Here is a 57,671-nt window from a genome sequence, read left to right on the forward strand (position 1 = left end):
GGAGCAACCGGCGTCACAGGAGCCACCGGGGTAACAGGTGATACGGGTGCTACTGGAGTAACCGGAGCAACTGGGGTAACAGGTGATACAGGTGCGACTGGAGTCACAGGTGATACAGGTCTCACCGGAGCAACTGGAGTCACCGGAGCGACAGGAGTAACAGGAGCCACGGGAGTGACCGGAGCAACTGGATTAACTGGAGTCACCGGAGCGACAGGAGTAACAGGAGCCACGGGAGTGACCGGAGCAACTGGATTAACTGGAGTCACCGGAGCGACAGGAGTAACAGGAGCCACGGGAGTGACCGGCACAACTGGATTAACTGGAGTCACCGGAGCGACAGGAGTAACAGGAGCCACGGGAGTGACCGGCACAACTGGATTAACTGGAGTCACCGGAGCGACCGGTGTCACAGGAGCCACAGGCTTAACCGGAGCAACTGGATTAACTGGAGTCACCGGAGCGACAGGAGTAACAGGAGCCACGGGAGTGACCGGCACAACTGGATTAACTGGAGTCACCGGAGCGACCGGTGTCACAGGAGCCACAGGCTTAACCGGAGCAACTGGAGTAACAGGAGCCACGGGAGCCACAGGTCTAACCGGCGCAACCGGAGCAACTGGATTAACTGGAGTCACCGGAGTTACAGGTCTAACCGGCGCAACCGGCACAACTGGTTTAACAGGAGCCACGGGAGCCACAGGTCTAACCGGTGCAACAGGCGCCACGGGAGTCACAGGTACAGGAGCCACAGGCGCCACCGGTCCAACAGGAGTGACAGGATCGAGTGCCATTATTCCGTTTGCTTCAGGTACACCTGCTGTCCTGACAACAATTGCAGGCGGTCTCATTGGTACATCGAGCTTGATCGGATTTGGTAACTCAGCGACAGGTGTCAGTATTTTAGGCGGAGTGATTGATTTAACAGGCGCTGCAGGCACTTTACTCAACATGGCGTTCTCAGTTCCGAGAGCCGGAACGATCACATCATTTGCCGGCTATTTCAGTACGACAGCTGCTCTTTCTTTGCTCGGCACAAGTATTACGGTCACAGCTAGTTTGTTTGCTTCACCAACACCGAATAACAGCTTTTCCCAAGTAGCAAGCGTTACATTAGCACCAGCCTTATCCGGGGTTTTAACGCTAGGTGCTATAGCAAATGGTATTGCGACTGGGCTCAATGTACCAGTCACACCGCAAACAAGATTGCTTGTTGTATTCTCCGCATCAGCTACAGGTCTATCCTTAGTGAATACCGTAGCAGGCTATGCGAGTGCTGGTTTATCGATCACGTAATAGGCACATAGGGACGACTCGATGCCTGAGTCGTCCTTTTTTGTTTGAAAGAATTTTCTCTTAACTTAGTAAGAAAAAATGATATCATTTTCTTAGAGTCTATTCGGGTGAATCTACTGAATTAGGGGTTGTGGCGGTGAGTATGGGCAAAAGGAAACTGACTTTACAAACGAAAATTTTGGGATTAATTATCGGGCTTTTGCTTGTTGTCATTGCATTATTAACCATTTGTTTTGGTTTTCTGCAGACATCAGAAAGGCAGGGTCAAGCTGAACAGCTGGCGGTGCAGACCGCTAGAACGATATCCTATATGCCGCCCATTAAAGCATCGGTGGCTCTATCAGCGTCCCAAAATGAAGAACAGGCAGTGCTTGAGCAAATGAAGGAGCAAGTAAGAGCACATGCCATCTTCATTACCAATCGAAAAGGAAAGGTCCTTGTTCATACGAATCATGAGGACGTAGGAAAAACCATCAGTGTATTGGAAGGAAGAAGTACTCTCTTATTTGGAGGAACCTCCATATCAACTGATGATTCTAATGGTGAAACCGTTGTCAGAGGCAGTGCACCCATTATGAAAGAAACAGGAGGGCATGAAGAAATTATCGGCACAGTCACCGTCGAATTTTTAAAAAAGGAAATTGATCAAGCGACAGCTCATCAGCTATTGAAACTTAGCTATATTGCCCTTCTTGTGCTTTTGCCTGGCATATTCGGTGCGATTTTTTTAACGAAGAGTATTCGCAAAGATACATTAGGGCTTGAGCCGCATGAAATTGCTTCGTTGTATCGAGAGAGAGAGGCGATGCTGCTCGCTATAAAAGAAGGGATCATTGCGTTTGACCAGAAAGGCGCGATTACGATGATGAATACATCAGCTGAGCACATGCTGCGCGTCTCATCAAAGCTGCCCCTTCATATTGATCAAGTCTTGCCAAATGTCAAACTTCTTCTCTATTTAAAGGCGGAGACGATTGAACCTAACATCGAAACCGTTGTCAATGATAAAACCTATGTCTTAAATGTGAAAAAAGTAATGCAGGATCATCGAGTATTCGGAGGGATTGTGAGCTTCAGGGAGAAAACGGAGCTGACGAAGCTGCTGGATACATTAACAGAGGTCAGCCAATATTCAGAAGACCTAAGGGCCCAAACGCACGAATTCTCAAATAAGCTGTACGCCATCTTGGGCCTGCTTGAGCTGAAGCAAGTTGATGAAGCCATCGACCTAATTAAAGAAGAATATCATCTGCAAAACCGTCAGCACGATTTACTCAAGAAGCAGATTCGTTCTCCTAAAATACAAGCCATCTTACTTGGCAAGTTAGGGAAAGCTTCTGAGAAGAAAGTCCATTTCCACATTGATGAAAATAGCTCACTTGAACCGCTCCCAGCTCATTTAAGTTTATCTCACTTTATTACCATCATTGGCAATCTCGTCGATAATGCTTTTGAAGCTGTATTAAATAAGGAGAAGCGCGAGGTAGAACTCTTCATCACAGATATTGGGTTTGATATTATCATAGAAGTGTCAGATTCAGGTGATGGAGTGAATGAAGAGGAACTGTCACAGATTTTCACAAGAGGCCATTCGTCAAAGGGAGAAGGACGAGGCTACGGGCTTGCGAATGTGAAAGAAGTATTGGACGAGCTTGGGGGCTGGATTGAAGTTGCGAACCAAAAAGAAGGCGGTGCCATCTTCACTGTATACATACCGAAAGGCACAAAGGGGGAATAGATGGTGATTAACGTACTCATTGCGGAGGATGATTTTCGAATCGCTGCCATTCATGAATCTTATATACAAAAGATAGAAGGATTTAAGGTCGCTGGAAAGGCAAAGAGTGCAAAGGATATGTGGGAGGCGCTCCAGAGGGAACAAGTGGATCTTATCTTGCTTGATGTCTATATGCCTGATGAGCTCGGCACCAACCTGCTGCCGCTTTTAAGAGAACGCTGTCCTGAAGTAGATGTGATCATTATCACAGCTGCAACGGAAACGACGCTTTTAAGAGATACGCTTCATTACGGAGTGGTTCATTATTTAATCAAACCGGTGACCGCACAAAAGTTTGCACAAGTCTTAACCGAATATAAAGAAAAGAAAGACATCATCAATTCAAAGGATGAAGTCAATCAAACGATGATCGATCTGTTTTTTGGGCAGATGCAGGAAGAGCCAAAACAGAGGGATGACAGAGATCTCCCCACAGGCATCAATTCACTGACCTTGGATAAAGTGAAAACATTGATGGCATCAGAGAATAGCGGAATTACAGCAGAAGAACTCGGGGAAAAGATGGGCGCATCACGTACAACTGCGAGACGGTATGTAGAGTATCTCGTGACAACAGGGGAATGCCGGGCAGAGCTTGCATACGGAATTATTGGCAGACCTGAACGTAAATATTACCCTGCCAAACAAGCGGAGTCTTAAAAGATGAAAAAAGGAATGCTTTTTGTGATCGTGCTCTGCCTTTGTATGACGCTCACCTTTAATGAAAAAAAGGCCGGAGACTCTTTCCTGCAGCAAAGCTCCTTATATATTGTGGTGTCGGGTGTACCAGAGGGGGGATTTGACCAAACGGCTCAGGTGATGAAATCAGTGCTTGAACAAGAGAAGCTGGTGAACCGGCCTGTGAACATTCTTTATCAAAGAGGCGGAACGGTGGATAAAGGGTGGACATACATGATGGAGCGGGAAGCCAACTATATCAGTTTAAATTCAAGCTTATTGTTAAGCCGTAATTTACTTGGCAGCAGTAACGTGACGATGAATGATGTGACGCCGCTGGCAATTCTTGCAGAAGAGTGGCAGGTCGTCGCAGTCCCAGTGGATTCTCCTTTTGCAAATGGGAAGGAGCTGTTACACGCACTCAAGAAAAAACCAGATTCCTTAAAAATTGGGTTTGCCCCTGACTTTGGAAATGATGATCAAATCTCATTCGCCCGAGCAGCAGAAATGGCAGGGATTGATCCATATCGCATTCAATTTTTGAAATTTGACAGTGCAGACGATTTATTTCAGGCACTCATTGACCATGAAGTGGATGCAGCAACGACTACCATTACAGAGGTTCGTCATGATTATGAAAAAAAGAGGCTGAAGCTCATAGCGACGACAACCAGCCAGCGTTTAGATGGATTTGAAGATGTGCCGACATGGAAAGAGCAGGGGATTCCGCTCATCTTCTCCCATTGGCGCGGTGTGATGGGCCCAAAACAAATGAGTCAGCATGACATTCGTGAATGGGATCAGCTTCTTCAAAAAATGACGAAAACGAAGTCCTGGAAAAAGCGATTAAAGCAAAAAGGCTGGACAAGTCGTTATATGAACAGCAAAGAGGCAAAGATCTTTATGGAAAATCAATTAAGGCAATATGAGCAATTGATACAAGGAGAACAAGCGGTCGAGTGAGACCGCTTCCAGCGTGTAGACAAACCCTTGCATTCGCCCGCATTCCTGCGTGCCGGTGCTCGCGAATCTCATATTCGCTCCGCTCCATTACTCGTCTTTCCTAGGGCTGCAAAGGTTTTCTATCACGCTGAAAAGAAGACAAAGGGATGAAATAAACCCTTTGTTTTTTTCATGGAATGAAATAGCCCAATGTTTGAACAAAATGAACAAAAAGCATTTATCGACCGAAAAAGAATTAAAATTCATAATATTTACTTCAATTCTCACCTCAGATATGATGACAAAAAGGGTTGGAAATGGGATACCAACACATTAATGAAAGCGTATACAACATAAGGGGTGAACAATATGTTAGCAATCTTAGGATTTCTTATGATGATTGTATTTATGGTTTTGATTATGACGAAACGTATGTCTGTTTTAACGGCATTGGTGTTAACACCGATTGCATTTGCTCTTATTGCAGGTTTTCATTTTACTGAAATTTCAGATATGATTGTCAAAGGCGTGCAGCAAGTCGCACCAACAGCGGTCATGATCATGTTTGCGATTTTGTACTTTGGCATTATGATTGATGCGGGTTTATTTGACCCAATGGTGGCGAAAATTTTAAAAATCGTTAAAGGCGATCCATTAAAAATTGTGGTCGGAACAGCTGTCCTGACGATGCTTGTTGCACTTGATGGTGACGGAACAACAACGTATATGATTACAACAACAGCGATGCTTCCACTATTTACGCTGCTTGGCATCCGTCCAATTATTTTAGCGGGTATTGCCGGGGTTGGCATGGGAATTATGAATACAATTCCATGGGGAGGAGCTACACCTAGAGCGGCGAGTGCACTTGGCGTTGATCCTTCACTTTTATTTGGACCGATGATTCCAGTCATTGGTGCAGGGGTTCTCAGTATGATTATTGTTGCTTATTTTCTTGGAAAAGCCGAAAGAAAACGCCTTGGTGTCATTGAACTTGACCAGCCGATTCATGCAAATGAAATGGCAGCGGCACTGCAAGATGACATCAAACGGCCGAAGCTTTGGTGGTTTAACCTGGCGCTGACTTTGTTATTAGTGCTGCTGCTTGTATCAGGTAAAGTCAGCTTAACTGTTCTATTTGTTCTTGCTTTCTGTGTGGCGATTATCGTGAACTATCCGAACTTAGATCAGCAGCGTGAGCGAATTGCCGCTCACTCAACAAACGTTTTAGCCATTGCTTCGATGATTTTTGCGGCAGGTGTTTTTACAGGTATTCTAACTGGAACGAAAATGGTCGATGAAATGGCGATTTCGATTGTATCTGCAATTCCAGAGCAGCTTGGCGGATTTATTCCAGTTATTGTCGCATTAACAAGCGGGATCTTTACTTTCTTTATGCCGAATGATGCATACTTTTATGGCGTACTGCCGATCCTATCAGAAACAGCGGCAGCATACGGTGTCGATAAAATTGAGATTGCCAGAGCCTCTATTATTGGCCAGCCGATTCATATGTTAAGTCCACTTGTTCCATCGACTCATTTACTTGTTGGACTTGTTGGCGTATCACTGGATCAGCATCAGAAATTTGGGATGAAATGGGCTGTGCTGGCAGTCGTCGCTATGACCGTCATGGCGGTTCTCATTGGGGCCATTTCCATCTGGTAAATAAAAAAGTGTCTGCTGCGGGCAGGCACTTTTTTTAGGTCATATTGCCGGGCAGGCTCCATTCATTTGCCCTAGACAAAGATATGCCTGTTCCTCCAAAAGGTTTATTTTTGAAAAATACTGACACTTTTTCTGTTTTTTTCTTTATAATGCAAATCAATGAAGGGAGAGGATAGCATGTCCAAACGAAAAGGCACGATTCTTTTTGCTGCTGCATGCCTCTTGGCAGGCAGTTTGTCGATGGTGAGCCCAACTTCAGCTCATGCAGAAACCCCTTATTATGGAAAGAGTTATGAACAGCCGGCTTCAGTGAAAAAGCTATACCCTAAGCCTGGCGAGACGTTTGAAACCCCTGCCTTTCAGAAAAAAGGAGAAGCATTTACGACACAAGAAGAGCTTCAAGCTTTCTTAAAAGACATTGTCCGCAAAAGCCCATATGCCACTCAGAAACAGATTGGAACATCCATTGAAGGCAGGTCCATTCCGGCCCTGTACTTTACAAAGGATCGCTCCATTACTCCACTTTCAAAAAAGCCAACCATCTGGCTCCAAGCACAAATACACGGAAATGAACCAGCCTCCGGTGAATCTGCTCTCGTCATTGCAAAACGATTAGCAGGTGAAGAAGGAGAGCGTATACTCAATCATGTCAATATCATCATTGTTCCAAGAATCAATCCTGATGGTTCTTATGCGTTTGACCGCAGACTGGCAAACGGATTAGACGGAAACCGTGATCATATGACATTAGAATCTCCAGAACTGGCAGCCCTGCATCAAGAATTTAATCGGTATGCGCCAGAGGTAGTTATTGATGCCCATGAATACGATGTGGGTCAAAAGCAGTTTGAAAATATTGGTTCATCAGGCGCTCTCAAATATCATGATTTGCTTATTCTTTCAGGGAAGAATTTAAACATTCCTGAAAGCATCCGGCTGACATCAAATGAGTTATACGTTAACGGAGTTCGTGAAACGCTGACGAATAAAGGATTTTCTAACGATTTGTATTATACAAACACAAGAGGAAAGGATGGAAAGATCGACATCTATGAAGGTGGAACGGATGCGCGAATTGGCCGTAATGCCCTTGCACTTTCGCCAGCCCTGTCATTTCTTGTAGAAAGCAGAGGGATTGGGATTGGAAGAGAGGATTTTGCCCGCCGCGTCGCTGCGCAAGTAGCCACCCATGAAAAAATCATTGAAACTACAGTGAAACATGCCAAACAGGTGAAGCAGCAAATGGTGAAGGAGCGGCTGAAGCTGGTCAAAAAAGGATTGCAGCCAAATGATGATGATCAGGTGGTCATTCAAGACGATTTCCAAGCACCTGTCAATGACTCGCTGGAAATGGTTGATATTGAGAAAGGACAAACGACTCAAGTTCCTGTACGCTTTCACAGTGCGAGCGATGCTGTTCCTGTCTTAACAAGAGAGCGGCCGACAGCTTATCTCATTCTTCCGGGTCATGAAGGAGTAGAGAAGAAACTCAGAACATTAGGATTAAAAAGTGTCACATTGCCGGCTGGCATGAAAGTACCGGTACAAGCCTATCAAGTGACAAAGCGAGAAGAAAAGAGCAAAACAGATATTCAGCTTGAAACAAAACTCGTTGACAAGAAACGTCAGCTGCCAAAAGGAACAAAGGTCTATGTCACGGCACAGCCGCAAACCAATTTGCTCTCACTTGCCCTTGAACCAGAATCAAAGGACAGCTATATGTCATCAGGGTTTATTGCTTCAAAAACAGGTGATGAACTGCCAGTCTATCGTTTCGTACTTCCTCAAAAGACGTTAGGTATTCAATAAAAAAAGGCTAAAATAAAGATCATTTTAGCCCTTTGTCTTCTTTTCAGCGTGATAGAAAACCTTTGCAGTCTAGAAGGGCGAGTACCGGAGCGGAGCGAATTGAAACATTCGTGAGCACCGGAGCGCAGACCTGACAACGAATGCGAGGGTTTGTCTACACGCTGAGCGGCACTAGGCGTGCCGCTTTTTTTATTTTCGTCCAGCTCTTATTTCATCTGTCATGCCTTCATATGGTGCTTCTGCGATAATGGTTTCGTCATTCACACCTGCATGATGGATATACGTAATGTCCGCAAATTCTGGGACAACATATTTCGGATAGGTTTCGTATTTTTCACGAGATTCTTTCATGAGATCGATGTAGTCATTTTGATAGCAGACGGTGATGTCTGGACGTTCATGCACCCATTTAGGGAAGAAGATGACGCCATGCATGCGTTTTTCTTCAGGCATAAAGTTCAGAGAGACGTCTGTCCCAGTTGGTTCTGTCCAAGAGACTTTGTATACGCCTTTTGTCAGCTTCACAATATTTACTTCTTGATCACGGACCCAGCGTCCTCCAACCATGCCGCTATGAATGCGGTAATCAATGGTGTGATCATTTTTAATGTAAATCTCATATTCCCAGCCATTTTCATACGTATAAATCATATGAAGTCCAACGAATTGATCCATGTTTATTCCTTCTTTCATTAGAATGATGTTTTTTCAAACATGTTGTGATTTACATGTTTATTTTAAAGTCTATGGTATACTATTGTCAAAGAATAAGCGTTGGAGGCCCATCATGAGAGTACTAAAATATGCCATTCTTGGCTTGTTGGATCAGCATGAGCTGACGGGATATGATATCACGAAACATTTTAAGGATTCCCTTGGACAGTTTTGGAGTGCGAAGCACAGTCAGATTTACCCTGAACTGAAGCGTCTTACAGAGGAAGGGTTTATTGAATTTGATATTCACATACAAGGAAAAAAGCTGGAGAAGAAAGTCTATCAAATCACAGCGGCAGGAAAAGAAGAATTGCGTCAGTGGTTAAGAACAAAAGATCCGATTCCGGAAACAACAAAGGATGAATTCATGCTCAAAACCTTTTTCATCTCCTCCATGGACAAAAAAGAAGCGGCTGACCTGTTTGCCTATCAACTTTTAGAGCGCACCAAGAAAGTAGAGGTACTGGAACAAAAGCTGCATGTTTTGACAGAGGAAGACCCTTCTGCTGAATCACTGCATTCAGCGCAATTTGGGCATTACTTAGTGCTGACAAGGGCAATTGAAAGAGAAAAAGGCTATGTCCGCTGGCTCCAAAAGACCCTTAAACGTATTGATTCATCTATGGTCTAAGGCAATGGTCGGATGATATGATAAAAAATGGTTTGAAACGAGTGAATTTATCAATAGAAACCGCTACAATGGATATATTCGTATTAAAGTGAGGCGAGTATGTTTGAGTAATCAAGAAGCGTTGTGGAATGAAGCAGAAGCTTTTATTTCTGTATGCTATGAAGAATTAAACAAGTCAAATGAAGAGAAGGCAGCACGTCTGCATGAAATAAAAAAAGAAATCGAGTCTGAAGGAATTTATACGCATACACTAGAGGAATTAGCTCACGGGGCAAAAATGGCATGGCGCAACAGTAACCGCTGCATTGGCCGTTTGTTTTGGTCGACCCTGCATGTGCATGACTGCCGGCATGTAAAGACAGAGGATGAGGTGAAGGAGGCGCTCTTTCATCATATTGAGTATGCGACAAATGGCGGGAAAATCAAACCGTCCATTACGATCTTTCCCCCAGAGAAAAACAGACAGAAGGAAGTCGTCATTTATAATCATCAGCTCGTTCGCTATGCAGGCTATGAGACGGAATATGGCATCATCGGCGACGAGGCATCTCTTGAATTAACAAAATTATGTGAAGCCCATGGCTGGAAAGGGGAGGGCACACATTTTGATATTCTGCCTCTTATGTTTCAGCTAAAAGATCAGCCGCCTGTTCTGTATGAGCTTCCGAAAGAAATCGTTCAAGAGGTAGAGATCACCCATCCTGAATATGATGGATTCCGTGATTTAGGATTAAAATGGTATGCGGTTCCGATTATTGCTGATATGAAATTAGAGATTGGCGGGATTCATTACAATGCTGCACCGTTTAATGGCTGGTATATGGGCACAGAAATTGGCGCACGTAACCTAGCGGATGAAAACCGCTACAATATGCTGAAAAAAGTCGCTTCTCTTTTAGGACTGGACACAACCAAGAATTCGTCCCTTTGGAAGGATAAAGCCATTGTCGAATTGAACGTGGCGGTTCTCCATTCTTATCGCGAAGCAGGGGTGACCATTGTCGATCACCATACAGCAGCACATCAATTCAAGCAGTTTGAAAAGCAGGAAGAAAAGGCGGAGCGCAAGCTGACTGGGGACTGGACATGGCTGATTCCGCCAGTATCACCAGCTGCTACCCACATATTCCACAAGCATTACGACAATACCATTGTGAAACCAAACTATTTTTATCAGGACAAGCCCTATCACGGGACAGAAAAAGCCTAGCGGGAGTTATATGTAATTCCATAAAAAGGTGTCTTTTATCATAATACATGTGTCCATTTAAACTGAACAAAAGGGATAGATATCTATCCCTTTTGTTTTATTTATGATGACCACAAAAGATCTCTTCCTTACCACAACAATGGGCGAAAGTTTGCGCTCTCGCATTCCACTTCTGGATGACTCTCTCACGTTTATCCTTTTGCATTCCCTCCCAAGTTTGATCCCATGAGGACCATTCCTTGATATTAACAGTTGTTATAACATTCAGCTCTTATTTTTTGTTTGAATTGCTTGTACTCGGTTCATCCAATTGCTCAGAATATCTGAGCCGCAGACTTATAAATAATAAGACCAATGCAATGACCGTTAGGAAAACCCCCAGCAATCGGAATCCTGTAAAGGTGAACGCACCTCCCATAATGATACCTGTCAACAGTGAAGATAAAATTGTTCCCAAGTATCTCGAAGTATTAAATAGGCCAGATGCTACACCAGCAATTTCTTTTGGAGAGCTTTTAAACAAAGCTGCCTGCATACCAACAGCGTTTAGCCCGTTGCTAAAACCGAATGCGGCTAACGCCAGGCACACACTGATGACTGGTGAACTTTGCGTCCATGTCACGATCCACACTGCCCCTACTACCATCAGTAATGAGGATACAATCAATGCAGGTCTGGGTCCTGATTTACCGACCCATTTCCCTGCTATTGGCGAAGCTGCAATCGAGCTCAAGCCCAAGGTTAACATAAGAATCCCTGTCTGGAATTCACTGACATGACGTACCATTTGCAGGTATGACGGAATCCCAAAAAAGAGTGAATAATAAAGGAAGTTAACTAGCAAGTATTGTATATTGACCCAAGTCATCCCTGGATATTTGGCGAAGGTGCGTAAAGGAATAAATGGCGACACTGTTTTTAGCTCATGTCGTACGAATATTCCCACCGCAACGAGCCCGATTAGCACAACAACGATATTCCACATAGAGAAATGCCCAGATGATTTCGCTGCCAGCAAGCCAACTAGAAGGGCAATCAGACCCACCGCAAAGAGCAGAATTCCTGGCACATCAATCACACCCAGTAATTTTCGAAACGACATGTCACGTGAAACCGTTGCTGCTGGTCCATCATTAGGAATCATTTTCCAAGTTAATATAAAGCTCGCTACTACAAACGGGGTATTGACGATGAAGATCGCTGGCCAGTCCCACCATTGAATAAGTACTCCTCCGGCAAAAGGTCCTATAGCTGCCGCACCGGATAGGAAAATTGATAAACCTGCTAAAGCATCTGATTGCTTTTCTGTAATATGAAGGCGTACTATAGCTGTTCCAACTGCAATCAGCATACTAGTTCCGATGGATTGTACGATTCTGAACACAATAAGCCATCCGAAATTTGGAGAAAATGGAGCCAGAATAGAAGAAACTAAGGATACAACAAGACCAGCCAGAAATATCTTCCTCCTGCCGAATAAATCACTAGCCTTCCCCATGACAGGTTGGGCGATAGCACTAGCGATATAAAATGAAAACACAATCCAGGAAACAGCAGTAAAATCAATGCTATACACATGTTGCAACCTAGCAATAGCAACAGAAATCATTGATGAATTTAAAGGGTTTAATAATATTCCTAGTCCAACGGATATCATTAACCATCTGCTACGAGAATTCATTTTTTCTCCCCCTTTAAATTTGTTATATTGATATCTTACTTGGAATTTTACATTCATTCCAACGCATTTAAAGTTATGATATCATTGACCAAAAGGAATGATTGGAGAGAAAATGAAATGGAACTCCTTCAACTACAATATTTTCTAGAGGTAGCTCGATTAGAGCATGTAACTGAAGCTGCACGAAGCCTCCACGTTACGCAATCGTCGCTAAGCAAAACGATTCAGCGTCTGGAAGAAGATTTAGGTTACCTTTATTTGATCGCACAGGCAGGAAACTGCGATTAAATGAATTTGGCAAGAAATTCATTCGTCGCGCGGAAAGGGCTTTGTTTGAGTTGGAACAAGGAAAACCGGAGATTATCGATTTGTCTAGAGGAGAATCTGGCACACTAAAGCTTGCGGTAACCACAGCAAGCACTTTGCCTCAGATGATGCGAGAGTTTCGTAAAAAACGTCCTAATATCCAATTTCATGTGCAAATGCTGACCACACTGGAAATGGTCACGCTTTTACATCGAGGCGAAGTCGATTTTTGCTTGTCGTCCTCTCCTTTTCAAGGGGAAGACATCGAATGTCAAGTTGTCTTTGTTGATCCCATTCTTGTAGCAGTTCCTCATGGGCATCGACTGGCAGACCGAACTAGCGTATGTTTAACAGAACTTAAGGATGAATGCTTTGTCGGTGTGAAAAGAGGATACGGCACTCGTGATTTAGTAGACTCTGTATGCAAATCGGCTGGAATTGACCTTAAATATGTGTATGAGGGTGATGAACCTACACGTTTGATCAGTCTTGTAGAAGCTGAAATTGGACTTGCCTTCATACCAAGCACAGCAAAAATATCCTGGGGAAAGATTAAATATTTGCAAGTTGAGAATCATGAACTTGTACGTGATATCGCTTTATTATGGCATACAAGTCGATACATGACGCAAGCTTCATTGGATTTCCGCAAGGTAGTTCTAGACTATTTTGAGGCAATATCGAACCAGCCCAATTAATCTTGCATGACTCATACCGATTCGATATTATACGAGGTCTAAGTCCCAACCAGCCTCAAACATATTTCTACATGTAGGTGGTAAACAGTTTACTTGACGGAATCAATGTCCCACGCCTCCGTATCTAGCCTGGCTACTGATAGATTAAATCTAAATAAAAAAAGTTCAACCAGAAAGTTCTGGCTGAACTAATACGAAAGCTCCGTTTAACTATCATGAATAGGAATAATGTTTACATATAGCTAGGTTTTTTATGACCGTATTCGAAAATCCTGATAATGAGCAAGCTCGGTGAGCGGCTCCATTTGCATGTCGGTGACTTTTGAAAAAGGACTTCCTTTCCGGACAGTCTCTAAGAAATCAATCACTTTCTGCTGCTCACCCTCTACCTTTAACTCGACATGACCTTCATCTGTGTTGCGTACCCAGCCTTTCATTCCACGATTGACGGCTTCTCCCTGAACAAAATAACGAAAGCCGACTCCTTGCACACGTCCTTTTACAATGGCGTGATATTGAATCATGGTCATCTCTCCTTTTTTCACATCGTACCATAGCCTGCATCTGATCTTCACGCCTCGACTATGATTTGATTGTCAAACGATGTAAAATAAAAGCCAGTAGACAACCAAAGGAGATGGGCATCGTGGGACAAAAGAGCTACGACATAGAAGGAATCCAAGTGGGACAACCTATCATTACATATGCGAATGGAAAAGAAATCAAAACAGCCATCAACAAAAGGCGCATTCATGAGCCTGTGTATTTAAGTCAGGTCAATTTTGAAGGAGATGGTCAGGGGGATTTGGTTCATCATGGGGGTTATGATAAAGCCGTCTGCGTCTATCCGTATGATCATTATGCTCACTTTGAACAATTTTTAGGGGTACCATTACAGGAAGCTGCCTTTGGCGAGAATGTAACAGTACGCCAGCTAGTCGAAACGAATGTGCATATTGGCGATGTGTTTCAGCTTGGAGATGCATTTGTTGAGGTGAGCCAGCCAAGACAGCCTTGTGTGAAATTGTCTCTTAAGCATGGCAGCATGAAGCTTGTAAAGGAAGTGCAAAAAACAGGGTATACAGGCTTTTATATACGTGTATTGAAAGAAGGCATGGTGCCGCCTGATGCATCGCTAGTACTAGTAGAAAAAGCGTCCCATCACATTACGGTCCATGAGGTTAATGAAGTCAAATATCGTCAAACAAGTCCAGAGAGACTGAAAGCCGTTCTTGAAGTAGATGCTTTAGCAGATGTGGTGAGGAAGTCTTTAGAAAAACGAATTCAGCACATTTAAAAAAAGCCGTACATTATCTTAAGATGTACGGCTTTTCAGCGTTTATGAGCTGCGTTTCTTTTGCTCAAGAAGATTTGCAAGGAAATATGTTTTTAAGCTTTGAAGCTTTCTTCCTTCATGCTTAGTCACACCAAGCTTCTTTAATTCTTCGACATACCAGCCTTTGCTACCATAATGCATGATAGAAAACTCCTTTCAATTGAAACTGCCTGCATTGTAACATCTCAAAAAAGAACGTGAAAAGCGTGCAGGTGTCAAGAAATGAAAACTGATTCTATCTGCCTATGATCCATGTATATGCTGGAAATATTGATTTATGAATTTGGCGGGTTGAGGGTAACGAGGATCATGCCGACCGTCATAATCATGATGACAACACCAAGATAGGTCATCATGGATTGTTTTTTCTTAATCCCTACAACCGTTAAGATAATACTTTCGATGAAAAAGATAACACCTATGATGATGAACCACATATCAAATAAGACCCCTTTCACATATCTTTGCCTATTTTACCACAGGCTTTTTTGTTTAGTCGTGACAGATTCGTGAAACGGGCATGAAAAAATCCCCTCCAGTGAAGGAGGGGACCCGCTGCTTACAGCTTTGTTAAAATAATTGGTTCGTCTTTAGTGATCACAATCGTATGTTCAATCTGTGCGACTAGACTTTTATCTGGTGTTTTAAATGTCCAGCCATCATCAGCTTGATAAATCGATTCAGCATTTGTTGAAATAAAAGGTTCAAAAGCAATGACTGTGCCATTTTTAAACAAAGCATTATCGAATGGATCATAGTAGTTCAAGATATGGTTAGGTGCTTCATGCAGATTCTTCCCAATGCCGTGTCCTGTTAGGTTTTTAATGACGGTAAATCCTTGTTCTTTCGCTGTATTGTAGACCGCACGGCCAATTTGGTTTTGTCTTTTACCGGCTTTTGCATGCTTTAATCCTTCAAGGAACGCATCTTCCGCACACTTACATAATGCTTCAAGACGAGCATCACCTGTACCTAAAACGAATGAAATGCCTGTATCGGAATAATAGCCATCTAGTTCTGCTGAGATATCAATATTTACGAGGTCGCCCTCTTGTAAAATGGTTTTTTCACTTGGGATACCGTGTGCAACTTCATCGTTCACGCTGATACAAGTGGTACCAGGGAAGTCATATTCCTTTTCAGGTGCTGAATTGGCCCCATGTTCTTCTAATATTTTTTTCCCAATCAAATCTAATTCTTTTGTAGACATGCCTGGTTTCGCTTGGCTTTTCATTTCTTCTCTTGCCAAAGCGACAATTCGGCCGACTTTTTTTAAGGCTTCTAACTCATGATCATGTTTGACAATCACTGTTCATTCCCGCTTTCTATATCTTCATTCTATTCAATAGCTTACCACATTTTACGCAAAAAGAGTAAAGAGCGGAATTCAAATGGATGTGGACAAATTGGTATAGATAACTAGACGTGCATATGATATATTTTTTATGAACATCATGAATGATTTGGTCATGATGATGACAAAGGGGGGAAATCAGATGGTGTTTCAGTTTTTTCAAAAGCTCGGAAAATCATTTATGCTTCCAATCGCTGTACTTCCAGCAGCAGGGATTATTTTGGCCATTGGGCGGGAGGATGTATTCAATATCCCGTTTATTCATGCGGCAGGGAATGCAATTTTTGCGAACTTGGCTTTAATTTTTGCAATGGGTGTAGCGATTGGTATTTCAAAAGATGGGAACGGGGCAGCGGCATTATCAGGAGCGATTTCTTATTTTATTTTGTCAGCCGGTACAACGTCGATTAACTCAACCAACAATATGGGGGTATTGGGCGGTATTTTATGCGGGCTTTTGGCAGGTTATGTTTACAATAAATTTAAGGATACGAAACTGCCGGAATACTTAGGTTTCTTTAGCGGAAGGCGGCTTGTGCCTATTATGACCGCACTTTTCACCATTCTATTAGCAGCCGTTTTCGGATATGTATGGCCGCCGATTCAAAGTGTAATCAATGATTTAGGAGAATGGATTTTAAGTCTTGGTGCAACAGGTGCAGGGCTGTTTGGTTTCTTTAACCGATTACTCATTCCATTAGGACTTCATCATGTCTTGAATAATTTATTTTGGTTTCAATTCGGGGAATTCAGCGGAGCAACAGGGGATTTAGCGCGATTCTTTAAAGGAGATCCAAGCGCAGGTGTCTTTATGACCGGATTCTTCCCAGTGATGATGTTTGGTCTGCCAGCGGCATGTCTAGCCATGGTTGTGACTGCAAAACCTGAGAAACGAAAAGCAACAGCTGGTCTGATGATTGGGATGGCACTTACATCATTTATAACAGGGATCACTGAACCAATTGAATTTTCTTTTATGTTTTTATCTCCACTTTTATATGGTGTCCATGCTATTTTGACGGGGCTTTCGCTTTTTATTGTGAACACTCTTGGGATTCATAGCGGCTTTGCCTTTTCAGCAGGTGCGATTGATTACGTCTTAAGTTTCGGTATTGCGCAAAAACCGATTTTGCTTCTTGTAGTAGGAATCATTTATGGCGTCGTGTACTTTGTCGTTTTCTATTTCCTCATTAAACTATTAAAGCTGAAAACACCAGGCAGGGAAGATGATGACTTGGAAGATATCGCAGCGGATGATGCGGTGACGGCAGGTGGAGCGAGTATGCTCGTAGAGGGGCTTGGCGGCAAAGACAATATCACCACCATTGATCATTGTGCTACACGTCTTCGCTTAACAGTAGAGGATACTAATTTATTAAATGAAGGTACATTGAAAAAAGCAGGTGCCAAAGGGGTGCTGACTTCTGGAAAAACATCCGTACAAATTATTATTGGAACGAATGTAGAATTTGTCGCAAATGATCTCCGTAAAGAAGTCGATCGAGATTAAAAAAAACGTTCAGCCAGGTCAAATGGGCTGAACGTTTTTTTGTTTACGCTGTTCGATCACTAGCACAATACTGATCACAACGAGTAAGAACCATGAACTAATTTTCCCTAGATGAACAATGGACCAAGCATGCTGCTGATTTGGATATTGCCATGCGCCTAAAAAGGTGGTAACATTTTCGGCAACCCAAATAAAAAAGCCAATCAGGAGAAATGAAACAACAAGCAGACATGTCAGCCACCATCTGACATCATAGAGCCAGTGATGCGTAAAGAAATTGAGGTAAATGCACAAACTGATGCCAATTGAAAGAAATGGATGTGGCCACTCAGCCACTTTGACATGAAGTCGTGAAAATGCTTGATAAATATAACTAGCCACACTCGCATACATAAAGCCGCTATATAGTGGAACCCCAAATATTTTTGTATAAGCTTCTTCTGGATAGGACCAAGAGCCCATATGTACTTTATACACTTCTAAACAGATTCCTATGAGATGAAATAGACAAATGACCTTTAGCTCCGCCCAAGTCTCCAGCCGCAGCGTCAGCATCAGGATCTGAGCCGCGAGGCAAAGCAGTAGAATGAAATCATACCGGTGAAGAAAAGGAATAGTCACCGTCTTTGATAGGGCAAGCGCCGCAAAGATCATGACGGGGAATAGACATGAGATGGCCTGTAAATAAGCAAAATGAAATAGTGTTTTCATACAAAATGAAACCCCTTTTTACTGTCTGAAATGACTTAGACGGTTTTAGCAAGGGAAAAGTTTACCTCAACTAGATATTCATGAACAATTTGTGAATATATATGTGAAAAAGATCACAAATAACATATTGAGTAGTATAATAAGATCATAAAGAAAATGTGAAATATTTCACATAATTTAAAAGGAGGCATCATCATGTTTACAAAATTCTTACAAACGAATGTATGGGCAGCCGTTATCCTTTTGGCAGCAAGACTTTATATCGGATGGACTTGGCTGACATCTGGTATTGGAAAACTAACAGGTGGATTTGATGCATCAGGCTTTTTGCAATTTGCAATATCTGAACCTGTTGTCAAAGATGGTCATCTTGTGTATCCGTTCTATGTATGGTTTTTAGAAAATGTCGCTTTGCCAAATGCCGGACTATTCAGTGCCATGGTCATGTGGGGAGAAATCTTAGTAGGCCTAGGATTAATTGTTGGATTGTTTACAACAACAGCAGCCTTTTTTGGAAGCGTGATGAATGTCTCTTTCTTACTAGCTGGGACTGTCTCTGTGAACCCGCTGCTTCTGCTTATTGCCATCGTCATCATGGCAGCGAAAGGGAATGCAGGCAAATTTGGACTTGATTATATCGCAGGTCCATTCCTAAAAAGAACAATGAAAAGAAAGCCGCAGTTAGAAGTGGCATCATCATAAAGAAAAGCATCTAGAGCACAAGCTCTGGATGCTTTCAGCGTGTAGACAAACCCTCGCATTCGGTGTCAGGTCTGCGCCGGTACTCACGAATGTCAAATTCGCTCCGCTCCGGTACTCGTCCTTCCTAGGGCTGCAAAGGTTTTCTATCACGCTGAAAGGAAGACAAAGGGCTAAAATAAAGATCATTTTAGCCCTTTATCAGCAATCTAAAAGCATCCTGAGCACAAACTCAGGATGCTTTTTTATTTAAGAATCGGCTTTCATGAGGTTGATATGCAGGACGGTGAGCTCATGCTGGCTCATATCTGGATCATGGCCTACGATAAATTCGAGTTCATAATCACCGGTTCGATACACATATTTTTTCTCTTTTGTCTGCGGAATGGTGCTCACTGAATCCGCTGGTCCAAGCTGTTTCTTTAGTAACGAAGAGGTCATACCGCCGATATTTGTTTCTTTTTCTACATTTGTACCGAAATAACGGATTTCATCAATTTTGCCTTTTGCATCATAGTGAAAAGCAAATCCGGGATTCCCCATTTCCGCATGATACAAATCAAAGCTGCTTTGGCCTGTTTCTGGATATGGATTTCCGAGCTGATGATGAACATCTTCTTTTGTTTGAACGCCTATTTTCAGTCCCTTCGCATAGTAGGGCATTTGTCCTTTATGTGCCAGCTTATAAATGCTGTTAAGCGCGGCTTTTGGACCTTGAGGAACGGTTTGCTCTGCTGCTGGTTTAGTCATGGCGTGTGCTGAGACAGCAGGGCTGAAACCGAATAGGGCGGATGAAGCAAGTGAAGCAGTCACGACAAAAGCTGCTGTTTTCTTCATGATAAATCCCTCCTTCTTCTCCTATACCCGGTGCAATCATGATCAAACGTGAAAAGAACCAGCTGATCAAGGATCGGCTGGTTCTTAGTATGAGAACGTTATTTTGAAGAAGAGCTGGATTCATCTTTGGCGGAAGAGGAATCCTTTTCATCCTGTACTTTCTTTGTATAGTCATAGTCGTTGCGGTCAATCGGTGTAAAGCCTTTAGGCTTGTAGAAACGGAGTAAATCTTCGGTGACAATCTTATCAGATGTCTCCAGCATCTTTTTCACCGTTTCATTTTCTTGGGATGCCTTGTCTGTTGGCTCGATTTTCTCGCCTGTTTTGTTGCTGTAATAGTTATTGCCTACTTTCGTGTAGTCCTTAGACACGAAGTCACCATTTCTAAATGGCACAAGCTCTTTAAAGTTCTTCGATAAGATATCAGAACCAGACATTAAATAGTTCTTCGTATCATCACCAAGCAGGTGCAGAAGAGTTGGGGCGACATCGACTTCACCAGAGTATTTATGAATCTGTCCGCCTTTTACGCCAGGTACATGGATAAAGAGCGGCACACGCATAAGCTGCGCATTTTCATAATCTCCAATTTTTTGTCCAGTCACTTTTTCCATCGCTTCATTATGGTTTTCAGAAATACCGTAATGATCTCCGTACATAATGACGACTGTGTTGTCATAGAGACCTGACTTTTTCAAATCGTTGAAGAACTGTTCAATCGCTTCATCTAAATAATGAGCCGATTGAAAGTAGTTATCGACGACAGAGTCACCGAAATCACCAGGCTCGAAATCAGTATCACCTTCATCCATTCCAAATGGGAAATGGTTCGATAAGGTAATGAATTTCGAATAAAACGGCTGCTTCATGTTTTTAAGGATTGGCATCGACTCTTTGAAGAACGGTTTGTCTTTCAGTCCATAGTTCTTCGTATCCTGCTCGTTCATATCGTAGTACTCAGAATCGTAAAATCTGTCATATCCAAAGGATTTAAACATTTCATTACGGTTCCAGAAGGTTTTCGTATTGCCATGGAATTCTGCTGACGTATATTGATCCTTCTTCAAAATACCAGGAAGTGCTTGATATGTGTTTTGCGCTTTGTTAATAAAAACAGAGCCCTGTGATAATGGGAATAACCCAGTATCCATCATAAATTCAGCATCAGACGTTTTTCCCTGTCCTGTTTGATGGAAGAAGTTGTCAAAGTAAAACGTTTTGTTGTCGTGTGCCAATGAATTAAGGAATGGCGTTACTTCTTTTCCATTCACCTTATAATCAATGACAAAGTTTTGCAGAGATTCAAGAGAAATTGTAATGACATTCATGCCTTTCGCTTTCCCGTAATAAGCCGGGTTAGGATCAGCGCTGTTCGCTTTTAAATAGTTCTCTACATCTGTCACGTCATTTGAATTTGCCAGAGCACGCTGGCTGTTTGATTTCACATTTTGAATGGCATCAAACACAGTAAAGTTATAAGCACCTAAATATTTAACCAAATAATTGCGGTCAAACGATCTTGATAAAAGCTCTGGACGATCGATCTCTGCAGCTACTAAGTTTAAAATAAAGATCACAACAGAGGACACAAGGACGAGTCTAAACGATTTTGATTTTTGAACAGGTACAGTGGCTGTACTTGTTTTCTGCTGTCTTTTCATGCGGATTGCAAGTACGATCAAAATGATTGTATCAATAAAGTAAAACACATCAGTCCAACGCATGAGTGAAAATGCACTATCACCTAATTGTCCGCCATTCGTTCCTGCCTGCATCACTGTAGGCAGCGTGATAAAGTCATTGAAGAATCGATAGTACACGATGTTTGCGTATAGTAAAAAAGACATGAAAAAGTGAATCACAATGATAGCGGCAGGCTGCCATTTCTTCTTGAACAATAAAGCAAAACCAAGAAAGAACAAGCTGGAGCTAATGGGATTCACGAAAAGCAAAATATGCTGAAGCACATTTGATATACCAAGTTTAAATTCGATTAAATACGCTGAATACGTTTTGAGCCATAGTAAGATGGCTGCAATTAGAAAGAAGCCGAGACCTCTTTTTTGAATAAATGTTTTCATATAAACACTCCTTTTCTCCGATACACGGAAGAGGCGGAACGAAAGAAAACGAACCATTAGAATATACCACGAAATGCACAAATAGAAAAGTCATAACCGGTGAAGAGCCTTTGCAAGCCTGTCCGAGCAATAAAAGGAGAGAAATGAAAATATTCGCCAATCGAAAAACTTTTTATGAAAATAGACCTATTATTTGCAGAAAATTCAGTGATTTTCCAGTTGCTATATCAATAAAACAGGTAAAAAGATACAAGTCTAAAGAATTAATTTAATTTCTACAATGGTCATTTAGAGAGTATTTCCATTGTTTATTAATGTTTATGCAGGTTAAACAAAAAAAATGAGCCATGTAATAGAATAAGACGATGGATAAAAATTCCTCCTATACAATATATCAATATATTTTTGTGTTTCGTGAACATAATGGTTTTCATGTATTTTTTAAGGGTTTCATTTATTTTAATAAGTGAACAAATTATCTAAATATACTTAAGTGAACATATCGAGACTATAAACTTCTGAATTGGGGTCGATATAGACAGTGACAGGAAATCTTCCATTGAAAGGATTGATAGTATATGACTGTACGAGCAGAGAACCTCGTTCAGAACTGGTTTCCGAGTGAGGACGGAAATGCAGGAGAGCGTAAAGAACTCATCAAATTGATGGAGCAGATCATTTCAGGGGTCGATGACCTGAAAGATCCCAACCGTGCACACCTTAAAGGTGAAAAGAATCGTGGGGAGGATTTTTACAAAAAGCTCACTGAAACAAGTCAAATTCCGATGAACGGCCAGCAAGCGGAACTTGTGAATGAAGAATTACTGAAGCTTTTACATAACCATCCATACCACACCAAGTATTTCTTCACGAACATTTTGCCAATGGCAAGTACACCAGGAATTTTAGGCATGCTGACAGCTATGCTGGTAAACGGAAACAACCTTTGGGATGTTTATGGACCAGCAGGTGCGGAAGCTGAGGTCAGAGTGGTTTCAATGATGTCTAAGCTCATCGGATATGATCCAAATATGAGCGGGGGATACACAACATGGGGAGGTCAAGGAGCGATTTTTTCAGGACTTCGTTTAGCGATCGCAAAAGCTGCGCCGGAGTCACTGCGAAAAGGAGTTCCACAAAATCTTTATGCGTTTTGTTCTGATGCTGCACATTACAGCTTATTTAAGTCAATGGAAGCAACAGGACTAGGCACAAACAACTTAATCAGAATTAAGACGAATAAAGATCATTCAATGGATATGGAAGATTTGCGTTGTCAAATGGAACGTGTTGCACAGGGTGGCGGGATTCCCGTTTATATTGTGGCAACAACCGGAACAACAGATGCCATTGCAATTGATGATGTCAAAGGGGTACGTGAAACAGCAGAAGCGATTGCTGAAAAGTATGATCTGAAGGTGCCGCATATTCATGCAGATTCGGCGCTGGGTGGATTCTTTGCTTTCTTTAATGAGTATGATGTATCAGAAAACCCGCTGCAATTCTCAGTCGGTGTTCTTCGGATGCTAAAAGAAATCAAAGCGAAATTCCAGCATCTTTCTCTTGCAGACTCGATGTGCTTTGATTTTCAAAAGCTCGGCCAAACACCTTACACATCCAGTTTATTCTTAGTGAAAAACGCTGCTGACTTAAAGCGTTTGGACCTGGAGGAACAAGAGACGCCATATGTTGGCCATAGAGGCTACGGTGAATACCATACGGGTTATACGCTTGAGTGCTCAAGAATGGGAAGCTCGATCAGTATGCTGAGTGTGCTCTTAACGTTTGGGGTTGAAGGCTATCAGCGCTTGCTCGGTCAATTCTTAGAAGTGAACCTTGCCTTCAGAGAAGCACTTAGTCGAGAAATTCCGCAAGCAGAAGTCGTGAATGATGACAACGTCGGAATGGCGACATTATTTAGAATTTACCTAGACGGCTCACCGCGTTTTCAAGAAGAGATTTCTGGCGAAGCGACTTCAATGGAAATTGAGCGAAACAATGAATTGAACAAAATGCTGTTTGAAAAACTTGGAGAGAAAAGAGATGAGATGTTCTTTGGCGATACAACGAAGTTTTTACTTGTCAACTCAAAAGAAGGTCAAGAATTCTATCTAAGTGTTAGTAAGTTTTTTGTCATCTCACCTTATACGTTACCAGAGCATATCCCTCATATCGTATCTTATTTAAAAGATGTGATTGCATCTGTTTGTGGACAATTTGAAAATGTACATGCTTAAATCAAATCTGAGAGTGGAGATGTAGGAAAAAATGGCGAAACAAAGGAAATTTGGAGGATACACGATATCCTCTAAAATCATGTCAGTCGTTACCGTAACATTACTCGCAACCGTTGCATTATTCGTTCTAACCTTTTATCTAGTGAGCCAGGATTTATCATCCCAGTTATTAAAGCAATTTGATTACCGATTAACAACAGATATTGATACCGCCAAAAAAGAAATCGATAACATCGATGGAAACGTACTCAGCATTAGCGGGAAGGATGATCCTATTTATGCTGAGATCAAAACGAAATTCGCAGAGCTTCAAAAAGATCATACGCTTGAGAACTTATACGTGTTATCTAATAAAGGCGGCAAAGAAAGAATTATTATACTAACCGGTGAAGAAAATGACTTTGATCAAGATTATGCTTTTTCAGAAGAGATGAAACAAGCGCTCTCTGAAGATAAAATGGTCAAAAGTGATATTTACAAAGATTCATTTGGTACACATAAATCAGTCTTTTTGCCAATTAAGGATTCAGGCGGTGAGCTGACAGGGATTTTAGGCATTGATTTAGATGCGTCTGTCGTGCCTCAAACAACGCAGAAGTTGATGATCTATATCACAGTGGCATCTGCCATTGTGCTTATCGGTGGATTACTCTTCTCATACTTCATGGGAAGAAGAATTGCAAAACCAGCACGTTCCTTGATGGAATCAGCGAATCGAATTGCTGACGGTGATTTAACTGGTATGGTAGAGGTTGAAAGTAAAGATGAGATCGGCCAGCTTGCCGCATCCTTCCAAAAGATGCAGGGACGGATTAAAGAGCTCATTTCGAAAATCTCAAACTCATCTAGTGAAGTGTCGAAAATGTCTTCACAGCTTCGTACGGTGACGACCGAATCAAGTCAAAGTGCGCAGCAAGTATCAGAAGCTATGACGAATATGAGTGAAGGAATCAATGATTCTGTCGCAAATATCACGGATTGTACGACATCCGTTGCAGAGATCGATACTCAAATCGAAGGCGTCACAAAAGAAGTCGACGAAATGAAATCTGTATCATCTGACGTACAAAAGCAATCAGAATCTGGTCAAAAATTAGTGAACCATGTGCTTGATCATCTGAATATGCTACATGACAAGATGACCAACTCAAAGCAGGCAGCAGAAGAATTACAATCTCATTCAACGGAGATTGAAAGTGTCATCTCAATTATTACGGACATTTCAGCCCAAACGAATCTGCTTGCACTGAATGCTTCAATTGAAGCGGCACGTGTTGGAGAAGAAGGAAAAGGTTTTGCTGTTGTGGCAGATGAGGTGCGCAAGTTAGCTGAGCAATCAGCGGATGCGGCTAAAACCGTTTCAGACCTTGTCATCGGCACACAGGAAAACAGTCAGCGCGTTCTTGAAAGTGTAGAGGAAAGTAGTAAAGCAGTGGAAGAAGGACGTGAGCAAATGGAAGGCACGTCACAAAATTTCGCTTTGATTTACGACGGTGTATCTCAGTTTTCAAGAAGAACGAACAATTTGCTTGCTTCTATTAAGCAAGTTGAGCAAGCATATCAAACGATTTCTACATCGATTGAGCAAATTTCTGTTGTATCAGAAGAACATGCAGCCAGCTCTCAAGAAGTGGCGGCAGCAACAGAACAGCAAAGTGCTGGTATGCAGCAAATTTCAAGTGCGATTGAACAGCTCTCTGACATGTCAGAGGACTTAGCACAAATGGTCTCAACCTTCAAAGTCGACAATAAATAACGAGAAAGGGCTAAAATATTTTAGCCCTTTTTCTCTTTTCAGCGAAGAAGGGACGAGCACCTGAGCGCAGGATAGACACCGAATGCGAGGGGGTGTCTAGATGCTGAAGCTGACTCTTGTGAGAGAGCCAGCTTTTTTGCTATGCTTAATCAAATACTTGCGGCGAAAGGAGAAACGCTATGGATTTTGCGCAGAGATTATCAGAAGAACGGATCAAAAAAGCGATGGATAACGGGGCTTTTGAAGGATTATCTGGCTTTGGGAAACCTCTGCCAAAAGATGATGCTGCTCATGTACCAGAAGAACTTAGAATGGGCTACCGCATCATGAAAAATGCCGGATTTGCTGGGGAAGAAACAGCGCTGAAAAAAGAACTCATGACTGTCAAAGAATTACTTCAATCAAGCATAGATGGAGAAGAAAGAAAGAAACTGTCTCTTATCTGTGAAGAAAAACAAAAACGTCTGGATGAACTTACATCTAAGCGCCAAACTTTTGCCCGCCCAGCCTCCTCCTTTTACAAAAATAAGGTCTACGAGAAATTAACGGAGCATAAAAAAAGAGGATGACACGCTGCCTCTCCCTGAGCACATTGAGGGAGCTTTTTTTATGTAAGCGCTACATTTTGTTGTTGACTACATGTATATACAAATATAAAATATAAAGTAACATGTATATACAAGTTTTTTGGTTCTTTTTTCTTATATAAAAAAACGATCTCGGAGGGGATAGTATGGCTGATTATCAGGCAGCAGCAGATCAGATTGTGAAAGCCATCGGCGGCAAAGAAAATATTGATCAAGCGACACATTGTGTAACAAGGCTGCGCTTTGTGCTGAAAGATGAAGACAAGGTGGATGAGAAAGCACTTGAACAAATTGATGAAGTGAAGGGATCTTTCTCAGCGAACGGTCAATACCAAGTGGTTATCGGCCAAGGGGTCGTCAATCGAGTATATGCCGAAATGGTCAAAAGGACGGGGATTGGGGAAGCCACAAAAGAAGACGTCAAGCGTGCCTCTGATCAAAAATTAAATCCATTGCAGCGTGCTGTGAAAACGCTTGCGGATATCTTTATACCAATTCTTCCTGCCATTGTCACAGCCGGTTTATTAATGGGGATTAATAATATTTTAACAGCTCCTGATATTTTCTTCGATCAAAAATCGATTGTGGATGTGTATCCGGCATGGGCTGATTTAGCGAATATGATCAACTTAATTGCAGGCACTGCCTTCACCTTCCTGCCAGCATTAATTGGCTGGTCAGCTGTTAAGCGGTTTGGGGGGAATCCGCTTTTAGGGATGGTCCTTGGTCTGATGCTCGTACACCCGGACTTGTTAAACGCATGGGGCTATGGAGCGGCTGAGAAGACCGGTGACATTCCTGTTTGGAACTTGTTTGGACTTGAAGTGCAGAAGGTAGGCTATCAAGGACAGGTTCTTCCGATACTCGTCGCCTCCTATTTACTTGCAAAGCTCGAATTATTTATCACAAAACGGACACCTGAAAGTATTCAGCTGTTAGTTGTTGCACCGATTACGTTATTAGTCATTGGATTTTTATCATTTATCGTCATTGGACCTGTTACCTTTGCAATCGGTAATGTTTTAACATCTGGACTTGTAGCCGTATTCCAGCAATTCGCAGCACTTGGCGGTCTATTATACGGCGGACTGTATGCAGCATTAGTCATTACAGGAATGCACCATACGTTCCTTGCTGTGGATATTCAATTGATTAACTCAAAGCTGCACGGCACGTTCCTATGGCCAATGCTTGCACTGTCCAATATCGCACAAGGATCAGCTGCACTGGCAATGATGTTTGTCTTAAAAGATGAAAAACAAAAAGGACTTTCGCTGACATCAAGTATTTCTGCTTATTTAGGAATTACCGAACCGGCGATGTTTGGGGTCAACCTGCGTTATCGATTCCCATTTATTTTTGCACTGATCAGCTCAGGATTAGCCGGTATGTTTATCGCCTCTCAAGGGGTGCTGGCAAGCTCAGTTGGTGTTGGAGGCATTCCAGGAATCTTCTCCATTATCCCGAAATATTGGGGGGCATTTGCAATTGGAATGGTGATTGTACTCATCCTCCCATTCATCGGTACTCTTTTATATGCAAAACTAAAAAAGAAGAAGGATTTTTCAGAAGAACTTAACTAGTGGTGGTGAAGGAAATTGAATCAGCAATCAAATGAACCATGGTGGAAAAAAGCGGTGGTCTATCAAATTTATCCGAAGAGCTTTTTAGATACAACGGGCTCTGGTACAGGGGATATCAATGGCGTGACGAAAAAGCTTGATTACATTAAAGAGCTTGGGGCGGATTGTATTTGGCTCACGCCAATGTATGAGTCCCCGCAGCATGACAATGGCTATGATATTAGTAATTATACAAAAATCCATGACATGTACGGTACAATGACAGATTTTGAACGCATGCTGAAGGAAGCGCATGAGAGAGGAATACGAGTCATCATGGATCTAGCCGTTAACCATACATCCATTTTCCATGAGTGGTTTCAAGCCTCGCGTGAGTCAAAGGATAATCCTTACCGAGATTATTATATTTGGAAGGAGCCAAAAGCGGACGGATCTCCGCCGAATGATTGGCAGTCAAAATTTGGCGGCCCAGCCTGGGAACTAGACGAAGTAACAGGAGATTATTATCTTCATTTATATGATGTCACTCAGGCGGATCTTAATTGGGAGAAGGATGAGGTGCGCAGGCAAGTATATGACATCATGCACTTTTGGTTTGAAAAAGGAATTGATGGGTTCAGGCTGGATGTCATCAACAACATCTCAAAGGATCAGCGCTTCTTAGATGACGCCGGACAATCTGTGCAAGGCGACGGCCGCATGTACTATACGGATGGGCCAAGAATTCATGAATTTCTGCATGAAATGAACCAGGAGGTTTTTTCGAAATACGATAGCATGACAGTTGGAGAAATGTCTTCAACGAATATCGCAGACTGCATTCGGTATACAAGACCTGATCGGCAGGAGCTGGATATGACGTTCAATTTCCATCATTTAAAGGTGGATTATCCAAACGGCGAAAAGTGGGCGATCGCACCATTTGATTTTCAAGAATTAAAGTCAATTCTGTCTGAATGGCAGACGAAAATGCATGAGGGCGGCGGCTGGAATGCGCTGTTCTGGTGCAATCATGATCAGCCGCGTATCGTCTCAAGGTATGGTGATGATGGCACGTATCATCAGCAGTCAGCGAAGATGCTGGCAACCACGATTCATCTGATGCAGGGGACTCCGTATATTTATCAAGGTGAGGAAATTGGCATGAAGAATCCTCGCTTTGAGGACATTTCGTCTTACCGTGATATCGAATCACTTAACATGTACGAAGTCATGCTTGAAAAGGGAAAATCAAAGGAAGAAGCACTCGCCATTTTACAGGTCAAGTCAAGAGATAATGCGAGATCACCAATGCAGTGGACCTCAGAGAAGAATGCAGGTTTCTCAACAGGAACGCCTTGGATTGAGCCAGCCCATAACGACATTTCGGTCGAAGCTGCGTTAAAAGACCGGACGTCCATTTTCTATCATTACCAAGCCCTCTGCAGACTGCGTAAAGAACTTGATGTGATCACATATGGCAGCTTCTCCTTACTTTTAGCAGAAGATCCAAAGATTTTTGCTTATGTGAGAGAAAGCAAGGATGAGAAGCTCCTCGTGATCAATCACTTTTATCCAGGGGAGGCGGACTTTACGCTTCCTGATGAGCTTGTGCAGGCTGTAGATGAGATGGAGGGGCAAGTCCTGTTATCCAATTATGAGGATGTGCCGGCACATATCAAGGGATTTACGTTGCGCCCATATGAGTCAATCGTTTATCATTTAACCAAACGCTAGAAAATGGGGCGGAGGGAAAATGAAAGAGAATAAGTTTCGAGTGATTTATGATCAGCTCGCAAGACGAATTGAGCAAGGTGAATGGCAGGATAAAGGCATCCTCCCATCAGAACATGAACTTTCTATCATGTACGACACGTCCCGGGAGACGGTGAGAAAGGCATTAAATATTCTTGTACAAAATGGCTATATTCAAAAAATCCGCGGAAAAGGCTCTGTATTGCTGAATCGGGAGAAAATGCAGTTCCCTGTATCAGGTCTTGTCAGCTTTAAAGAGCTTTCCCAAACGCTTGGCCGAAAGACAGTCACAACGGTTCATGAATTTGGCTTAATTAAACCGGATCAGTATATTCAATCTCAGCTGAAAATTGATGAACAGACAGACGTTTGGAAAGTCATTCGATCTCGTAATATTAGCGGGGAAGAAGTGATTTTAGACAAGGACTACTTCTTGCAAAAGCATGTCGAAGTCTTGACTAAAGACATATGCGAAGGATCCATCTACGAGTATATTGAGGGAGAACTCGGTGTATCGATCAGCTATGCTCAAAAGGAATTTGTGGTAGAGCCATGTACAGAAGAGGATGCGAAGTACCTTGATTTGAAGGGATTTGACCATGTTGTCGTGGTAAAGAATTATGTGTTCTTAGAGGATACGAGTCTATTTCAATACACAGAAAGCCGTCACCGATTAGACCGCTTCAGATTCGTCGATTTTGCTAGAAGAGAAAAAACGGACAGAGCATAGGCTCTGTCCGTTTCAATTTTTGGAGAAGCGGGGATATACAACGACAAGATCATGATTTATAGGAGGAAAAATGATTAGACTGAATCGACCACTAAAATTACGGGATTTAGAAATTTTTAGCGTGATGAAAGATCATCGAATATTATGTTACGTGATCATTGAAGATACTCGAAAACCGTTTACGGAAGAAGATCGAAAACTAGAGCCATTATGTTATATGGATGAAGAAGATATACAAGCGATTTTGAATGTGTTTCATATTTCAATTATTAATGATGAAAAGTTAAGTGAAGAGGATTTAACTCTTGTAGAGGATTATTTTGCTGATTTTGTGAATAATACGAACTTAACGAATTTTATTATAAGAGATTATGTTCAAGAGGATTTATATGCCATCGATGATGAAGATGATATCACGTTCTTCAATAGAATGCTGCGTCATATAGGATCAGATAATGTGAAAGAATTTGATAAGCGCAATTGGATTTATTTATCCCAAGATTGAGATGAAAAGAAGACAAAGGGCTAAAATCAAGATCATTTTAGCCCTTTGTCAACAATATGAGGACAGAGCATACGCTCTGTCCTTTTTTAGGATGATACATTTTTTCTTGTACGCTTGCGCTGGTAGTAATATAGGATACCGCCTAAGGCAAGCATAAGTACACCAATCAATACAGCTGTATACATCATCGTTGCTGTATTAGGCAGTGTGCCGCCTGGGAGTCCGGTTTCATCTTGGTTTGGATCTGTACCTGTACCTCCGCCTGGCACTGATGTACCGCCGTCTCCGCCAGTTTGATCTGGCGTTGTTCCAGCTGCCCCGCTTTGGTTGAGTACGGTATATTCGCTGAAGTGTTCAGTTTGACCTGATACGACCCCATTTTCGAACGATCCGTTACTTGTTTTGGCATAACGGTTTTTCTTGCGGTCTACATAATATACACCAGGTTTCTTCGCCTTTTGAGGCTCATCTAATGTAAAGGATAGTGTGACAGGATCTTTAAAGGTAGACACCTTTTTCTGATCTTGTTTGATTTGGAAATCATACGTATCCGTTAATGCATTTTTCACCTTATTCGTCTTTTTCATCCATATATCTGCGCTATTTTCGGACAAATTAGAGAGCGGTAATGCGAGTCCCACTTTGTCATGATAGATGGTGACGTTTGGATCTTGCTCTCTTTTCTTCAGCTCGGCTACCTGCGCTTTTGATAGAGACAATTGAACGTTTTTCGCTTCGCTTGCTTTGTCTAAATAGAGCAATGCTTTGTTTGTATGCTGCACATACGTTTGGAATTTCTCATCATCTTGAATGTCATAGGCGCCTTTTCCTTTCGCACGCGGAAGGAACACTTCTTTCACTCGATGATCGATGACAGGAGAAATATGCCCGCCGTCTGCCTGTTCAATTTGCTCTTTGAAGATTTCATAGTCAACATAGCCTAAGTCTTCGCCGTGAGAAGCTTCTGTAAAGACGCTGTAGCCATCTCCGCCTGTGCCGACAAATGCGTTTGTCGCCACGCGGTATGTTTTCTGATCATCAATGTCTGTTAGTTTGCCGTTTTGGTCTTTCAGTTTGACATCAATGAGTCTGCTGCCAGCTGGTTTACTCAGTGTAAACGTATATTCAATGCCGGCTACATGAGGGAACGCGCCGCCGCCTTCTTCAATCCCTGAAAGCCCTTGTTCGAGTGCTTTCTTAATTTGACTGCCTTTTAAATCTGCGACATAGAGTGTGTTTCCGAATGGCATGACCGTTAAAATATCACCTAAAGTGATATCTCCTTTTTCAATGCTGCCTCGAATACCGCCGCCGTTTGTGATGGCAAGGTCAGCACCAGCAGATTCTTGTGCTTTTTTCAGCATGCCGTCAGCAATAAAGTTCCCAAGGTTCGTTTCCTTCGCACGGACATGCTCGCGTTGTCCATCTAAGAGGACATCGGTAGACCCGACTTTTTCCGTTTTTAAATCTTGAATATCTGCCTTGTACTGATCGAGGATTGCTTTTGCATCAGCATCTTCTTTGACAGAGTCATCGATGGTGATGAGGTCAAAAGAAGATTCCTTTGGCTGTACGACTCCTTTTTGATTAAAGGCCACGTCTACTTTTCCTAAGAATTGTCCGTAGTCTTTTACCTGTGCGACAATTGTTGGTTCTTTCTTATTGACGACCTTTAATTTTTCAACAAGGGTGTGCGTGTGACCGCCAATGATTAAATCAATCCCGTCTACTTTTTGAGCAAGCTCAAGGTCACGGTTATAGCCGATGTGTGTTAAAGCAATGATTTTGTTGATTTTTTCTTCTGTTTGAATCGTGTTGACTGTTTCTTTTGCTTTCTTGTATGCATCCTTGAATTGAATGTTAGGACCGCTGCTGGATGTAATGGCCGTGTCTTCAGTCGTTAAGCCGAATACAGCCACCTTCTCACCGTTTACATCAAGCAGGATGTATGGGTAAATCCCAGCTTCTTTTTTCTCACCAGCTTTGAATGTGGCTGGCTTTTTCACTAAGCCGCTCAATTGTTTTTCCTTAGAGACATCAACGTTTGATGACACAATCGGGAATGCAGGCTTTTCAAATTGATGACGGTTTTTCGCATCTACATCTGATGCATCACCTGTCAGGAATTGACGAAGAACAGAAGGACCTTTGTCAAATTCATGATTACCAAACGTCATGGCATCATATTTCATTAAGTTCATCAGTTTTAGGTCGGCAAGTCCTTGCCATTTTGTGAAATATAGGTCACCAGAGAAGACATCTCCAGCATCTAATAAAATGTTGTTTTTGCTTTCGGCTCGAACTTCTTTAATCTTTGTTGCACGTCTTGCCGCATCATCAAGGTGTGCGTGTGTATCGTTTGTATGCATCACCGTTAAATTCCAGTTATCTGATGCAGGCGGTTCTGTTGTGCCATCCTCTTTAAAGGCTAGCTTGTACACGCCAAGACCATCTGTGCTGGCGTTACGAACAAAATCTACGCTGCTTGATTTTTCAGCAAATGGCTTAGCTAAAAGAGAAGATTCGAATGTGACTGTTGCGCCCTTGACTGGTGCAATGGACCAGTTTTGATCCGCACTTGGATTGATGGTTTTTTGTTCGATAATATAATCCATCAGCACTTGGCGGTTCTCATCAGCTGAGGCAAGCACCACTTTATCTTGTGTCAGATGCGGGAAGCCCCCGCCGCCAGAAGCTCGATAGTTGTTCGTTACGACTAAAAATTCTTGATTGTCAGAGACTGTTTTCCCATTGTAGGACAGGTTTTTGATGCGGTTTGCATTCGCATTAACAAGAGTGCCTGTTGTGCTGTACTTAGCAGGCTGCGTCACATCGACTTGATAGGTGACACCATCGATCACATCAAAGTTATACGAGCGGTATTCTTCGTTTAAAATAGGCTGTTCATTTGAATTGTTTGGTTTGATCTGATTAAACTGTCCAGCAGACATCTCAAGCCAGTCTTTCACTTCCTTGCCTTTCAGTTTGACAATCTGCACGGTGTTATCGTAAAGGTAGAGATCGCCGATGTTTTTAATGGCTAAATCACCTTTTGCGATATTTGTATAATAATTTACACCGTTTCGGCCGCCGGCTTTAAACGGGGCGCCTGCAGATAAAATCGGTAAGTTTTTGTATGACGTGTCCTTCATTTTTTCTTGTGCATACCATTTTTGTGCATCTGTCACAATTTGAATAGAAGGGTCATCCATCACTTGAGCAAAAAAGCTGTTAATGTCTGCTTCTGTTTTACCGACAGGTTTTCTCACATACTCAAGTGTGTTTTGATGCGTTGTTTGAATGGCATCTTTCACAGTGCTGTTTTGAGAGGTGACTCCTGTAACTGATTCAATCTTTCCTGTTCCGTCTGTGACCTTCCATTTGCTGCCGTCAGGCTCTAATGTTAAATCAATGACTCCGAGGTAGCTTCCCCAGTTTTTTGACATGACGACTGGAATGCCGTTGATCGTTCCTTTTGAGACATCGAATTTGTCGACGCCGCTATATTCAGCGCTTGGGAATGTGCCGTGCTGATGGCCGGACACGATCGCATCGATGCCTTTTGTTTTTGTGGCAAGGTCAAAGATCATATTTTCTGATCCTTTAGGTGAAGCGGTTTTTTCAATCCCTGTATGGGCAAGAGCGACGATGATATCTGCGCCTTTTTCCTTCATTTCAGGAATGGTTTCATTGGCAGATTCGACGATATCCTGCACTTGAACTTGTCCATCTAAATTTTTCTTATCCCACGTCATAATTTGCGGTGGAACGAATCCTATGTAACCGACTTTCACAGTTTGGGAAGCTCCGTTTGCATCTTTAAATGTTTTTTCTTGGATCACATAAGGCGTAAAACGGTGTTCTCCATTTAACTTTTTGACGTTCGCATTGACAATCGGGAAGTTAGCCCCGGCAATAGTACCGTCAAGAAATGATAATCCGTAGTTAAATTCATGATTGCCAAGTGTGCCTGCATCGTACTTTAGTTTGTTGAGTGTATGAATAATGGGGTGAACCTTTGTTTGATTGATGATACTGTCTTTTTCATTTTTGTAAACGTATTCTCCAAGAGGGGTTCCTTGAATCAGGTCTCCGTTATCAACAAGGAGTGTATTTGGATTTTGTGAACGGTGCTTTTCAATCAGCTCAGCTGTTTTTGCCAAACCAAATTCATTTGTTTCTTTGTCGCTGTAATAATCGTAATTCATCATGTTCGCATGAACATCCGTTGTGGCTAAGATGCTGACTTTTACGGCATCGCCGTTTTCTATTGCTGCATGAGTAGGTACTGCTGGGAGAATGAGACTAATCATCATAATGGAAGTGAGCAGAATAGACAGGTTTTTCCTTCGTTTAGACCTATGTGCTTGCTTCTTCACCTGATCTCCGCCTTTCTAATTTTTTTGACCACAATACCTATTGTAGAAATGTTTCGTTAACTTTTGTAGTTATTTTTTGCAGATTATTGTAAAGATAACATAAATCATACGAATTACCTTGTTGAGGAAATATAAATAAGTCTAAATGCTTATTTTCATCATGAGGGGTTATCTGATCGGGATAGGATGTTTGATTTCAATCTCCCCGGGTATAGTGTGTAGTGTAAACGATAATCAAGCAGGAGGGTTTCTACATGGGTAAGAAAATTGCAGTTGTATTAACAGATTACTTTGAGGATGTTGAATTCACCGAGCCTGCAAAAGCCTTTAAAGATGCAGGCCATGAGATCACAGTAATTGAAAACGAAAAAGGAAAAACAGTGAAAGGGAAGCAAGGAGAAGCAGAAGTGAGAGTGGATGCGTCCATTGATAACGTGAAGCCTGAAGACTTCGATGCACTGCTGATTCCTGGCGGGTTCTCACCAGACATTCTGCGTGCAGATGATCGCTATGTCCAGTTCACAAGAGCATTTATGGACGAGAAAAAACCAGTATTTGCGATCTGTCACGGGCCGCAATTGCTCATTACAGCAAAGACGCTGGAAGGCAGAGGCGCGACTGGATATACATCCATTCAAGTAGATATGGAAAACGCAGGCGCAAAATTCAAAGATGAAGAAGTTGTTGTTTGTCAGGATCAGCTTGTGACAAGCCGTACACCTGATGACATTCCAGCATTTAACCGTGAATCATTAAAACTGCTCGCAAAATAAGCAGTTTTGACAGGATAAACAAAGCCAGCACCTTGCGGGGTGCTGGCTTTTTCTGCGCATGAATGGAAGAAAGCGGCGTAAACCGCAATCTTAGTTTCCTTTGCACGATTATTTTCTTAAGTTTTTTAGCTCGCTTGCGATGGCTTGCATTTCACTTGGGCTGAATGAAGATTTTTTCATCACCATTTGGTGTAGAAATTCAATATCTTCGTACTTGTCTGGACTGAAGTCCTCGGCTTTGATGACTCCAATGTTCAGCATATTTAACTTTTGCGAAATGTCTTCAATCAGCTGATTGACTTCAGCCGCTTTTTGCTCTGACAAGGGCGGCACGTCCTTTCCTGCATATGTGTTGAATAATATGTCTATTTTAACAGAAAAGCAAAAGAATAAAAGGGCTATTAAGACGACACCGAGATGTTTTTCTCCTTTTTCTCCTGTTTAATTTTTTCAATGATTCGTTTTGATTCAAATACGACAACTCCTGACAAACCGATGAGGCCGATTAAGTTAGGAACAGCCATCAGTCCGTTTAGCATATCCGCTACGCCCCAGACGAAATCATTCTTAAACACGGCACCGAAAAAGACAGCAATAACAAACACAACTCGATAATACATCACATATGAATCTTTCGCCAAATATGTAAAGCATTTTTCACCATAATAGGACCAGCCAATAATGGTGGAATAGGCGAATAAAAGTAAGCCGATTGCAACAATAATTGAACCGATTGGTCCAAGGAAATGAGCAAAGGATAACGAGGTGAGTGCATCACTTTTTTCTGTGACATACATATCGGCCATGACAATTGTGATCCCTGTAATGGAACAAACAATCATCGTATCAATAAAGACTTGTGTCATTGACACAAGCGCTTGACGAGCAGGCATATCTGTTTTGGCAGCAGCAGCAGCAATTGGTGCAGAACCAAGACCCGCTTCATTGGAAAATACCCCTCTCGCCACGCCCCAGCGGATTACGGTACCGATCGCACCGCCTGCAACGGCTTGACCTGTAAATGCATCCGTAAAAATGAGCCCGACGGCACTTGGGACAAGATCCGCATTCATGACAAGAATGATCAGTCCGCAAATGACGTAGAATAAAGCCATGACCGGTACAAAAATAGCCGTTACCCGGCCAATACTTTTAATCCCGCCTAAAATCACGAGGGCAGTAAAGACCGTAATAATAATGCCTGTGATCCATGTTGGAATATGAAAGGTTGAATTCATGACACCAGAAATCGAATTTGACTGCACGAGATTCCCAATCCCAAATGCAGCCGTGGCGCCAAAAATAGCAAACAGCACCCCTAGCCATTTTTGCTTCAAGCCATGCTCCAAATAGTACATCGGCCCGCCGGACATTTCCCCTTTTTCATTTTTGACACGATATTTCACTGCAAGAACAGCTTCAGCATATTTAGTCGCCATTCCAAAGAACGCTGCAAACCACATCCAAAACACTGCGCCTGGTCCGCCGGCAATGACAGCAGAGGCGACCCCTACAATATTTCCCGTTCCAACCGTTGCAGCAAGGGCTGTCATTAATGCTTGGAAGTGAGAAATATCACCTTCTGATGTCTTATCTTGTTTTGAAAATGCCAGCTTGAGTGAATAGGGGAGCAGCCTAATTTGAATGAAGAGCACGCGAAAGGTAAGGTAAATCCCTGTCCCCACGATCAAAAACAAAAGCGGCGGTCCCCATAATACATCATTGATACTGCTGACAATCTGTTCTACCCATCCCATATGTATCCCCCTTTATTTGTTTATTTCTCCTAAAGTGTCACCTTTTTTTGTATAATGTGTCAATGCCAATGGGAGTTTTTCTTGCAAAGTTTTCAAAAGGAGAAGGGCTTGATATGATAAAGAAAAGGTTTTCGAAAGCAGTTCTTAGGGAAAAGATAGGAGGAGAATGAAGGATGATTCATGTATTATTCGTGTGTCTTGGCAATATTTGCAGGTCACCGATGGCAGAGGCTATGTTTAGAAAACGAGTAGAAGATGAGGGGCTAAGCGAGCACTTTGTCATTGATTCAGCAGGCATTGGCGGCTGGCATCAAGGCAGTCCTCCGCATGAAGGAACACGAAAGCTGCTTGATGAAAAAGGGATCAGCTATGAAGGGATGTCCGCAAGACAAATCATAGATGAGGACATCACAGCATACGACTATATCATTGCGATGGATGCTGAAAATGTAGGGGCACTTCGCAGTATAGCCGGCTATGGGAAACATCACTTTATTGGCCGTCTTCTTGACTTTGTTGAAGACGACGATCGAGATGATGTGCCAGACCCTTATTACACTGGAAACTTTGAGGAAGTACATGATTTAATTGAAAAAGGAATTGATCGTTTTTTGACGTATGTAAAAAAAGAGAAACACCTTTAACTGAAAGGAGATCAGACGAGATGGAAGAAAAAAATCAAATCATGCTTCGAGGAGCTGTGATAGGAGCAGCTTGCGGTGCACTACTGACATTATTTCATCGGCCAACGAGAATCGCGCTCAAAGACAAATGGGATGACTGTCAGGAAAAGCTGGCGGAATACCGTCAGGAGCCAGCCAGAATTTCTGCTTGTATGAAAGAAAAAATGGAAGAAACGAAGCAGCTGATGCGAACAGTCTCAGATGATTTGTCATTTTTAAATGAACAAGTCAATCAGTTAAAGGAAACAACCCCAAAAGTATTAGAGATTATTGAAGAAACAAAGGATCACTTTCGATCGAAATAGAAAGATTGATCATTGGAGATGAGGCGTATGGGTTTTATCAAAGCGTTAATTGAACGCTTTTTGCTGCATGAAGGACCGGCAAAATCTGCTGAGCTTGCTTACTTCTTTTTGCTTTCATTATTTCCGTTTCTCATCTTCGTGCTGACGCTCGTTGGATATTTGCCGCTGACGTCGAAGGATGTCCTAAGCGTCATCTCTGGTTATGCGCCAGAAGGAGCGCTTTCGATGATTGAATCCATTGCCGAAGAGACACTGAACAGCCGTAACGGCGGATTGCTGTCATTCGGGATTATTGCCGCCCTTTGGTCTGCATCTAACGGGATTAATGCCGTCGTCAGAGCATTTAACCATGCTTACGAAGTTGAGGAAAATCGTTCCTTCATTCTCGTACGTTTAACATCAATCATCTTAACCATCGCAATGGTTCTCACGATTATTTTTGCCTTAATGCTGCCTGTCTTTGGAAAAGAACTTGGCTTATTTCTCGCTGAACTAGTCGGGCAGTCAGATGCCTTTCTCACCATTTGGACGGCCATGAGGTGGATCATTAGCCCGCTGATTTTATTGATTGTGTTTACAGCCTTGTACTATTTCGCCCCAAACATTAGACTGAAATTGAAATTTGTTCTGCCAGGCGCGATTTTTGCATCGATTGGTTGGATTTTGGTCAGCATGCTGTTCTCATTTTACGTAGGCGAGTTTGCCAACTACAGTGCGATGTACGGAAGTATTGGGGGAATCATTATTTTAATGATCTGGTTCTATTTAACCGGCATCATGATTATCCTTGGCGGCGAGCTCAATGCGCTTTTACATAAGCGTAAAATCGTACCAGGCAAGGTGTGAAGAAATCCGGGCATCCTAAAGAAGAACGACCATGTTCAATCTTGATGGATGGGGGAATCACATATGTCCAAACAATCGAAAAAAGGCGGAAGCAACACGAAACAAAACAAAGGCCATCAGCCAAAGCACAAAACAAGCGGCAGTGCAAACGGGCAAAATGGTTATCATTAAATGAAAAAAACTCCTCTGCATAGGGGGACTGACCCCATAAGATGAGACAAATAAAAAACACCTTCAAGTTTGAAAACGGATCGTTGTGATCCGATATAAAACATGGAGGTGTTTTTCTATGGGGACAAGAGTGAGTTATCCGGTTGAAGTCAAACAGAAGGCTGTAGACATGAGATTGGCAGGCGTACCTATGAAAGAGATCATGCAAGAATTGAATATCAAAAATAAAACGCAGGTTCAAACATGGGTGAGGTGGCATAAGGCTGGGGATACACACCGGTTCGAACAGCCTGTTGGAAAACAATATACCTATGGAAAGGGTCCCGAGTACTCTTCCGAATTAGAGAGACTGCGGGCAGAAAATCGCTATCTGAGTCAACAGAATGAAGTTTTAAAAAAGTACAACGAATTGGAAAGGAAGTTGATAAGGAAACGTCAATCAAACTGGTAGAAGAATTGCGCAAAAAGATGACAGTACAGGACATCTGTGTCCATTTAGGCATCTCACGCGCTTCGTTCTATAGATGGAAAAAGAATCTGACTCAGAATCATTCTAAAAGACAACTAGAGAAACAAATCGGCACGTTGTGCCGAGAGCACAAGTATCGATATGGATACCGAAAAATTACAGCCATACTAAAAGTGGGAATGCGTATTAACCATAAAACTGTTCAACGTATCATGCAGAAAAACCAGTGGCAATGCCGGGTTAAAATGAAAAAGCGTAAGAAGAATGGGCAACCCTATGCCGTGGCTGGTAATATACTCGATCGGAACTTTCAGTCTGATCGCCCTCTTGAAAAACTAGTAACGGACATCACGTATTTGCCTTATGGACAGAAACAATTGTACCTTTCCAGTATATTGGATTTATATAATGGAGAAGTGATTGCTTTTACGATTGGTGATAAGCAGGACACAGACTTTATCTTAAACACACTTGATCAGCTCCCAGCACTGCCTGAGAACTGCGTGTTACATAGCGACCAAGGTTCTGTGTATACATCTTACGAGTATCAGAAAGCTGTTCATATAAAAGGCATTACCATGAGCATGTCCCGTAAAGGGACACCCGCTGATAATGCCTCCATCGAATCGTTTCATTCCTCACTAAAGTCTGAAACGTTCTATCTTAACAGCATTGATCGAACTACGACCAACATCGTAGAACGCACTGTCAAAGAATACATTTATTATTATAACAACATTCGTATTCAAACGAAACTAAACAACCAATCACCGATAAACTATCGGCAATTGGCTGTATAAAGGTGTTTTGATCCCTGTCTCAAAAACGGGGGTCAGTCCCTAGGTGCAGGGGAGTTTTTTTAATTAGAAATGGATTCATTGGGACTTTCCACCACTGCCTGCGTTCTCCCAAATCGAACGCAGCAAAACACAAATAAGATCACGATGCTGACAAGGTAAAGTAAATTCATTCCTTCAAACGTTTGCACAAAGAATCCTCCGAGTACTGGCCCGAGAATACTGCCTGCACTAAACGCCATTCCGCACATCAAGTTCCCGGCGGGAAGCAAATGCTTTGGCAATAAGTCGGTCATATAACTGATGCCAAGTGAGAAGGTAGAGCCTACAGCCATTCCGGCAATAAAGAAGCAGATGGCCACATCCAAAACGGATTGAATGAAAATACCTGCCAAAAGGAAAAAGAATGATCCAGCGAGTGTCACACATAAAATGATGCGGCGCCTGCCAAACCGGTCACTGAGCATCCCAAGAGGAAGCTGAAAGACAATGCTCCCAATGGCAAACGCAGGTAAAATAAATGCAACCGCATCTACTGTCACACCGCTTCTGAGTGCATATACAGGGAAGTTACTATTGAGCGTCGTTTCTAAAAAGCCATAGCAAAATGGCATCATAAAGGCGACCCAGCCAAATTGAAAGGCCTTTTTAAAGCGCTTTAAACTGTTTGTCTGCTCTGACGTTTGCAATTCGCCTGTATCTGGATATGTATTTTTTAAAACAAACACAAGCAGCCAAATACATAAACTAACGGCACCAGAAACAATAAAAGGCAAGGCTGGATTGATCTCAATGAGCGGCGTTAAAAAAGGGCCGGCGGCAAAACCGAGTCCAAATGATAATCCATACAATGAAATATTTCGTCCGCGATTTCTTGATGATGAAGCATAGGTCACCCACGTCTGTGTAGAGAAATGCAGCATATGGTCACCAATCCCGATCATGAGCCGGAGGAAGAACCAGACGACATAAGATTCAAAAAACACAAAGCTAAATAAGCTTAAAAAGACAGCGGCGCCTCCAATGACGATTAATGGCTTAAATCCAAACCGGCGAAGCGGTGCTTCCATAAAAGGAGACGCAAGCAGTACACCGAGATATAAGCCTGTGGCATGCAGTCCGTTTAACGTAGGAGAAGTACCGGCATGTTCAAAGATAATGGAAATGACAGGAAGTAATGCCCCCTGTGAAAAACCAGATACGGATACAAGTAAAATTAAAATCATAAAGTGAATTCTCGACATAAGATGCTCCTTACAAGTTCATGCTTTCATCGTACAATGGAACCATAGGGGTTTCAATAGAAAGGTGGAAAACGAATGACGCTGACATACAAAAAGGATCATTGGATCGCACATATTGAGGACAGGCAGCTGCCTATTTCAGGAACAGAAGAACTGGGGTTCCGCCCATCTCAATTGTTCACCTCAGCCATTGCAGGCTGCTTTGGAGAAATGCTTATTCATGTATGCCGTAAAAAGCGAATATCCTATGAAGGGCTGACGATCACACCTGAAACGACAAGGGTAGGAGCTGTAAATAAAATTTCCTGCATTCATTTACATATCTTATTTGAAGACATCAATACATCTGATGAACAAATCGATAAAGTGATCACCCTTGCATTGAAGCATTGCTCTATGGTGCAGTCTGTGAAAGGGAGTATTGATATCACTTTCTCACACGCGCGAATCTAAAATGTATACGATGCCGGCACTCACGAAAGAATAACAGTCAGACATATGTAAAGGAGAATGGCTGTATGAATCGTTTGTTTCTTGTAATTGTCGCAATCGGTGTTCCGCTATCGGTGATTGGCAGTTTTCTTCATTTCCCGCAGGTCATCATGTTTGCCGTTTATTGTATCGCCATTATTGGTCTTGCTAGTTTTATGGGAAGAGCCACAGAAAGTCTTGCCATCATTGCGGGACCTAGAATTGGCGGACTTTTAAACGCCACATTCGGAAATGCAGTGGAATTAATCATATCGTTTTTTGCCTTAAAGCAAGGACTGACGGCCATTGTACTTGCTTCATTAACTGGATCAGTCATCGGAAATTTACTGCTTGTGGCGGGGCTGTCTTTTTTTGTTGGCGGATTAAAATATAAGCGCCAAGTGTTCAATGTCCATGATGCAAGGCACAATTCAGGCTTGCTCATGTTTGCCATCATTGTAGCGTTTGTCGTTCCAGAAGTGTTTTCGGTGGAGATGGCAGAGAATAAACAGTTTGTTTTGAGCATTGGGATCAGCATTGTGATGATTTTGCTTTATGTTGCGGCGCTTTATTTCAAACTAGTCAGTCACCGCGGTGTCTATGTTGCTAAGCAGGAGAGCGTGCAAGGTGAAGCGGAGACGGAAGAAGAAACACCTGAATGGTCTGGCAAGTTTGCCACCGTGATTTTGCTGCTTTCGACGATCGCAGTTGCGTACATTTCAGAGCGCCTTGTTCATACATTTGATACGGTAGGAGAACAGTTTGGCTGGAGTGAGCTGTTTATCGGTGTCATTATTGTGGCCATCGTCGGCAACGCCGCAGAACATGCCTCAGCTGTCATCATGGCGTATAAAAACAAAATGGATGTAGCAGTGGAAATTGCCTTTGGCTCCACGCTTCAGGTTGCCATGATGGTCGCGCCAATCCTTGTCATCAGCTCGCTATTTTTTGATAAGCAGATGCCGCTCATTTTCTCCTTGCCAGAGCTCATTGCGATGGCATCCTCTGTGCTGCTCACGGTGATTTTATCAAATGATGGGGATACAAACTGGTTTGAAGGCGCCACATTACTCGCTGCCTATTTTATTATGGCGATTGGATTTTTCCTTTTATAATCTTTTGTGGATAAGGGACGTCTTTGCGGAAAATACTATGGAAAAATGAATGAGAAAGAGTGATGATATGAAAAAGATGCTCCGCATCATGTTTGTTGTTCTCTTATCCTTAAGTTTTCTATACAGCTTTCCAGCAGAAGCGGCAAAGCAATTTAAAGTGCCATCCTCTGTCGCCAGTATCTCCAAGGAGAATACGTATCCAAACGCGTCACAGGATCAGCCGCTGCTCCAGCCGAGCGAGCTGACGGCTGAATTGTTCAAAACAACAAGTGTACCGATTGAGAACACTCATTTGATTAAAATGCTGAATGAATCCAGCATTTCAGGGACGCCATTAGCTGTTGGATACCGTGCGACCGTTTTCCTCGGGAGATGGGCGCTGAGCTACGATTCAAACGAAACGGTCGCCAACTGGGAATACAAAAAAGTGAATACGAACCACATTGATAACAGAGGCGGCAACAAAACAGCCATTGGAAAATACGTTCAAAAGCAGCAAGTGAAAGTAAGCGGAGGCCTCACAGCAAAAGTGCCGAACCCAGAAGATGTGAAAACATTGATGATGCAAAAAGCGATTCAAAAAACAAAGCTGCCCCTCGCTTTTGACACCGTGATTGGTGCAGGAACAAAACGAGATCAGTCATACCACGTCTCTCCGAAAAAAGCAGCATCGCTTCATGCCTATGCACCAGCGATTAACGAAAAAGGTAAGGTCACATACGGAGAAGTGTACCTTGTACTAAAAGGAAATAAACGAAAACTCGTCGTGAAAAACGTGACCTCACAAGGAATCGGCGCTTGGATTCCTGTTCAGGATCACTTGACGTTTGGGTTTCAAGGGATGAATTAATCTCCTTTTATCAATAGAAGAGACATTAACGCTTTATCCATGATTTTTAAAGAAAATATAAAAAGCCATAGTAGAAGTTGAATGAACTCAACGACTACTATGGCTTAAGTTTTTTATTCCCCTAAATCCACATTATGATAAACCTGCTGCACGTCTTCAAGCTCTTCTAATACATCGATCAGCTTTTCAAATTGTGCTTTTGATTCATCATCTAATGTCACTTCGTTTTGCGGAAGCATTGTGATTTCAGCGACAGTGAATTCTTCTACGCCGGCTTGTTTGAATGCTTCTTGTACTTGATGGAATTGATCTGGTTCAGCGTACACAATCACCGTTTCATCTTCTTCCATGATGTCACGTACATCAACGTCTGCTTCCATTAAAAGCTCAAGCGTTTCTTCTTCACTTTTTCCTTCGACACCGATGACAGCTGTTTGGTCGAACATGTAGGCAACAGAGCCGCTTACGCCCATGTTTCCACCGTTTTTCCCAAATGCTGCTCGAACATCTGAAGCTGTACGGTTCACGTTATTGGTGAGGGCATCAACGATCACCATTGAACCGTTTGGACCAAATCCTTCGTAGCGCAGCTCATCGAAGTTCTCTTCCGCACCGCCTTTGGCTTTTTCAATGGCACGGTCCACAATGTGTTTTGGGACACTATATGTTTTTGCACGTTCTAGGACAAAACGAAGTGCTTGGTTTGATTCTGGGTTTGGCTCACCTTGTTTGGCAGCCACATAGATTTCACGCCCGAATTTTGCGTAAATACGACTTGTACTGGCATCCTTTGATGCTTTCTTTTCTTTAATGTTGTTCCACTTACGACCCATCTTATTCACTCTCTTTCACTTAGAAAATACACAGTATGAGGGTCCCCATGCTGCATGAAATCATTCTGCTATCTATTATACATGAATCAGTCAAGAGGATAGAAGTAAGAGGGCTGAAATGAAGAGCGAATGTTCAAGTGTTCCAAGTTTCTCGCAAGCCCGAGTCAGCCCGGCAACTTGTATATAAAAAATAACCCCATCATAAATGAGGTTATTTTGCCGGCTGGGGATAAGCGAGATCCTCAAGCAATTTGACATCATGCTGATGAAGCTGTTTGATCATTTCTTTTCGCACAGCGAGGGCGGCTTCGAAGTATTTTTCGTCTTCGACCATTCCCTTTACTGTGATTTCAATCCCGCGATTCAGCTTATTCAAGCCCATAATTCCATGAACCTGAAAGGGTTCAATGGCGTTTTGGAATTCATCTTTTTTAAGAAAATCATGATGCATTTGATTTAAATTGTCACATGCTGATTCAAGTGCTTGAAAGGCGATATCAGGGTTTTGATTCGCACTAATTAACACAGATTCCGTAATCCGCATGTAGTGCATGTTATAGTTTTGGATTTGCCGGATATCTCCGTTAGAAATGGTTAACAGCTTGCCGCTCCATTCTCTAATTTGCAGAGAGCGGAGACCAATCTCTTCAATGGTTCCATTAAAGAGGTTATTCACCGTCACATAATCCCCTTTATGAATCTGTCGTTCATAGATGAGAAAAACGCCAGCTAAAATATCACGAATCAGCGTCTGGGCGCCAAAACCGATGACGATCCCAGCAACACCAGCACCCGCAAGGATTTTCCCAAAGTCATGAAAGAACAGAGAAATGACATAGAGCACAAAGCAAATCGACGCGGTGTACTGCGTGACCGATTTCACCAAGCTCTCGATCGTTTTCTTCTTCTTGTCCTCTATAAACTCAGTTCGTTTAAAGAAAATTTGAAGGGCTTTGTTAATCATAAAGACGGCAAGCCAAAGAATGAGTCCAACAAGGAGAATTTCAATGTATTTGTTTTTGACCACTGTCAGAAATGTATCATCCATCTATCGGTTACCCCCTGGCTGTTCGAGAAGTAAAATCAACATCTTGATAATAGCTGTTTTTCACTAGAACATTCGGACCGAGGCACTGCACGCTCGGGCAATGACAATTCAGTTCTTTTGCTAATTTTGTGTCCATCCAGCGTGTATAGGCTGATTGCAATGTATCAGTTGCAATGTTTCCAAGCGGCGGAGTATCGCCAAAGTCTGTCACAATAATATTCCCATCAAAAATATTCACATTCAACCGTGAACGTCCATCAGGGTCATTTCGTACCGTGACATTTTTCTCCTGGCGCAATCGATTGAGGAGTCGCTGGTCTTCTTCATCTGTGCTGCATGAATAAAACGGCAGGGTGCCAAACAGCATCCAGGTGTTTTGATCACGAATATCAAGCAGCTGATGAATCGCATCCCGCATTTGCGGAAGCGTCAATGATTCAAGGGCGCTGGCGAAATCACTTGGGTACATCGGGTGAACTTCGTGGCGCTGGCATTTCATTTCCTCGACGATTTGCCGGTGGATGTGTTCGATATATGGAAGCGTGCGCTTATTCAGCATGGTTTCTGCGGATACGGTTACGCCCGCTTTGACAAGTGCCTGACTATTTTCAATCATACGGTTAAATAATTTCTCGCGCTGCTCAAAGGTTGGTTTTCGATCCATCATGGCAAAACCGACCGTTGCAAACTCTTCGACAGTGCCCCAGTTATGTGAAATGTGAAGGACATCTAAGTATGGAATAATTTCTTCATACCGCGCCAAATCAAGGGTTAAATTTGAATTGATCTGTGTACGGACGCCGCGTTCATGGGCATACTTTAATAAAGGGACGACATATTCCCGTACAGATTTAAGAGAAAGCATGGGCTCTCCGCCTGTAATACTAAGTGAGCGCAGAAGCGGAACTTCATCTAAACGGCGAAGTAACAAATCAATCGGCAGCGCATTCGGATCTTTAGGCTGTAAGGTATAGCCGACCGCACAATGCTCGCATCTCATGTTACACAGCGTTGTTGTCGTAAATTCAATATTTGTCAGCTTCATTTCTCCGTAATCCTGCACATCGAGATAGGCTTCCCAGGGGTCGTATGCAGGTGTAATCGGACGAAGTGCTGTTTTTTGGTTCATGGTATCTATCTCCTTTTCATTCGGGCAAACGTAGACCCGCCAACAGTTAATTTTAAGCCTCATCACGGTTATACGCAAGGGGGACACAATTGATTCGCAAGGGAAAAAAAGATAAGCTATAAACAAATGCTAAAGGGAGTGTATCGATGGGTAAGGCAGCAGACAGCAAAGAGCAGCAGGTTGATTATTTAAAGAACCGATTAGATATGTTTATGAATGTGATTGATTCATTAGATCCCGAATCAACAGACGTTGAGGATATAGACAGACTGATCCAGATGATTGACGACCTGGAAGCGAAATATGAACGGTTTAAAAACGATTGGAAGGAAGAATAGCTCGCGTGATGCGGGCTTTTTTCTTTAAATTGGCAGGTGAATCGGTGTATGAGTCTCGGTCTTATTCTGCACAATAGAAGAAAAACCGGGAAGTGACGTAAATGAAAAAATACATGCTGATCTGTTTATGTGCGCTTTTTGTTTCCATGCCTCTCTCAGAAGCGGCAGCCGTGTCTAATAAGCCCATCCACTGGGGATTTGCGAAAAGTAAAGAGCACAGGCCGCCGGATGCGGGCAAAGAATTAACGGCACTGTTAAAAAAGTATGATGCGTTCTATTTAGGCAACACGAAAAAGAAAGAGATTTATTTTACCTTCGACAATGGCTATGAAAATGGGTACACACCCAAGATCTTAGACGTGCTGAAAAAACATCAAGTACCAGGCACCTTTTTTGTGACAGGTCACTTTGTAAAGGACCAGCCCGGGCTTGTCAAACGTATGGCAGAAGAAGGTCATATCATTGGCAACCATTCCTATCATCATCCAGATTTAACAACAAAGAGCACAAAAGAAATCAAAGAAGAACTGGACCGTGTCAATGAAGCTGTGTACAAAATCACAGGAAAACAAGATAACCTCTATCTTCGTCCGCCGCGCGGTGTGTTCAGTGAACGGGTATTAAAAGAAACAAAACAGCTCGGCTACCAAACCGTTTTCTGGTCAGTGGCGTTTGTGGACTGGCATATCCATCATCAAAAAGGAAAACAGTATGCTTACGATCAAATGATGAAGCAGGCGCACCCAGGAGCCATTTACTTACTTCATACCGTCTCAAGAGACAATGCTGAAGCGCTGGATGATGCCATCACCGCTCTGAAAAAACAAGGATATTCCTTTAAAAGTCTAGACGATCTCATGCTTGATAAAGTATGGCATCTGCCACAGCTATAGAAAGAAGCCTGCAGAAGACCTGCAGGCTTTTTGATTATCCCTCTCTGATTTTACGCTGAAACAAAAGAGGGTGATGACGTGCAAAAGAGTCAATCAAGCCCTCGCCGAAAATTGTGATGCTTTGCTCCCAAGGATGTCCTAGCAGGCCCCAATCCATTTCTTTTGATAAAAAGAAATAGTAATCCCCATTAGGGAGAACAGGAACTTTCCATTCTCCAAATTCATCTTTTTCAAACAAGCCATATGGTGTGATCCAGTAGCATTCGTGCTGCCAATCAAGTGCCAGCATATATTCGTCCGTTCCGGTGATATTCTCCTGAAAAGAGAGCAGTGCCTTTTCTTCAAGATCTTCATCTGTATGTAGAAGAGAAGAGTCCTCAAAATAAGCAGAGATATCATATGTGATGTAAGGAGAGGGTACTTGAAAAGCGGGAAAGCGAGAGATGCTTGGTTTAAATTTGAACTCTCGAGCAAATGTCTTCCAGGCGAATTTTAATTCTTTGTCTTTCAGTGGAATCCAGTTTTCCATATGATCTTCCTCCCAAGCACTTCTCTCAAAACATTATTTAAAAATCCTAAACCACCCTTTATGTTTAAACCACAAAAGCATTCCAGAGACGAGCAGACCCATGAAAATCAGCACGCCAAAATATCCGTACTTCCAGTGTAATTCAGGCATGTTGTCAAAGTTCATTCCGTACACCCCAACAATAAAGGTTAGTGGAATAAAAATGGTCGACACAATGGTCAAAGTCATCATAATCGCATTCATCCGGTTGGAATTCAGCGTCTGATAGCTGTCTCGTAAATCGGCTGTCATATCACGGTTTGACTCAACAATTTCGGTTAGTTTTAATAGATGATCATAAATATCATTAAAATACGCTTGGCGGTTTGGGTCGCTTTTCATCATATTTGTGTTCACAATACGATATAAAAGGTCTCTCATCGGGATAATCGTTCTTCGCAGTTTGAGCAAATCTGATCGAATCCCGAATACTTCGTTCATTAACGTGCCATACGTTTTATGCCCTTCTTCATCCTCAATTTCATTCAGCCTGTCCTCAATTTGATAAATAATTGGGAAATAATCATCAACAAGCTGATCAATCAGCATGTAGGCAATATGCTCAGGTCCGCTGTTTTTCGCTTTATCAGATCCTTTGAGCTTTCGAATCACACGTTCAACGTACGGCGCTTCCTTCAAATGAAAGGTCACGATATAGTTTTCACCAACAAATAGATCGACTTCCTCAGAACGAAGCGTTTTTTGATTAAGGGCATGCAGCACGAAAAACAAATACCCTTCATAAAAATCAAGCTTGGGCCGCTGTAAATAATGAAAACAATCTTCAATTGCAAGCGGATGGAAATGAAAATATTCCTTCAAAAGCGCTGCTTCCTTTTCCGTTGGCGCATGAAAATCAATCCAATACCAGGCGATATCGGGGCTTGAAAGCTGCTGCAATGTTGCATGTTCAATCAAGTCGCCGTTTTTAGTCACTGCAAGTTTTCTCAGCATGTGCACCCCTCCAGACTTGCATTATATCATGAAGCAGCGCCGGTGAACTTATACGTTTTTCTTCATAAAAAAAGCCGATCTCATTTTTGAGATCGGTTCAATGTGCGTGTATGATTGATGGATAAAATCAAGAGAATTAAGGACGGTGGAACGTAACGAATTTATCTTGGCGGTCAAACCAGCCTCTAAACGCCCAGTTATCCCAGCCGCCATCGCCGTTATTTTTAAATGTACCGCTTTCGAATACCCAAATACCATAAACAACATTACCAAGATTAGCAGTAGCGAAAGTTTTTACGCCGTTAAAACGATCTTCGTAGTTCTGGCTTAGGTTAAAAACCATAACGTTATATCTGCCGCCAGCAGCGTAGAATGTGCTTTCCATGACGCCTTTAACGAATCCAGAACGGTTTGCATTTGCGTTTACCGCGTTAACAATGGCATTGGCAATCCCAAGAACATCAAAGTTTACATTAACATTAGGGCTAGCCGTAGTGCCAGCTTTACCTTCAGCAGCTTTGTTTAAGACAGTTTGCTGAAGTGTAGTAGAAACAGGTGCTGAAGTTTTTGGCTCAGCAGCGTCAGCGAATACTGGCAGTGTCGAAGAAACAGCAGTGGCAAGGGCAACAGAAAGAATTGTTTTTTTCATTGGTCGGATCTCCTTTGTTTTTAAATTTTGGGTCTTCTTTTTCGTAAAATGTGAAACTAAGTGAAGCCGGTCATCAATGAGGTAAATATGTTCCTGCAAGATAAAACAAATGATTGCCTAATCCGCTAATTTCTTTGTTCACCTCCTTGATATGTCATAATTATACAAATGTTTTTAGAATGGAAGATATCACCCAGAAGTTCTATTTCTAATTTAAGGAAAATGAGCCTAAAATGTTGAAGGGTGCTGTCGAATTTTAGCTGAATTCGACTAAAAACTTTCGTCTATCCAAAAGGAGAATGACCACAAATAAGGAAGATATAACTGATAAATTCTTGTACTCTTTATGTTTAAAAGTATTCAATCTAGAGAATCATTCATGCAAAATGAAACAATCACATCTGTGTATGTTTGCAGAAAGGAAGAGGACATGTATGTGGGAAAAACAGCTTGCAGTAGAGCCGCCATATCATTTCGATCAAGTGCTTAGACGCTTATCAAGTGATCCATTAAAAGCAGTCGATTTGAGTCAAAGAGAAATCAAAGTGCCGATCAGATTAGGGGAAAAACCGTACGTGGTCATCGTTCAAGCTACTGGAACAAAAGATTCGCCTATGTTTCGGGTGCGATCAAACGGCCCAGAGGAACCCCTTCTTTCTGAGGTGAAACGGATATTCGGCATGGAGCATCAATTACACATGATTCAAGACCATTTTTCTCAAACCAATCTAGCACCCATTTTTGAGCAGCATATCGGAACGCCGCTCATGCTGGATTTTCATTTATATCATTGTTTAATGAAATGCATCATTCATCAGCAGCTTAATCTTTCGTTTGCTTACGAGCTCACGAAACGATTTGTCCATACGTACGGCGAGCAAATAGAAGGTGTATGGTTTGATCCTTTACCAGAAACCATTGCCTCTCTTGAAACAGATGATTTAAGAAAGCTTCAATTTAGTCAGCGAAAAGCAGAATATGTCATCGATGTGTCGAAACGAATCGTGAGCGGCTCTCTTTGTTTAGAAGAATTACACGATTTATCTGATCTGGAGGTAGAAGAGCGATTGCTTCCGATTAGAGGGATCGGACCTTGGACGGTTCAAAATGTGCTCATGAATGGGCTTGGAAGACCAAATCTTTTTCCGATGGCAGATATCGGCATTCAAAATGCAATCAAACGGCACTTCGACCTGCCTGAAAAACCGACAAAAGAAGAGATGTCAGCGCTAAGCAAGGAATGGACCCCATATTTAAGCTACGCTTCTTTATATTTATGGAGAAGCATTGAGACAGATAAATAAATGAAAGGCATTTTCTCTCTTTGTCTAAGACGTGGTATACTAATGAGATGGAATAAAATGAAGACAACCTATTAAGGGTTCAAATAGAACGGAGAGAATAAAGTGAAAGAAAAACAGCAAGGTGCCCTTTTGCAAAAGGGACAGCAGTTCCCGCTTACCATTAAACGCCTTGGGATTAATGGTGAAGGGGTCGGTTATTTTAAAAAGCAAGTGGTCTTTGTCCCAGGTGCGCTTCCAGGTGAGGAAGTGGTCGTTGAAGCAACGAATGTCCAAGCAAAATATGCAGAAGGTACAGTGAGGAAAGTGCGAAAGCGCTCCGAGCATCGAGTCAAACCGCCATGCCCCGTATACGAAGAGTGCGGCGGCTGTCAGCTTCAGCATTTGGCGTACGAGCAGCAGCTAAATGAAAAGCGTGATATTGTCATTCAATCAATGGAGCGCCATACGAAGCTATCGGTTGAAAAGCTTGATATCAGGCCAACGATCGGTATGGAAGATCCGTGGCATTACCGTAACAAAAGTCAGTTCCAAGTAGGACGTTCTCACAGTGGAGACATCATTGCAGGACTTTACGGACTGAATTCTCATAAGCTTGTACCGATCAAAGAATGTATCGTACAGCATCCAAAAACGAACAAAACAACGGGCGTTGTCCGCAAAATTTTAGAGAAGTTCGGCGTATCGGTCTACAATGAACGGACAAGAAAAGGCGACGTACGCTCGATTGTCGTGCGTGTCGGCTTTGAAACAGGTGAAGTACAAGTCGTTCTTGTCACATCAAAACCTGAATTTCCAAAGAAAAAAGAAATCGCAGAAGCCATTCAAAAACGACTGCCTGAAGTGACGTCTATCATGCACAATATTAATGGTGAAAAAACATCAGTCATCTTCGGCCATCAAACATCTCACCTAGCTGGCAATATGGTCATCCAAGAATTTTTAGGAGACGTTTCCTTTGAATTGAGTGCACGTGCTTTCTTCCAATTGAATCCAAAGCAGACGCTAAAGCTTTACGATGAAGCGAAAAAAGCGGCCAAACTGACTGGCAAAGAAAAGGTTGTCGATGCGTATTGCGGCGTTGGGACCATTGGGATGTGGCTCTCAGATGGCGCCAAAGAAGTACGAGGAATGGATGTCATCAAAGAATCGATTGATGATGCCAAGAAAAATGCCAAAAAACACGGCATGAAAAACGCGACCTATGTAACAGGAACAGCTGAACATTGGCTGCCAAAATGGGTCAAAGAAGGCTTCCGTCCTGACGTCATCGTCGTCGACCCGCCAAGAACAGGCTGCGAACGCACCTTCTTAGACACCGTCAAACAAGTCAAACCAAAACGCTTTGTCTACGTCTCTTGCAACCCATCCACCCTAGCAAAAGATCTTGAATACATGTCAAAAGACTACAAGATCGAATACATGCAGCCAGTTGATATGTTTCCGCATACCGCGCATGTAGAGACCGTTGTATCAATGGTAAGAGTGTAAAAAAGTGAAGTGAATAAAACTGTCCGTGATTTGAATACTGGTGTCTAGCTGGTAGGATAATCACGGATTTTTTTAAATACTGATCCATAGGTGTCGATCAGAGTAAACCATATGAATGAGATAGGGGAGGATGGAAATGAGTCAATTCAAGAGTCTAACAAAATACATACCGATGCTCCGCGAGGACCATATCGGAGAATGGGTGATCGATCAAGAAAGTGATGGAACAGCTGAACACCCAATCCAGATGCCTTTTGTGCATTATTCCGAAACGGTCCAACGCTTTATCGAAGATGTCTATACCTTTGCAGAACAACATCAAGAAATGGAGCTTATCTGCTACAGAGAAATCCTCAAAGAAAATGGCATTGAAGGTGGATTGAACGATATTGAGAATGTGGACCTCTCAAATTTAAATGCGCAGTGTGTACTTGCCCTCATCATGGGAGTGGTGAGTGCTGAGCGGTTTTGCGATGGTGCCATATTCGATTCTTTTATAAGTGGAGCCATGTTAAAGTATCTTGAAAGATTGGATTGTTTGGAGTAAGAGCGGTGAGCGGTTTATTTCAATTATTGGAGTGATCAAATGAAAAGCAAAACAAATTTAACTGAGGCTTTTTCTCCAGATGGGATTGCTAGAAAAACTTTAATCGATAATAGATATAAATTTACAAAGTAACTCAATGTAATCAGAATCTTAAAATTAGCAAAACCTAGATTTTAAGAAATCTAGGTTTTTTTGCGTAACAGCAGTTATTTCATGGAGACTGTTAGATGAATGCGAAGTTGGAGTCTGCATTCTTCAACTTAATCTAATGATAATACGACTGAATATTAAATTCTTCTATTGACTTTCCCCTTTACTGAAAGGTTTATACTTTGATCAGATCAACAAAACGGAGGAGATGCAGGATGTTTAAAATCGGTGATTTTTCTATGTTAAGTAAAGTCCCTGTCAAAACCTTAAGGTATTATGACCAAATTGATTTATTAAAGCCTAAGCAGATCGATCAAGATTCGGGATACTGGTATTATTCAGCTGAGCAGCTGCTTGAGGTCAATCGGATTTTTCTGTACAAGGAATTAGGTTTTACGTTAAAGCAAATGGCTGTAGTGGTGTAAAAGATGTGATGTTTTAGGAATTATTTAGTATTTAAAGAGAATATAAGTTTGACGATTAAATAAATGGATAGACTTGCAATAATTTATAGTAGGATATTAAATGTGGTGAATAATAATACTTATTATTTTAAGTTTCATGATATTGAATTATTGGAAGACTAAGAGAACATATATTATAGCATCAGTCCAAGTTCTGTATAAGACAAAAAAGAACATGTTATCTTTGATAATCACCACATACTAAATAATAATATAATCCAATTAACATTTCAAGAAGACTCTAAAAAACCAATTAGTGGAACGAATAAAATAAGTAGCAAATAAAAGCCCAGAATAATCGGGGCTTTTATTTATTATTTGGAAAAGTACTTGCTAAAACCATCAGGTTAAGATTTTTTATCGAGTCTCCTGATAAAATGAGTACCGTGTTTGGGTCCTATTAAAGGAAGAAAGTAATTACAACTGTATAAATTCTGATAAAACTTTATTTTTTATGTAATCAAAAGATTCGTACAAGAATTGACTTACAGCATTTTTATTCAAAGACATGAATCCAATTTTAGGGGTAATTTTAAACTCAAATTCTGCATTATTTGATTCTATATTTTTAAGGAGATTGGTAAAACCAAAAGTTACCTTACAGCTTATTTCATGAGATCTAAAACGTGCATTAAAACTGGCTTCAATTTCTTCAATAATGATGGCTTTGAGACATTCAGGATCAGTAAAAATTTCAGATCGGTCAATAGCCTCACCGTTTAACACAACTTTTTTCACTTTTTCTTCCATCCATTTTATCTGTTGAGGTGGATTGTTGTAATCCGAGTTAGGGCCTAAGCGGATATTTGAAACTTGATTGAAATTAAAGTTATCTACCAGGTCACTGTTTAACAATCTAAAAAGAAACTTATTTCTATCTTCCGTAGGCAAAATGTTGGAAGTAAGTTTTTTTAGAGCAGTGTCTTTTTGAACGCACCCTTTATCCTTAAACTGTTTTATCGCTTCTTTAATTATTAATTCGTTTATCCGCTTGGTTTCGGTTGAAGTATGTTCTGCAATAATATCTACTTGATTATCTTCATTCTTTACAAGTGTTATCTTTGCATCATGAGTTGTTTTATGCTCCATGAAATTTTTGGTCACGTCTTCACGTTCAATTGTATAAGACAAGCTTGCTGTATTTGTATTTTCAAAGTTGAATTGTGGAGAATCTTTTATTCTACATATGTTGTTGTCGTAGTTTAATAAACGGTCAAAATCAAAGTCCAGTGAACTAACTTCCTGAGGAAAGTTTATGTCATTTTTTAAATCAATACTGCGAGATCTACGTTTTATGCTGTCTTCTTTTCTTTTTTGATTTTCTTTCAAAAATTGAAACTCTGATGGAGATAAAACATTACAACATAATAAAGGTATTGTTTTATGAGGGTTTGAGTCAGGTACATAAATTCCCTTTTTAGCTAACATTTTTTTTAAATCAGAGTCGGTAATTTCTGATGATGAAAGAAAAGGTTTCAAAATATCTCCATGTGGTAATATAAAGTCAAGATCAGTAATCAACTTTTTCCACCTCCAGTGCTCTAAAGTCACCAAAATCGAATTTAAGTGCTGAGATTTTATCTGCAAAATCTTTATCTTCAAATTGTGACTTTACTATATTAATAGATTGTTCATGTGAGAGCTCATGATAATCAGGAAAACAAATAAGAATTTTTGTAGGCCAGTTATCGGATATAGTGTTGGCAATTCCAATGAATTTTTTAAAGTCATCTTCGTCGAATGGTTCAGCTGAAAATATTACAAGTGTAGGGTTTTTTGAATCTCTGTCAACCATTTTGATTAACAAAATATTAGACGCTAAGTATTCAACTGGAAGAATAGGTCCTTCACTTATTCTTTTATCAATCTCTAAATTAAAACTAGTGCGGGTATAATAGTAATTGTATGTTTTTTCAGGAAAGTTTAGTTTTAAGAAGTTTAAACATCCTAGTATAAAGTTTATTCTAAAGTTGTCAATTAAAATTACAGTTTCATAATTTGTATCTTCTGGTGTTCTAAAATCATCAATTTCTTTTATTATGTTGGCTTTTGGATCTTCTTCATATGCAAGCCATATAATACATTCTGTAAGCTTCTTTTCACTTCTGTTAAATCCTCGCACATTTGAGATGCTAGATAACTTAATACATCCTGCAGCATCATCGATATCCTTGATGAACTTTTTTAGCTCGTTTGTTGGTCTAGACTTGTATTTTTTTCGATACTTCATCGAAACAGGCACCCTATTTACATATTTGGTGAAAAGTGGACAACTATACATTGTGAAAAAATCTAATCCGTGTTTTTTTCTTGGCCCTTCACTTATTTGGTGTTTTTCGGGATTAAAACACGTAATGTCAATTCCATCGATCAGAT

At 41.8% G+C, this 57,671-nt stretch carries 52 protein-coding genes and 2 pseudogenes (2 of these 54 cut by a window edge); 33 read left to right on the forward strand and 21 right to left on the reverse strand.

The window, feature by feature from the left end:
* From M1D81_RS03705 to M1D81_RS03730, 6 genes are all read left to right on the forward strand, one after another.
* Nucleotides 1–1,296, forward strand: the final stretch of a protein-coding gene (locus M1D81_RS03705; RefSeq protein ID WP_456265592.1) for an exosporium glycoprotein BclB-related protein. The gene continues 1,689 nt to the left of window position 1, outside the view; the window shows 1,296 of its 2,985 coding nt (coding positions 1,690–2,985); the start codon falls outside the window, past its left edge; its stop codon occupies nt 1,294–1,296.
* A 142-nt stretch (nt 1,297–1,438) separates the two neighbouring features.
* Nucleotides 1,439–3,034: an ATP-binding protein gene (locus M1D81_RS03710; protein WP_456267165.1), complete on the forward strand. Its 1,596-nt coding sequence runs from the start codon at nt 1,439–1,441 to the stop codon at nt 3,032–3,034.
* 3 nt (nt 3,035–3,037) lie between these two features.
* Nucleotides 3,038–3,733, forward strand: coding sequence for a response regulator (locus M1D81_RS03715; RefSeq protein WP_456267164.1), 696 nt, complete (start codon nt 3,038–3,040; stop codon nt 3,731–3,733).
* A gap of 3 nt (nt 3,734–3,736) precedes the next feature.
* Nucleotides 3,737–4,714, forward strand: coding sequence for a tripartite tricarboxylate transporter substrate-binding protein (locus M1D81_RS03720; protein ID WP_456265591.1), 978 nt, complete (start codon nt 3,737–3,739; stop codon nt 4,712–4,714).
* Nucleotides 4,715–5,062: 348 nt separating this feature from the next.
* On the forward strand, nt 5,063–6,361 hold the full coding sequence (locus tag M1D81_RS03725) for a citrate:proton symporter (RefSeq protein WP_034283666.1): 1,299 nt from the start codon (nt 5,063–5,065) through the stop codon (nt 6,359–6,361).
* Nucleotides 6,362–6,538: 177 nt separating this feature from the next.
* Nucleotides 6,539–8,170 (forward strand): M14 family metallopeptidase, encoded by a 1,632-nt coding sequence (locus tag M1D81_RS03730; RefSeq protein WP_456265590.1) that lies wholly within the window; start codon nt 6,539–6,541, stop codon nt 8,168–8,170.
* Between the two features lie 189 nt (nt 8,171–8,359).
* Here the strand turns inward: M1D81_RS03730 and M1D81_RS03735 are convergent, their stop codons facing one another.
* Nucleotides 8,360–8,845 (reverse strand): phenolic acid decarboxylase, encoded by a 486-nt coding sequence (locus tag M1D81_RS03735; RefSeq protein WP_008341777.1) that lies wholly within the window; start codon nt 8,843–8,845, stop codon nt 8,360–8,362.
* A 112-nt stretch (nt 8,846–8,957) separates the two neighbouring features.
* Between M1D81_RS03735 and M1D81_RS03740 the strand changes: the two genes are divergently transcribed.
* Together M1D81_RS03740 and M1D81_RS03745 are read left to right on the forward strand one after the other, a co-directional pair.
* Nucleotides 8,958–9,515 carry a PadR family transcriptional regulator gene (locus tag M1D81_RS03740; RefSeq protein ID WP_456265589.1) on the forward strand — a complete coding sequence of 186 codons (558 nt, stop codon included), beginning with the start codon at nt 8,958–8,960 and terminating at the stop codon, nt 9,513–9,515.
* Nucleotides 9,516–9,618: 103 nt separating this feature from the next.
* The gene (locus M1D81_RS03745; protein ID WP_456265588.1) at nt 9,619–10,725 is read left to right on the forward strand and encodes a nitric oxide synthase oxygenase; all 1,107 of its coding nucleotides are present in this window, start codon (nt 9,619–9,621) and stop codon (nt 10,723–10,725) included.
* Nucleotides 10,726–10,996: 271 nt separating this feature from the next.
* Here the strand turns inward: M1D81_RS03745 and M1D81_RS03750 are convergent, their stop codons facing one another.
* Complete coding sequence (locus tag M1D81_RS03750; RefSeq protein ID WP_456265587.1) at nt 10,997–12,406, reverse strand: MFS transporter; 1,410 nt, start codon at nt 12,404–12,406, stop codon at nt 10,997–10,999.
* 117 nt (nt 12,407–12,523) lie between these two features.
* Between M1D81_RS03750 and M1D81_RS03755 the strand changes: the two are divergent.
* A pseudogene (locus tag M1D81_RS03755) lies at nt 12,524–13,410 on the forward strand (LysR family transcriptional regulator).
* Between the two features lie 251 nt (nt 13,411–13,661).
* Here the strand turns inward: M1D81_RS03755 and M1D81_RS03760 are convergent.
* The gene (locus tag M1D81_RS03760) at nt 13,662–13,934 is read right to left on the reverse strand and encodes an acylphosphatase (RefSeq protein ID WP_262090688.1); all 273 of its coding nucleotides are present in this window, start codon (nt 13,932–13,934) and stop codon (nt 13,662–13,664) included.
* A 122-nt stretch (nt 13,935–14,056) separates the two neighbouring features.
* Here M1D81_RS03760 and M1D81_RS03765 point away from each other — a divergent pair, with 122 nt between their 5' ends.
* Nucleotides 14,057–14,707, forward strand: coding sequence for an MOSC domain-containing protein (locus M1D81_RS03765; RefSeq protein WP_456265586.1), 651 nt, complete (start codon nt 14,057–14,059; stop codon nt 14,705–14,707).
* Nucleotides 14,708–14,749: 42 nt separating this feature from the next.
* On the opposite strand, the gene M1D81_RS03770 is transcribed toward M1D81_RS03765, so the two are convergent.
* The 3 genes from M1D81_RS03770 to map all read right to left on the reverse strand — a co-directional run bounded on the left by M1D81_RS03770 (nt 14,750) and on the right by map (nt 16,055).
* Nucleotides 14,750–14,887 (reverse strand): YflJ family protein, encoded by a 138-nt coding sequence (locus M1D81_RS03770; RefSeq protein ID WP_064497716.1) that lies wholly within the window; start codon nt 14,885–14,887, stop codon nt 14,750–14,752.
* Between the two features lie 134 nt (nt 14,888–15,021).
* Complete coding sequence (locus tag M1D81_RS03775) at nt 15,022–15,183, reverse strand: hypothetical protein (RefSeq protein ID WP_087978305.1); 162 nt, start codon at nt 15,181–15,183, stop codon at nt 15,022–15,024.
* A gap of 122 nt (nt 15,184–15,305) precedes the next feature.
* Nucleotides 15,306–16,055, reverse strand: coding sequence for a type I methionyl aminopeptidase (gene map, locus M1D81_RS03780; protein ID WP_024424611.1), 750 nt, complete (start codon nt 16,053–16,055; stop codon nt 15,306–15,308).
* A gap of 187 nt (nt 16,056–16,242) precedes the next feature.
* Between map and nagE the strand changes: the two genes are divergently transcribed.
* Nucleotides 16,243–17,610 carry an N-acetylglucosamine-specific PTS transporter subunit IIBC gene (gene nagE / locus M1D81_RS03785; protein ID WP_456265585.1) on the forward strand — a complete coding sequence of 456 codons (1,368 nt, stop codon included), beginning with the start codon at nt 16,243–16,245 and terminating at the stop codon, nt 17,608–17,610.
* A gap of 18 nt (nt 17,611–17,628) precedes the next feature.
* Here the strand turns inward: nagE and M1D81_RS03790 are convergent, their stop codons facing one another.
* Nucleotides 17,629–18,321, reverse strand: a complete 693-nt coding sequence (locus M1D81_RS03790) for a DUF817 domain-containing protein (RefSeq protein WP_456265584.1) — start codon at nt 18,319–18,321, stop codon at nt 17,629–17,631.
* A 195-nt stretch (nt 18,322–18,516) separates the two neighbouring features.
* Between M1D81_RS03790 and M1D81_RS03795 the strand changes: the two genes are divergently transcribed.
* Nucleotides 18,517–19,023, forward strand: a complete 507-nt coding sequence (locus M1D81_RS03795; protein ID WP_456265583.1) for a DoxX family protein — start codon at nt 18,517–18,519, stop codon at nt 19,021–19,023.
* 246 nt (nt 19,024–19,269) lie between these two features.
* Here the strand turns inward: M1D81_RS03795 and M1D81_RS03800 are convergent, their stop codons facing one another.
* On the reverse strand, nt 19,270–19,857 hold the full coding sequence (locus tag M1D81_RS03800; protein WP_456265582.1) for a DUF4309 domain-containing protein: 588 nt from the start codon (nt 19,855–19,857) through the stop codon (nt 19,270–19,272).
* Between the two features lie 98 nt (nt 19,858–19,955).
* A complete protein-coding gene (locus M1D81_RS03805) occupies nt 19,956–21,938 on the reverse strand; it encodes an LTA synthase family protein (protein ID WP_456265581.1) in 1,983 nt (660 codons plus the stop codon).
* A 578-nt stretch (nt 21,939–22,516) separates the two neighbouring features.
* Between M1D81_RS03805 and M1D81_RS03810 the strand changes: the two genes are divergently transcribed.
* From M1D81_RS03810 to M1D81_RS03840, 7 genes are all read left to right on the forward strand, one after another.
* Nucleotides 22,517–24,175 carry a pyridoxal phosphate-dependent decarboxylase family protein gene (locus M1D81_RS03810; RefSeq protein ID WP_044334637.1) on the forward strand — a complete coding sequence of 553 codons (1,659 nt, stop codon included), beginning with the start codon at nt 22,517–22,519 and terminating at the stop codon, nt 24,173–24,175.
* 31 nt (nt 24,176–24,206) lie between these two features.
* Nucleotides 24,207–25,931, forward strand: a complete 1,725-nt coding sequence (locus M1D81_RS03815; RefSeq protein WP_133744867.1) for a methyl-accepting chemotaxis protein — start codon at nt 24,207–24,209, stop codon at nt 25,929–25,931.
* Between the two features lie 179 nt (nt 25,932–26,110).
* Entirely contained in the window at nt 26,111–26,500 is a 390-nt protein-coding gene (locus tag M1D81_RS03820) for a DnaJ family domain-containing protein (RefSeq protein WP_024425281.1), read from the forward strand.
* A gap of 164 nt (nt 26,501–26,664) precedes the next feature.
* Nucleotides 26,665–28,101, forward strand: coding sequence for a PTS system trehalose-specific EIIBC component (gene treP / locus M1D81_RS03825; protein ID WP_151040236.1), 1,437 nt, complete (start codon nt 26,665–26,667; stop codon nt 28,099–28,101).
* 15 nt (nt 28,102–28,116) lie between these two features.
* A complete protein-coding gene (treC, locus tag M1D81_RS03830) occupies nt 28,117–29,817 on the forward strand; it encodes an alpha,alpha-phosphotrehalase (protein ID WP_456265580.1) in 1,701 nt (566 codons plus the stop codon).
* Nucleotides 29,818–29,836: 19 nt separating this feature from the next.
* Nucleotides 29,837–30,565 carry a trehalose operon repressor gene (treR, locus tag M1D81_RS03835; RefSeq protein ID WP_034623146.1) on the forward strand — a complete coding sequence of 243 codons (729 nt, stop codon included), beginning with the start codon at nt 29,837–29,839 and terminating at the stop codon, nt 30,563–30,565.
* A gap of 70 nt (nt 30,566–30,635) precedes the next feature.
* The gene (locus M1D81_RS03840) at nt 30,636–31,070 is read left to right on the forward strand and encodes a hypothetical protein (RefSeq protein WP_024425277.1); all 435 of its coding nucleotides are present in this window, start codon (nt 30,636–30,638) and stop codon (nt 31,068–31,070) included.
* An 86-nt stretch (nt 31,071–31,156) separates the two neighbouring features.
* Here the strand turns inward: M1D81_RS03840 and M1D81_RS03845 are convergent, their stop codons facing one another.
* Complete coding sequence (locus M1D81_RS03845; protein ID WP_456265579.1) at nt 31,157–35,449, reverse strand: multifunctional 2',3'-cyclic-nucleotide 2'-phosphodiesterase/3'-nucleotidase/5'-nucleotidase; 4,293 nt, start codon at nt 35,447–35,449, stop codon at nt 31,157–31,159.
* A 254-nt stretch (nt 35,450–35,703) separates the two neighbouring features.
* Here M1D81_RS03845 and M1D81_RS03850 point away from each other — a divergent pair, with 254 nt between their 5' ends.
* Nucleotides 35,704–36,222 (forward strand): type 1 glutamine amidotransferase domain-containing protein, encoded by a 519-nt coding sequence (locus M1D81_RS03850; protein ID WP_024425275.1) that lies wholly within the window; start codon nt 35,704–35,706, stop codon nt 36,220–36,222.
* A gap of 108 nt (nt 36,223–36,330) precedes the next feature.
* Here the strand turns inward: M1D81_RS03850 and M1D81_RS03855 are convergent, their stop codons facing one another.
* A complete protein-coding gene (locus M1D81_RS03855) occupies nt 36,331–36,546 on the reverse strand; it encodes a DUF1128 domain-containing protein (RefSeq protein ID WP_003214000.1) in 216 nt (71 codons plus the stop codon).
* Between the two features lie 77 nt (nt 36,547–36,623).
* On the reverse strand, nt 36,624–37,979 hold the full coding sequence (locus M1D81_RS03860) for an alanine/glycine:cation symporter family protein (RefSeq protein ID WP_456265578.1): 1,356 nt from the start codon (nt 37,977–37,979) through the stop codon (nt 36,624–36,626).
* 173 nt (nt 37,980–38,152) lie between these two features.
* On the opposite strand from M1D81_RS03860, the gene M1D81_RS03865 reads away from it, so the two are divergent.
* From M1D81_RS03865 to M1D81_RS03880, 4 genes are all read left to right on the forward strand, one after another.
* Nucleotides 38,153–38,623 (forward strand): low molecular weight protein-tyrosine-phosphatase, encoded by a 471-nt coding sequence (locus M1D81_RS03865; protein WP_024425273.1) that lies wholly within the window; start codon nt 38,153–38,155, stop codon nt 38,621–38,623.
* A gap of 20 nt (nt 38,624–38,643) precedes the next feature.
* The gene (locus M1D81_RS03870) at nt 38,644–38,967 is read left to right on the forward strand and encodes a YtxH domain-containing protein (protein WP_041106306.1); all 324 of its coding nucleotides are present in this window, start codon (nt 38,644–38,646) and stop codon (nt 38,965–38,967) included.
* Nucleotides 38,968–38,994: 27 nt separating this feature from the next.
* Nucleotides 38,995–39,813, forward strand: a complete 819-nt coding sequence (locus M1D81_RS03875; protein WP_024425272.1) for a YihY/virulence factor BrkB family protein — start codon at nt 38,995–38,997, stop codon at nt 39,811–39,813.
* Between the two features lie 289 nt (nt 39,814–40,102).
* Nucleotides 40,103–41,253 (forward strand): IS3 family transposase gene (locus M1D81_RS03880; protein WP_456265364.1). Its coding sequence is split into 2 segments (ribosomal slippage): nt 40,103–40,376 and nt 40,376–41,253, totalling 1,152 coding nucleotides; the frame shifts between segments, so codons are not numbered across the junction.
* A gap of 59 nt (nt 41,254–41,312) precedes the next feature.
* On the opposite strand, the gene M1D81_RS03885 is transcribed toward M1D81_RS03880, so the two are convergent.
* On the reverse strand, nt 41,313–42,494 hold the full coding sequence (locus M1D81_RS03885; protein ID WP_456265577.1) for an MFS transporter: 1,182 nt from the start codon (nt 42,492–42,494) through the stop codon (nt 41,313–41,315).
* A 75-nt stretch (nt 42,495–42,569) separates the two neighbouring features.
* Between M1D81_RS03885 and M1D81_RS03890 the strand changes: the two genes are divergently transcribed.
* The 3 genes from M1D81_RS03890 (at nt 42,570) to M1D81_RS03900 (ending at nt 44,930) form a co-directional block, all read left to right on the forward strand.
* The gene (locus M1D81_RS03890) at nt 42,570–42,947 is read left to right on the forward strand and encodes an OsmC family protein (protein WP_133744873.1); all 378 of its coding nucleotides are present in this window, start codon (nt 42,570–42,572) and stop codon (nt 42,945–42,947) included.
* Nucleotides 42,948–43,012: 65 nt separating this feature from the next.
* On the forward strand, nt 43,013–44,080 hold the full coding sequence (gene cax / locus M1D81_RS03895) for a calcium/proton exchanger (RefSeq protein WP_044334656.1): 1,068 nt from the start codon (nt 43,013–43,015) through the stop codon (nt 44,078–44,080).
* A gap of 67 nt (nt 44,081–44,147) precedes the next feature.
* The gene (locus M1D81_RS03900) at nt 44,148–44,930 is read left to right on the forward strand and encodes a YfkD famly protein (protein ID WP_133744874.1); all 783 of its coding nucleotides are present in this window, start codon (nt 44,148–44,150) and stop codon (nt 44,928–44,930) included.
* Nucleotides 44,931–45,043: 113 nt separating this feature from the next.
* On the opposite strand, the gene M1D81_RS03905 is transcribed toward M1D81_RS03900, so the two are convergent.
* From M1D81_RS03905 to yfkAB, 3 genes are all read right to left on the reverse strand, one after another.
* A complete protein-coding gene (locus M1D81_RS03905; RefSeq protein WP_003218036.1) occupies nt 45,044–45,763 on the reverse strand; it encodes a YebC/PmpR family DNA-binding transcriptional regulator in 720 nt (239 codons plus the stop codon).
* Nucleotides 45,764–45,974: 211 nt separating this feature from the next.
* On the reverse strand, nt 45,975–46,811 hold the full coding sequence (locus tag M1D81_RS03910) for a mechanosensitive ion channel family protein (protein WP_041116197.1): 837 nt from the start codon (nt 46,809–46,811) through the stop codon (nt 45,975–45,977).
* A gap of 7 nt (nt 46,812–46,818) precedes the next feature.
* Nucleotides 46,819–47,940, reverse strand: a complete 1,122-nt coding sequence (gene yfkAB, locus M1D81_RS03915) for a radical SAM/CxCxxxxC motif protein YfkAB (protein WP_041106321.1) — start codon at nt 47,938–47,940, stop codon at nt 46,819–46,821.
* 146 nt (nt 47,941–48,086) lie between these two features.
* Here yfkAB and M1D81_RS03920 point away from each other — a divergent pair, with 146 nt between their 5' ends.
* Together M1D81_RS03920 and pdaA are read left to right on the forward strand one after the other, a co-directional pair.
* Nucleotides 48,087–48,278, forward strand: a complete 192-nt coding sequence (locus M1D81_RS03920; RefSeq protein ID WP_012009274.1) for an SE1561 family protein — start codon at nt 48,087–48,089, stop codon at nt 48,276–48,278.
* Between the two features lie 101 nt (nt 48,279–48,379).
* Nucleotides 48,380–49,171: a delta-lactam-biosynthetic de-N-acetylase gene (gene pdaA / locus M1D81_RS03925; protein WP_198457190.1), complete on the forward strand. Its 792-nt coding sequence runs from the start codon at nt 48,380–48,382 to the stop codon at nt 49,169–49,171.
* 34 nt (nt 49,172–49,205) lie between these two features.
* On the opposite strand, the gene M1D81_RS03930 is transcribed toward pdaA, so the two are convergent.
* From M1D81_RS03930 to M1D81_RS03940, 3 genes are all read right to left on the reverse strand, one after another.
* Nucleotides 49,206–49,700: a DUF2716 domain-containing protein gene (locus M1D81_RS03930; protein ID WP_456265576.1), complete on the reverse strand. Its 495-nt coding sequence runs from the start codon at nt 49,698–49,700 to the stop codon at nt 49,206–49,208.
* Between the two features lie 33 nt (nt 49,701–49,733).
* Nucleotides 49,734–50,693, reverse strand: coding sequence for a magnesium/cobalt transporter CorA (gene corA / locus M1D81_RS03935; protein ID WP_456265575.1), 960 nt, complete (start codon nt 50,691–50,693; stop codon nt 49,734–49,736).
* Between the two features lie 136 nt (nt 50,694–50,829).
* On the reverse strand, nt 50,830–51,342 hold the full coding sequence (locus M1D81_RS03940) for a stress protein (RefSeq protein ID WP_456265574.1): 513 nt from the start codon (nt 51,340–51,342) through the stop codon (nt 50,830–50,832).
* Nucleotides 51,343–51,776: 434 nt separating this feature from the next.
* Between M1D81_RS03940 and M1D81_RS03945 the strand changes: the two genes are divergently transcribed.
* From M1D81_RS03945 to M1D81_RS03960, 4 genes and pseudogenes are all read left to right on the forward strand, one after another.
* Nucleotides 51,777–52,646, forward strand: coding sequence for a DNA-3-methyladenine glycosylase family protein (locus M1D81_RS03945; protein WP_456265573.1), 870 nt, complete (start codon nt 51,777–51,779; stop codon nt 52,644–52,646).
* Nucleotides 52,647–52,748: 102 nt separating this feature from the next.
* A complete protein-coding gene (rlmD, locus tag M1D81_RS03950) occupies nt 52,749–54,134 on the forward strand; it encodes a 23S rRNA (uracil(1939)-C(5))-methyltransferase RlmD (RefSeq protein WP_456265572.1) in 1,386 nt (461 codons plus the stop codon).
* A gap of 136 nt (nt 54,135–54,270) precedes the next feature.
* Nucleotides 54,271–54,681 carry a DUF6508 domain-containing protein gene (locus M1D81_RS03955; RefSeq protein WP_456265571.1) on the forward strand — a complete coding sequence of 137 codons (411 nt, stop codon included), beginning with the start codon at nt 54,271–54,273 and terminating at the stop codon, nt 54,679–54,681.
* Nucleotides 54,682–55,046: 365 nt separating this feature from the next.
* Nucleotides 55,047–55,244: pseudogene (locus M1D81_RS03960) on the forward strand (MerR family transcriptional regulator); the annotation flags it as partial.
* Between the two features lie 468 nt (nt 55,245–55,712).
* On the opposite strand, the gene M1D81_RS03965 reads toward M1D81_RS03960, so the two are convergent.
* On the reverse strand, nt 55,713–56,816 hold the full coding sequence (locus tag M1D81_RS03965) for a hypothetical protein (RefSeq protein ID WP_456265570.1): 1,104 nt from the start codon (nt 56,814–56,816) through the stop codon (nt 55,713–55,715).
* A protein-coding gene (gene gapS4a / locus M1D81_RS03970) for a GapS4a family protein (RefSeq protein ID WP_456265569.1) crosses the window boundary here: on the reverse strand, nt 56,806–57,671 show its 3' portion. Its footprint extends 79 nt past the window's final position; the window shows 866 of its 945 coding nt (coding positions 80–945); its start codon lies off the right edge, out of view; the stop codon is at nt 56,806–56,808. The genes M1D81_RS03965 and gapS4a overlap by 11 nt, the downstream gene beginning before the upstream one ends.

Source organism: Bacillus sp. JZ105, assembly GCF_053903125.1.

Bases quoted from the DNA above. Each gene is read 5' to 3' on its own strand.
- M1D81_RS03710 (WP_456267165.1), top strand. From the start codon at position 1,439: ATGGGCAAAAGGAAACTGACTTTACAAACGAAAATTTTGGGATTAATT.
- M1D81_RS03720 (WP_456265591.1), top strand. From the start codon at position 3,737: ATGAAAAAAGGAATGCTTTTTGTGATCGTGCTCTGCCTTTGTATGACG.
- M1D81_RS03725 (WP_034283666.1), top strand. From the start codon at position 5,063: ATGTTAGCAATCTTAGGATTTCTTATGATGATTGTATTTATGGTTTTG.
- M1D81_RS03730 (WP_456265590.1), top strand. From the start codon at position 6,539: ATGTCCAAACGAAAAGGCACGATTCTTTTTGCTGCTGCATGCCTCTTG.
- M1D81_RS03735 (WP_008341777.1), bottom strand. From the start codon at position 8,845: ATGGATCAATTCGTTGGACTTCATATGATTTATACGTATGAAAATGGC.
- M1D81_RS03740 (WP_456265589.1), top strand. From the start codon at position 8,958: ATGAGAGTACTAAAATATGCCATTCTTGGCTTGTTGGATCAGCATGAG.
- M1D81_RS03750 (WP_456265587.1), bottom strand. From the start codon at position 12,406: ATGAATTCTCGTAGCAGATGGTTAATGATATCCGTTGGACTAGGAATA.
- M1D81_RS03760 (WP_262090688.1), bottom strand. From the start codon at position 13,934: ATGATTCAATATCACGCCATTGTAAAAGGACGTGTGCAAGGAGTCGGC.
- M1D81_RS03770 (WP_064497716.1), bottom strand. From the start codon at position 14,887: ATGCATTATGGTAGCAAAGGCTGGTATGTCGAAGAATTAAAGAAGCTT.
- M1D81_RS03775 (WP_087978305.1), bottom strand. From the start codon at position 15,183: ATGTGGTTCATCATCATAGGTGTTATCTTTTTCATCGAAAGTATTATC.
- nagE (WP_456265585.1), top strand. From the start codon at position 16,243: ATGGTGTTTCAGTTTTTTCAAAAGCTCGGAAAATCATTTATGCTTCCA.
- M1D81_RS03790 (WP_456265584.1), bottom strand. From the start codon at position 18,321: ATGAAAACACTATTTCATTTTGCTTATTTACAGGCCATCTCATGTCTA.
- M1D81_RS03795 (WP_456265583.1), top strand. From the start codon at position 18,517: ATGTTTACAAAATTCTTACAAACGAATGTATGGGCAGCCGTTATCCTT.
- M1D81_RS03800 (WP_456265582.1), bottom strand. From the start codon at position 19,857: ATGAAGAAAACAGCAGCTTTTGTCGTGACTGCTTCACTTGCTTCATCC.
- M1D81_RS03805 (WP_456265581.1), bottom strand. From the start codon at position 21,938: ATGAAAACATTTATTCAAAAAAGAGGTCTCGGCTTCTTTCTAATTGCA.
- M1D81_RS03810 (WP_044334637.1), top strand. From the start codon at position 22,517: ATGACTGTACGAGCAGAGAACCTCGTTCAGAACTGGTTTCCGAGTGAG.
- M1D81_RS03815 (WP_133744867.1), top strand. From the start codon at position 24,207: ATGGCGAAACAAAGGAAATTTGGAGGATACACGATATCCTCTAAAATC.
- M1D81_RS03820 (WP_024425281.1), top strand. From the start codon at position 26,111: ATGGATTTTGCGCAGAGATTATCAGAAGAACGGATCAAAAAAGCGATG.
- treP (WP_151040236.1), top strand. From the start codon at position 26,665: ATGGCTGATTATCAGGCAGCAGCAGATCAGATTGTGAAAGCCATCGGC.
- treR (WP_034623146.1), top strand. From the start codon at position 29,837: ATGAAAGAGAATAAGTTTCGAGTGATTTATGATCAGCTCGCAAGACGA.
- M1D81_RS03840 (WP_024425277.1), top strand. From the start codon at position 30,636: ATGATTAGACTGAATCGACCACTAAAATTACGGGATTTAGAAATTTTT.
- M1D81_RS03850 (WP_024425275.1), top strand. From the start codon at position 35,704: ATGGGTAAGAAAATTGCAGTTGTATTAACAGATTACTTTGAGGATGTT.
- M1D81_RS03860 (WP_456265578.1), bottom strand. From the start codon at position 37,979: ATGGGATGGGTAGAACAGATTGTCAGCAGTATCAATGATGTATTATGG.
- M1D81_RS03865 (WP_024425273.1), top strand. From the start codon at position 38,153: ATGATTCATGTATTATTCGTGTGTCTTGGCAATATTTGCAGGTCACCG.
- M1D81_RS03870 (WP_041106306.1), top strand. From the start codon at position 38,644: ATGGAAGAAAAAAATCAAATCATGCTTCGAGGAGCTGTGATAGGAGCA.
- M1D81_RS03875 (WP_024425272.1), top strand. From the start codon at position 38,995: ATGGGTTTTATCAAAGCGTTAATTGAACGCTTTTTGCTGCATGAAGGA.
- M1D81_RS03885 (WP_456265577.1), bottom strand. From the start codon at position 42,494: ATGTCGAGAATTCACTTTATGATTTTAATTTTACTTGTATCCGTATCT.
- M1D81_RS03890 (WP_133744873.1), top strand. From the start codon at position 42,570: ATGACGCTGACATACAAAAAGGATCATTGGATCGCACATATTGAGGAC.
- cax (WP_044334656.1), top strand. From the start codon at position 43,013: ATGAATCGTTTGTTTCTTGTAATTGTCGCAATCGGTGTTCCGCTATCG.
- M1D81_RS03900 (WP_133744874.1), top strand. From the start codon at position 44,148: ATGAAAAAGATGCTCCGCATCATGTTTGTTGTTCTCTTATCCTTAAGT.
- M1D81_RS03905 (WP_003218036.1), bottom strand. From the start codon at position 45,763: ATGGGTCGTAAGTGGAACAACATTAAAGAAAAGAAAGCATCAAAGGAT.
- M1D81_RS03910 (WP_041116197.1), bottom strand. From the start codon at position 46,811: ATGGATGATACATTTCTGACAGTGGTCAAAAACAAATACATTGAAATT.
- yfkAB (WP_041106321.1), bottom strand. From the start codon at position 47,940: ATGAACCAAAAAACAGCACTTCGTCCGATTACACCTGCATACGACCCC.
- M1D81_RS03920 (WP_012009274.1), top strand. From the start codon at position 48,087: ATGGGTAAGGCAGCAGACAGCAAAGAGCAGCAGGTTGATTATTTAAAG.
- pdaA (WP_198457190.1), top strand. From the start codon at position 48,380: ATGAAAAAATACATGCTGATCTGTTTATGTGCGCTTTTTGTTTCCATG.
- M1D81_RS03930 (WP_456265576.1), bottom strand. From the start codon at position 49,700: ATGGAAAACTGGATTCCACTGAAAGACAAAGAATTAAAATTCGCCTGG.
- corA (WP_456265575.1), bottom strand. From the start codon at position 50,693: ATGCTGAGAAAACTTGCAGTGACTAAAAACGGCGACTTGATTGAACAT.
- M1D81_RS03940 (WP_456265574.1), bottom strand. From the start codon at position 51,342: ATGAAAAAAACAATTCTTTCTGTTGCCCTTGCCACTGCTGTTTCTTCG.
- M1D81_RS03945 (WP_456265573.1), top strand. From the start codon at position 51,777: ATGTGGGAAAAACAGCTTGCAGTAGAGCCGCCATATCATTTCGATCAA.
- M1D81_RS03955 (WP_456265571.1), top strand. From the start codon at position 54,271: ATGAGTCAATTCAAGAGTCTAACAAAATACATACCGATGCTCCGCGAG.